This is a genomic window from Micromonospora sp. NPDC023966, assembly GCF_040639095.1.
Taxonomy (GTDB): Bacteria; Actinomycetota; Actinomycetes; order Mycobacteriales; family Micromonosporaceae; genus Micromonospora.
The window spans coordinates 1-56932 of sequence record NZ_JBEZZJ010000024.1 but is presented as its reverse complement, the minus strand read 5'-3'; the positions used below and the strand labels follow the sequence as shown (position 1 = coordinate 56932).

Annotated in this window: 52 protein-coding genes and 1 riboswitch (1 of these 53 cut by a window edge); of the genes, 6 read left to right on the top strand and 46 right to left on the bottom strand. The window is 73.9% G+C overall.

What is annotated here, in order from left to right:
- The 5 genes from infC to AB0F68_RS25260 form a co-directional block, all read right to left on the bottom strand.
- Positions 1-134, bottom strand: the start of a protein-coding gene (infC, locus tag AB0F68_RS25280) for a translation initiation factor IF-3 (protein WP_357342532.1). It extends 517 nt beyond the left edge of the window; 134 of the gene's 651 nt are visible here — the first part of the coding sequence; the start codon lies at positions 132-134; the stop codon falls past the left edge of the window.
- A 326-nt stretch (positions 135-460) separates the two neighbouring features.
- Positions 461-922, bottom strand: a complete 462-nt coding sequence (locus AB0F68_RS25275) for a PH domain-containing protein (RefSeq protein ID WP_357342530.1) — start codon at positions 920-922, stop codon at positions 461-463.
- On the bottom strand, positions 919-1881 hold the full coding sequence (locus tag AB0F68_RS25270; protein ID WP_357342528.1) for a DMT family transporter: 963 nt from the start codon (positions 1879-1881) through the stop codon (positions 919-921). The genes AB0F68_RS25275 and AB0F68_RS25270 overlap by 4 nt, the downstream gene beginning before the upstream one ends.
- Positions 1878-2723 carry an ATP phosphoribosyltransferase gene (gene hisG / locus AB0F68_RS25265; RefSeq protein WP_357342525.1) on the bottom strand — a complete coding sequence of 282 codons (846 nt, stop codon included), beginning with the start codon at positions 2721-2723 and terminating at the stop codon, positions 1878-1880. The genes AB0F68_RS25270 and hisG overlap by 4 nt, the downstream gene beginning before the upstream one ends.
- A gap of 44 nt (positions 2724-2767) precedes the next feature.
- Positions 2768-3049 (bottom strand): phosphoribosyl-ATP diphosphatase, encoded by a 282-nt coding sequence (locus AB0F68_RS25260; RefSeq protein WP_355641625.1) that lies wholly within the window; start codon positions 3047-3049, stop codon positions 2768-2770.
- Between the two features lie 467 nt (positions 3050-3516).
- Here AB0F68_RS25260 and AB0F68_RS25255 point away from each other — a divergent pair, with 467 nt between their 5' ends.
- Positions 3517-4482, top strand: a complete 966-nt coding sequence (locus tag AB0F68_RS25255) for a helix-turn-helix domain-containing protein (RefSeq protein WP_357342521.1) — start codon at positions 3517-3519, stop codon at positions 4480-4482.
- A gap of 84 nt (positions 4483-4566) precedes the next feature.
- Here the strand turns inward: AB0F68_RS25255 and AB0F68_RS25250 are convergent, their stop codons facing one another.
- The 8 genes from AB0F68_RS25250 to rpe all read right to left on the bottom strand — a co-directional run bounded on the left by AB0F68_RS25250 (position 4567) and on the right by rpe (position 14812).
- Positions 4567-8400: a S8 family serine peptidase gene (locus tag AB0F68_RS25250; RefSeq protein WP_357342519.1), complete on the bottom strand. Its 3834-nt coding sequence runs from the start codon at positions 8398-8400 to the stop codon at positions 4567-4569.
- A gap of 218 nt (positions 8401-8618) precedes the next feature.
- The gene (ribH, locus tag AB0F68_RS25245; RefSeq protein WP_357342515.1) at positions 8619-9116 is read right to left on the bottom strand and encodes a 6,7-dimethyl-8-ribityllumazine synthase; all 498 of its coding nucleotides are present in this window, start codon (positions 9114-9116) and stop codon (positions 8619-8621) included.
- Positions 9117-9118: 2 nt separating this feature from the next.
- Positions 9119-10384: a bifunctional 3,4-dihydroxy-2-butanone-4-phosphate synthase/GTP cyclohydrolase II gene (locus AB0F68_RS25240; protein WP_357342513.1), complete on the bottom strand. Its 1266-nt coding sequence runs from the start codon at positions 10382-10384 to the stop codon at positions 9119-9121.
- The gene (gene pnuC / locus AB0F68_RS25235; protein ID WP_357342608.1) at positions 10381-11073 is read right to left on the bottom strand and encodes a nicotinamide riboside transporter PnuC; all 693 of its coding nucleotides are present in this window, start codon (positions 11071-11073) and stop codon (positions 10381-10383) included. Before pnuC ends, AB0F68_RS25240 begins: the two co-directional genes overlap by 4 nt.
- The gene (locus tag AB0F68_RS25230; RefSeq protein ID WP_357342510.1) at positions 11073-11684 is read right to left on the bottom strand and encodes a riboflavin synthase; all 612 of its coding nucleotides are present in this window, start codon (positions 11682-11684) and stop codon (positions 11073-11075) included. Before AB0F68_RS25230 ends, pnuC begins: the two co-directional genes overlap by 1 nt.
- A 1-nt stretch (position 11685) precedes the next feature.
- The gene (gene ribD / locus AB0F68_RS25225; RefSeq protein ID WP_357342508.1) at positions 11686-12747 is read right to left on the bottom strand and encodes a bifunctional diaminohydroxyphosphoribosylaminopyrimidine deaminase/5-amino-6-(5-phosphoribosylamino)uracil reductase RibD; all 1062 of its coding nucleotides are present in this window, start codon (positions 12745-12747) and stop codon (positions 11686-11688) included.
- A 172-nt stretch (positions 12748-12919) separates the two neighbouring features.
- Positions 12920-13092, bottom strand: a riboswitch (FMN riboswitch).
- 81 nt (positions 13093-13173) lie between these two features.
- Entirely contained in the window at positions 13174-14130 is a 957-nt protein-coding gene (locus AB0F68_RS25220; protein WP_357342506.1) for a response regulator, read from the bottom strand.
- A gap of 1 nt (position 14131) precedes the next feature.
- A complete protein-coding gene (gene rpe, locus AB0F68_RS25215; protein WP_357342503.1) occupies positions 14132-14812 on the bottom strand; it encodes a ribulose-phosphate 3-epimerase in 681 nt (226 codons plus the stop codon).
- 259 nt (positions 14813-15071) lie between these two features.
- Here rpe and AB0F68_RS25210 point away from each other — a divergent pair, with 259 nt between their 5' ends.
- Positions 15072-15959, top strand: a complete 888-nt coding sequence (locus tag AB0F68_RS25210; RefSeq protein ID WP_357342501.1) for a septum formation family protein — start codon at positions 15072-15074, stop codon at positions 15957-15959.
- 87 nt (positions 15960-16046) lie between these two features.
- Positions 16047-16937 (top strand): septum formation family protein, encoded by an 891-nt coding sequence (locus AB0F68_RS25205; protein ID WP_357342500.1) that lies wholly within the window; start codon positions 16047-16049, stop codon positions 16935-16937.
- A gap of 42 nt (positions 16938-16979) precedes the next feature.
- Here AB0F68_RS25205 and AB0F68_RS25200 read toward each other — a convergent pair whose 3' ends face one another.
- From AB0F68_RS25200 to pyrR, 20 genes are all read right to left on the bottom strand, one after another.
- On the bottom strand, positions 16980-18722 hold the full coding sequence (locus AB0F68_RS25200) for a M28 family peptidase (RefSeq protein WP_357342497.1): 1743 nt from the start codon (positions 18720-18722) through the stop codon (positions 16980-16982).
- Between the two features lie 214 nt (positions 18723-18936).
- Entirely contained in the window at positions 18937-20511 is a 1575-nt protein-coding gene (locus tag AB0F68_RS25195) for a transcription antitermination factor NusB (protein ID WP_357342491.1), read from the bottom strand.
- Positions 20508-21434, bottom strand: coding sequence for a methionyl-tRNA formyltransferase (gene fmt / locus AB0F68_RS25190; protein ID WP_357342606.1), 927 nt, complete (start codon positions 21432-21434; stop codon positions 20508-20510). The genes AB0F68_RS25195 and fmt overlap by 4 nt, the downstream gene beginning before the upstream one ends.
- Positions 21435-21439: 5 nt before the next feature.
- Positions 21440-22000, bottom strand: a complete 561-nt coding sequence (gene def / locus AB0F68_RS25185; protein WP_189198354.1) for a peptide deformylase — start codon at positions 21998-22000, stop codon at positions 21440-21442.
- 42 nt (positions 22001-22042) lie between these two features.
- Entirely contained in the window at positions 22043-23374 is a 1332-nt protein-coding gene (locus tag AB0F68_RS25180; RefSeq protein WP_357342486.1) for a cytochrome P450, read from the bottom strand.
- A gap of 73 nt (positions 23375-23447) precedes the next feature.
- Positions 23448-24431 carry an AAA family ATPase gene (locus tag AB0F68_RS25175; protein WP_357342483.1) on the bottom strand — a complete coding sequence of 328 codons (984 nt, stop codon included), beginning with the start codon at positions 24429-24431 and terminating at the stop codon, positions 23448-23450.
- Positions 24432-24657: 226 nt separating this feature from the next.
- Positions 24658-26727, bottom strand: a complete 2070-nt coding sequence (locus AB0F68_RS25170; protein ID WP_357342480.1) for a primosomal protein N' — start codon at positions 26725-26727, stop codon at positions 24658-24660.
- A 59-nt stretch (positions 26728-26786) separates the two neighbouring features.
- Positions 26787-27992 carry a methionine adenosyltransferase gene (gene metK, locus AB0F68_RS25165; protein WP_357342477.1) on the bottom strand — a complete coding sequence of 402 codons (1206 nt, stop codon included), beginning with the start codon at positions 27990-27992 and terminating at the stop codon, positions 26787-26789.
- A gap of 82 nt (positions 27993-28074) precedes the next feature.
- Complete coding sequence (gene coaBC / locus AB0F68_RS25160; RefSeq protein WP_357342475.1) at positions 28075-29283, bottom strand: bifunctional phosphopantothenoylcysteine decarboxylase/phosphopantothenate--cysteine ligase CoaBC; 1209 nt, start codon at positions 29281-29283, stop codon at positions 28075-28077.
- Between the two features lie 15 nt (positions 29284-29298).
- The gene (rpoZ, locus tag AB0F68_RS25155) at positions 29299-29562 is read right to left on the bottom strand and encodes a DNA-directed RNA polymerase subunit omega (RefSeq protein ID WP_007075826.1); all 264 of its coding nucleotides are present in this window, start codon (positions 29560-29562) and stop codon (positions 29299-29301) included.
- A 46-nt stretch (positions 29563-29608) separates the two neighbouring features.
- On the bottom strand, positions 29609-30142 hold the full coding sequence (locus tag AB0F68_RS25150) for a guanylate kinase (protein WP_357342473.1): 534 nt from the start codon (positions 30140-30142) through the stop codon (positions 29609-29611).
- A 25-nt stretch (positions 30143-30167) separates the two neighbouring features.
- The gene (mihF, locus tag AB0F68_RS25145) at positions 30168-30485 is read right to left on the bottom strand and encodes an integration host factor, actinobacterial type (RefSeq protein ID WP_013285515.1); all 318 of its coding nucleotides are present in this window, start codon (positions 30483-30485) and stop codon (positions 30168-30170) included.
- A 179-nt stretch (positions 30486-30664) separates the two neighbouring features.
- Positions 30665-31501 carry an orotidine-5'-phosphate decarboxylase gene (pyrF, locus tag AB0F68_RS25140; RefSeq protein ID WP_357342467.1) on the bottom strand — a complete coding sequence of 279 codons (837 nt, stop codon included), beginning with the start codon at positions 31499-31501 and terminating at the stop codon, positions 30665-30667.
- Between the two features lie 145 nt (positions 31502-31646).
- Positions 31647-32921: an adenosylmethionine--8-amino-7-oxononanoate transaminase gene (locus tag AB0F68_RS25135; RefSeq protein ID WP_357342465.1), complete on the bottom strand. Its 1275-nt coding sequence runs from the start codon at positions 32919-32921 to the stop codon at positions 31647-31649.
- Between the two features lie 105 nt (positions 32922-33026).
- Positions 33027-34046 (bottom strand): quinone-dependent dihydroorotate dehydrogenase, encoded by a 1020-nt coding sequence (locus tag AB0F68_RS25130; RefSeq protein ID WP_357342463.1) that lies wholly within the window; start codon positions 34044-34046, stop codon positions 33027-33029.
- A 97-nt stretch (positions 34047-34143) separates the two neighbouring features.
- Entirely contained in the window at positions 34144-37491 is a 3348-nt protein-coding gene (carB, locus tag AB0F68_RS25125; RefSeq protein WP_357342461.1) for a carbamoyl-phosphate synthase large subunit, read from the bottom strand.
- Positions 37484-38629: a glutamine-hydrolyzing carbamoyl-phosphate synthase small subunit gene (gene carA / locus AB0F68_RS25120; protein ID WP_357342459.1), complete on the bottom strand. Its 1146-nt coding sequence runs from the start codon at positions 38627-38629 to the stop codon at positions 37484-37486. The genes carB and carA overlap by 8 nt, the downstream gene beginning before the upstream one ends.
- The gene (locus AB0F68_RS25115) at positions 38630-39907 is read right to left on the bottom strand and encodes a dihydroorotase (protein ID WP_357342455.1); all 1278 of its coding nucleotides are present in this window, start codon (positions 39905-39907) and stop codon (positions 38630-38632) included.
- On the bottom strand, positions 39904-40830 hold the full coding sequence (locus AB0F68_RS25110; RefSeq protein ID WP_189198367.1) for an aspartate carbamoyltransferase catalytic subunit: 927 nt from the start codon (positions 40828-40830) through the stop codon (positions 39904-39906). The genes AB0F68_RS25115 and AB0F68_RS25110 overlap by 4 nt, the downstream gene beginning before the upstream one ends.
- The gene (gene pyrR, locus AB0F68_RS25105) at positions 40827-41408 is read right to left on the bottom strand and encodes a bifunctional pyr operon transcriptional regulator/uracil phosphoribosyltransferase PyrR (protein WP_357342452.1); all 582 of its coding nucleotides are present in this window, start codon (positions 41406-41408) and stop codon (positions 40827-40829) included. Before pyrR ends, AB0F68_RS25110 begins: the two co-directional genes overlap by 4 nt.
- 284 nt (positions 41409-41692) lie before the next feature.
- Between pyrR and AB0F68_RS25100 the strand changes: the two genes are divergently transcribed.
- Positions 41693-42181 (top strand): helix-turn-helix domain-containing protein, encoded by a 489-nt coding sequence (locus AB0F68_RS25100; RefSeq protein ID WP_013285505.1) that lies wholly within the window; start codon positions 41693-41695, stop codon positions 42179-42181.
- 67 nt (positions 42182-42248) lie between these two features.
- On the opposite strand, the gene nusB is transcribed toward AB0F68_RS25100, so the two are convergent.
- The 4 genes from nusB to aroB form a co-directional block, all read right to left on the bottom strand.
- On the bottom strand, positions 42249-42659 hold the full coding sequence (gene nusB, locus AB0F68_RS25095) for a transcription antitermination factor NusB (RefSeq protein ID WP_357342604.1): 411 nt from the start codon (positions 42657-42659) through the stop codon (positions 42249-42251).
- Between the two features lie 23 nt (positions 42660-42682).
- The gene (gene efp, locus AB0F68_RS25090) at positions 42683-43240 is read right to left on the bottom strand and encodes an elongation factor P (RefSeq protein WP_355639802.1); all 558 of its coding nucleotides are present in this window, start codon (positions 43238-43240) and stop codon (positions 42683-42685) included.
- A gap of 308 nt (positions 43241-43548) precedes the next feature.
- A complete protein-coding gene (gene aroQ, locus AB0F68_RS25085; RefSeq protein ID WP_357342448.1) occupies positions 43549-43992 on the bottom strand; it encodes a type II 3-dehydroquinate dehydratase in 444 nt (147 codons plus the stop codon).
- Positions 43989-45065: a 3-dehydroquinate synthase gene (aroB, locus tag AB0F68_RS25080; protein ID WP_357342446.1), complete on the bottom strand. Its 1077-nt coding sequence runs from the start codon at positions 45063-45065 to the stop codon at positions 43989-43991. The genes aroQ and aroB overlap by 4 nt, the downstream gene beginning before the upstream one ends.
- 138 nt (positions 45066-45203) lie before the next feature.
- Between aroB and AB0F68_RS25075 the strand changes: the two genes are divergently transcribed.
- Positions 45204-45728 (top strand): DUF2243 domain-containing protein, encoded by a 525-nt coding sequence (locus tag AB0F68_RS25075; protein WP_357342444.1) that lies wholly within the window; start codon positions 45204-45206, stop codon positions 45726-45728.
- Positions 45725-46498: a cytochrome c oxidase assembly protein gene (locus tag AB0F68_RS25070; protein ID WP_357342442.1), complete on the top strand. Its 774-nt coding sequence runs from the start codon at positions 45725-45727 to the stop codon at positions 46496-46498. The genes AB0F68_RS25075 and AB0F68_RS25070 overlap by 4 nt, the downstream gene beginning before the upstream one ends.
- Here AB0F68_RS25070 and AB0F68_RS25065 read toward each other — a convergent pair.
- The 9 genes from AB0F68_RS25065 to AB0F68_RS25025 all read right to left on the bottom strand — a co-directional run bounded on the left by AB0F68_RS25065 (position 46488) and on the right by AB0F68_RS25025 (position 55097).
- Positions 46488-46997 (bottom strand): shikimate kinase, encoded by a 510-nt coding sequence (locus AB0F68_RS25065; RefSeq protein WP_357342439.1) that lies wholly within the window; start codon positions 46995-46997, stop codon positions 46488-46490. The genes AB0F68_RS25070 and AB0F68_RS25065 overlap by 11 nt on opposite strands.
- Entirely contained in the window at positions 46994-48172 is a 1179-nt protein-coding gene (gene aroC / locus AB0F68_RS25060) for a chorismate synthase (RefSeq protein ID WP_357342437.1), read from the bottom strand. Before aroC ends, AB0F68_RS25065 begins: the two co-directional genes overlap by 4 nt.
- Positions 48173-48286: 114 nt before the next feature.
- The gene (locus AB0F68_RS25055; RefSeq protein ID WP_357342435.1) at positions 48287-49102 is read right to left on the bottom strand and encodes a shikimate dehydrogenase; all 816 of its coding nucleotides are present in this window, start codon (positions 49100-49102) and stop codon (positions 48287-48289) included.
- Positions 49102-50322, bottom strand: a complete 1221-nt coding sequence (mltG, locus tag AB0F68_RS25050) for an endolytic transglycosylase MltG (RefSeq protein ID WP_357342432.1) — start codon at positions 50320-50322, stop codon at positions 49102-49104. Before mltG ends, AB0F68_RS25055 begins: the two co-directional genes overlap by 1 nt.
- Entirely contained in the window at positions 50319-50780 is a 462-nt protein-coding gene (ruvX, locus tag AB0F68_RS25045) for a Holliday junction resolvase RuvX (RefSeq protein WP_357342430.1), read from the bottom strand. Before ruvX ends, mltG begins: the two co-directional genes overlap by 4 nt.
- 75 nt (positions 50781-50855) lie before the next feature.
- Positions 50856-53534 carry an alanine--tRNA ligase gene (gene alaS / locus AB0F68_RS25040; RefSeq protein ID WP_357342428.1) on the bottom strand — a complete coding sequence of 893 codons (2679 nt, stop codon included), beginning with the start codon at positions 53532-53534 and terminating at the stop codon, positions 50856-50858.
- A complete protein-coding gene (locus AB0F68_RS25035; protein WP_148426735.1) occupies positions 53531-53836 on the bottom strand; it encodes a DUF6167 family protein in 306 nt (101 codons plus the stop codon). The genes alaS and AB0F68_RS25035 overlap by 4 nt, the downstream gene beginning before the upstream one ends.
- 31 nt (positions 53837-53867) lie before the next feature.
- Positions 53868-54329, bottom strand: a complete 462-nt coding sequence (locus tag AB0F68_RS25030) for a DUF948 domain-containing protein (RefSeq protein ID WP_357342426.1) — start codon at positions 54327-54329, stop codon at positions 53868-53870.
- Between the two features lie 150 nt (positions 54330-54479).
- A complete protein-coding gene (locus AB0F68_RS25025; protein ID WP_357342602.1) occupies positions 54480-55097 on the bottom strand; it encodes a hypothetical protein in 618 nt (205 codons plus the stop codon).
- Positions 55098-56932: the final 1835 nt, after the last annotated feature.

Here is a 56932-nt window from a genome sequence, read left to right as displayed (position 1 = left end):
ATCGGCGCAACCTCGACCAGGTCCAGGTCGACGTCCGCGGCCAGCTGCAGGGCGCGCTCCAGCGGGACGATGCCCACCTGCTCACCCTCAGGGCCGACCAGTCGGACCTCACGTGCCCGGATCTGCTCGTTCACGCGTGGTTCGACGCTGATGGGGCCTCCTCGAGTCGAGTCTTCTACGGTGCCGACTCCGCGGGCTCCCGGACGGGAGCCGACCCGGAAAGCAGAAGGCCCCGGCGCATGCCAGGGCCCACTCGACCGGTCGGCACGATCACAGGATCGCGCATCCGGGACCGGGACGTGCCCGGAACCGGGAGACCGGGACCCGGCCACCTACGGGGGCGACTCGGGTGGGAGCAGGCGCTCCACTTCAGGACCGCCCGAAGGGCAGTCTGGTCGACTCCGCAACACTACACCCTCGGCCCAGCACTCCCCAAACCGGGCCGACCGGGGCGGCGCGGTCAGCGCGGGGTGGCCAGGGCGGCCAGGTGGGCCTGGTGCAGGCGGCGCAGGGCGCGAACCGCCTCCACGGCCCGCTCCTTGTCGGCGGCCTGGAGGGCGACCATCGGCAGCAGGTCGTCGTCGTGCAGCTCCAGGCTGGCCCACGGGGCGCCCCGGTCGAACCGGACCCCGCGGATCACCTCCCAGGGCAGCTCGTAGGAGCTGATCACGTTGCGGACCCGGACACCCCGGGCGTCGGCCACCACCCGGGGGCGGGTGAAGAGCAGGAAGCCGAGGGCCCCGAAGACGCCCAGCCCCACCATGGCGAGCTGGTCGCCCCGCTGGAACGAGCCGTAGCCGTCGCCGGTCGCTCCGCGCAGGGAGGTGGCCACCAGGCTGAACACCACCAGCAGCGTGACGGCCGACGCCCAGCAGACCACCCGGACCCGCCGCGGCCGCACGGTCACCACTGAATCGCTCACGAGACCAGTCTGCCATCCGGCTCGCGCTCCGGCTCCGGCGCCACACGCCGTGGCGCGCGCCGCCCCAGGCCGGCCACCAGCACCGCCACCCCGGTGAGCGCCGCCCCCGCCAGCACCGGCAGCCGGACCCCGGCGCCGCCGGGCAGCGCCACGTCCAGCAGCAGGGCTCCGCCGAGCTGCCCGGCCACCAGCGCCAGGCCGGTGCGCAGCACCCCGGCGGCGCGGACACCGACCAGCAGGGCGAGCACGATGCCGACGCCGAACAGGCCACCGACGTAGAGCCACCACTCGGTGGGCCAGCTCGGGTGGCGGGTGAGCACGCCGGCCAGCGCCGCCACCGCGGCGATCACCGAGGTGCTGACCGCGAAGTTCACCGCCAGCCCGGCGGCCGGGCCGACGGCCGCCGCGACCCGCCCGTTGAGCGCGGACTGCAGCGCCACCGCCAGGCCCCCGGCGACCGAGAGCAGCACCAGCCCGACCGCCAGGTCGCCGACCGGCCGGCCGAGCTGGGCCAGGGTCACCGCGGCGATCCCGAGCAGCGCGCCGACCACCCGGGGCCCGGTGAGCGGCAGCCGGCCCGTCGCGGCCAGCCCGGCCCGGTCGACGGTCAGCCCGCCGAGGCTGCCCCCGGCCACCTGGGCGATCGTGAAGATCGCCACCCCGAGCGCCGGCACGACGAACGGGCCGATCACCACGATCGCCGCCCCGCCCAGGCCGCCCAGGTAGGCCCACCAGGGCAGTCCGGAGCGGCGCAGCCCGGCCAGCCCAGCCCGCATCGACGGGACGGCGACCAGGCCGAGCAGCACGATCAGGCAGCCGCCGAGGTTGTTGACCACCGCGCCGACGAGCGGGTCGCCGGCCCGCTCCCCCAGCTCGGCGTTGACCACGCCCTGCGCGGCCGAGGCCACCCCGCCCAGGACCACCACGGCCAGGGCGGCCGGGAGCGGCAGCGGCCTCACAGCCGGCAGGCGTGGATGTTGGTGACCAGGATGGCCCGGGCGCCCAGCTCGTAGAGCTCGTCCATGATCCGGTGCACGTCGTCGCGGAGCACCATGGCCTGCACCGCCACCCAGCCCTCCCGGTGCAGCGGGGAGACCGTCGGCGACTCGATGCCCGGGGTGAGCGAGCTGGCCCGGTCCAGCAGACCGGCCGGCACGTCGTAGGCGAGCATCACGTAGCGCCGGGCTACCAGCACGCCGTGCAGCCGGCGCAGCAGCTGCTCCTGCTGGGCGCTGCCGGCGCTGCCGGCCCGGCGGACCAGCACCGCGGAGGAGCGCAGCAGCGGCTCACCGAAGACCACCAGGCCGGCCTGGCGCAGGGTGGCGCCGGTCTCCACCACGTCGGCGACCACGTCGGCCACGCCGAGCCGGATGGCGTTCTCCACCGCGCCGTCCAGCCGGATCACCTCGGCCTTGATGTCCAGCTCGGCCAGGTGCCGCTCGACCAGCCCGGGGTACGCGGTGGCGATCCGGTGCCCGCCGAGCTGCTGGACCGAGTCCACGTCGCCGGGGCGGGCGGCGAACCGGAAGGTGGCCCGGCCGAAGCCGAGGTCGACGATCTCCTCGGCCGGCGCGCCGGAGTCGACCAGCAGGTCGCGCCCCGTGACGCCGACGTCCAGGTCGCCGGAGCCGACGTAGGTGGCGATGTCCTTGGGGCGCAGGTAGAAGAACTCGATGTCGTTGGGCTCGTCCCGGCAGACCAGGTCCTTCGGGTCGGTGCGCTGGCGGTAGCCCGCTTCGCGCAGCATCCCGGCGGCCGACTCGGCCAGGGCGCCCTTGTTGGGTACGGCGACACGCAGCATGGGAGTGCTCCTTCGATCGATCAGATGATCAGCGGACGGGGCACTCAGAGATGTCGGTAGACGTCCTTCAGTTCGAGACCGGTGGCCAGCATCAGCACCTGGGCCTGGTAGAGCAGCTGGGAGATCTCCTCCGCGGCTCGCTCCGGGCCCTCGTGCTCGGCCGCCATCCACGACTCGGCCGCCTCCTCGACGACCTTCTTGCCGATGAAGTGCACCCCTCGCTCGAGCGCGGCGACCGTGCCCGAGCCCGGGGTGCCGGCGGCGGCCTTGGCCTGCAGCTCGGCGAACAACTCCTCGAACGTCTTCACGGAAGGCGATTCTTCCAGCCGTGCGGACCGGCGGCACGCTCCGGGGTGGGACGGGGTGTTGCCGAGCGCACCTCACACCTCCGGTCACGCCGACCGACGCCGCCCCGCCGTCGCCGCCAGGAAGTCCCGCACCACTTGGCGAAACTCCGCCGGGCGGTTCGCGTGCACCGCGTGCCCGCCGTCGATGCGGCGCTGTGATCCGCGTCAACCGCTCCCATCACGCGGGAAGCGGGTTGTTCAGCTCGGTCACGACCGCCTCCCGTGCGGCCCAGTCGTACGGCAGCTCACCGTCAGAAGAGCCGGATCGGCGCTGCGTAGCAGATCGGCCGGGCCCGCGGCGGAGTCAGCAGCGAAGGGGCCACGGTCTACGGCTGCCGCCGACCGAGGACTGGACAGGATCTTGACGGCCGCCTGGGAGCGCTCCAGGATCTGGCCAGCGGACCCGCGGCCGGGGTGGGCCGCCCTAGTCGGGGTGTGGTGGTCAGTTGCTGGGCGCATTCGGTCTGACCGGGCCGGAGGAGAAGGTCTACCTGGAGCTGGTCGGTGGTCGACCGGGCACCGCGACGGAACTCGCCGAACGCCTCGCCATCGGCGTCGACGAGATCGAGGAGGCGCTCGCCCGGCTCGGGCGTTCCGGTCTCGTGCGCGTGATCGCCGGTCGTGCCGGCGCCGCCCCGCCCGACCTGGCCATCGACTCGCTGCTGGCCCAGCGCGTGCGGGAGTTGGAGGAGGCGCGGACCGGTCTGTGGGAGTGGCTGCGGCAGCAGCGCGGAGCGGACCCGATCGACCAGGGCGTCCAGATGGTGGTCGGTGTGGCGCCGCTCATGCAGACGTTCGACCAGTTGCTGCGCGGCGCGCAGGAGGAGGTGCTCGGGTTCGAGTGCCCGCCCTACGCTCCGCAGCTCAACGACAATCCCACCGAGCTGGAACTGCTCGGTCGGGGCGTCGCCTTCCGCGTGGTGTACGACCGGCGCGCGCTGGAACGACCGGGCGCCGCGGGCCACATCGGCCGGTTCGTGGCCGCCGGCGAGCAGGCGCGGGTCGCCGTGAACGTGCCCGGAAAGCTGGCGGTGGCCGACCGGCGGATGGCCATGCTGTCGTTGCCCGGCGGGACGGAGAGCACGGAACCCTGGGCCGTGATGGTGCGTGGCGCCACCTGGGTCGAAGTGCTCGTGGCGCTGTTCACCGAGGTGTGGGACAGGTCCACGCCCCTCCGGCTCGCCCCGGCCACCGCGGTCCTCGACGACGTCGACCGGCGGGCGGTGCCCACCCCGGTCGACCTGCGGATCCTGTCCCTGCTGATGACCGGCCTGCCGGACAAGGCGGTCGCGTCCCAACTGGGCGTCTCCATGCGTACCGTGCAGCGGCGGCTGCGGCAGCTGATGGACGTGACCGGGAGCGCGACCCGGATGCAGCTCGGGTGGTTCGCGGCCCGCAACAACTGGCTGTGACACCGGCCGCCGCGAGCGGGTCGGAGCGCGGACAGGTCGTGGGCCGTCCCGCCGGGTGTCGGCGGGACGGCCCACGACGGCAGGTCAGTTCGTGACCGTGACCGACACGGTGACCGGGGTCACCGCGTGCTTCGCGCCGTCGTTCGTGATGAGAACGGTGGCGACGTGGGTACCCGGAGCCAGGCCGGTGGTGTCGACGGTGATGGTGAAGTCCTGCTTCGTCCCGGGCTCCACCTGACCGGACCCGGCGACGGACAGCCACGGCACGTCGCTGTAGGCCGGGAGCGACCCGTCGACGTGGTAGACCTTGCTGCCGTACGGGCGGAAGATGGCGTTGCCGACCACCCACAGGTTGCCCTGCTCGTCGAGGTCCAGTCCGGCGCCGCTGAGCGGGTTCGGGTCGGGGTCCGGCACCGAGGCCAGCGCCGCACAGCTGTCCGGGTCCAGCGCCCAGATCGACTCCTCGCTGTCCTGGTTGATGCCCCACAGCACGTTGTGCTTCTCGTTGAGCGCCAGCCCGGTCATCCACGGGATGGGCGGCGTGCACTCCCCGAGCACCGACCCGGGCTGCGGGTGGGACAGACCGGCGAGGTGCCGGATGACGCCGTCACCGCTGAGGTAGAAGGTGTCGTCCGAGGCGCGGTACGCCAGCCCGTAGTAGAGCTTGCCGGCCCACGGCCCGGTGATCGTCTCCTTCACCTCCAGGGTGTCCGGATCGAAGCAGACGATCGGCAGGTCCCCGATGAACGACATCTTCGGCGCGCACATCAGGTCGCGACCCGCCACGTACGCCATGTCCGAGGGCCAGCCGCCGATGTCCAGCACACCCTTGGCGAGCGACCGGCCGTCGGTGGCGAAGCGCTGCAACTGTCCCCACAGGTACGAGTTGGAGACGATCAGCTCCCCGTTTCGGTAGCCGACGCCGTAGGCGGTGTAGAAGTCCTTCACCGGGAACGAGCTGAGCAGCTTGCCGGGCACACCGGCCGGTGGCGTCGGCGAGTTGATCTCCCGGGCCAGCCAGCTGGCCGGCAGGTCACCGCGGTTGGTCAGGGTCACCGTCGCGGTCCGGGTCGTCCCGGCCTGGGCGCTCAGCGTGACGGCGCTCCGGTTGGCCCCCAGCAGCGGCGTACGCAGGTCGAGGTCCCGGGTCACCACCTCCGTCTCGCGGACGGCGACGGTGGCCGCGGGCAGGTCGTAGCCGGGCTGCAGGCCGTGCACCGTCACCGCCCCGGCCGGCGCCTCCAGCTGGTAGAAGCCGTCGGCGTCGGTGGTCGCGGTGATCGGCTGCGGCGCGTCCGGCGACTCCACCTGCACGGTGGCGCCGGCGAGCGGCTGGCGGTCGTTCGCGTCGCGGACCGTGCCGCGCAGCAGGCCGTGGCCCGGCACCCGGAAGGTCACCGCGGCGCGGTCGTCCAGCACCGCCTCGTCCCGCGAGTACGTGATCGCCGCCCGTCCGCTGGCATCCTCGATGCCGACGGTCGCCGAACCTCCGGCCGCGGTGCCGTTGTCGAGGCCGCGGTACTGGATGACGACCGTGCCGTTCTCGTCGAGCCGCACCTGGACGTCCACCCGGGTCTTCGGTGCGCTCTTCAGCGCTGCCCGGTGCCAGGTCACCACGAACTGCCGCGCCGCCCCGGAGCCGGACGCGGCGGTGCGCACCGTCGAGGCGTCGTCGAGGACGAGGTCGTCCCAGAACGCGTAGACGGCCGCGGGCGCGACCGCGGGGGCGGGCAGCGGGCCGTTGCCGCCCACGGACGTGCCGGTGTCGCCGCCGAAGGTCAGGTAACCGTCGGTGTGCACGCCGATCCGGGTGTACGTCGTGCCGTAGAAGGTCATCGGGAACGGCAGGTCCACCGCCCGGCTGGCGGTGTCGCCGCTGAGGGCGAGCACGCGACCGCCGTCGACCCAGTTCGCGGCGGCCGTTCCCGCGGCGTACCCGTGCCGGTCGGTCTTGGCAGCGAGCGCCACGTCGACCGTCTCCGGCCCGTCCACGGTCAGCGCCACGGTCTTCGGTGCCAGCCACCGCCCGTACTCGACCAGCAGGTCGTAGCCGGCCTCGGGCAGCATCCCCGTGTAGCGGCCGTCGTCGCCGGTGACGAACGGCGGGAACGTCTCGCCGGCCAGCGACAGGCGCGCGCCGGCGACCGGCTTGCCGGCCGGGTCGGTGACGGTGCCCTGCACCGGGTGCCAGGCAGCGGACTCGGACAGGTCCACGGTGAGGTCGGCCGTCCCGTCGCGGGGCACGGTGATGGTCTGCCGCTGCGTGCGCTGCGCGAAGAACGTGGCGGTCAGGGTGTACTCGCCGGCCGGAACCCGGCCCAGCTGGACGCCGCCGCCGGCGTCGGTGCGGGCGGTCCGGGTCACCGCGGAAGAGGTGAGGGTGATCTGGGCTCCGGGCAGCGGGTTGCCGCCCCGGGTCGCGTGCACCACCACACCGCCCAGCTGCGCCGTCGACGCCTGGGTCACCAGGTCGTACGCGTCCAGCCGACCCTCGCCGTAGACGTTGTTGTCGGCCGCGGTGCCGCCGCACTGCCGATCGTCGACGTCGTGCGCGGTGCGGTCCAGCAGCTGCCGGGTCGTGGCCACGTCACGGCGCAGGTTCGGCACCGCCGACCAGGCGAGGGCGACCGCGCCCGCGACGTGCGGGGCGGCCATCGACGTGCCGTCCATGACGGCGTAGTCGCCGCCGGGCACGGTGGACACGATGCCCACCCCGGGCGCCGTGATGTCCGGGCGGATCGCGCCCTCGCGGCCCGGGCCGCGGCTCGAGAACGAGCCGATGGCGCCGGTGGAGTCGGTAGCGCCGACCGCGTAGGTCAGCGGGTTGCTACCCGGGTAGCCGGCCGTGGCGCAGGGATCGGATCCGTTGTCGGCCTCGTTGCCGACCGAGAAGACGGGGAAGATTCCGGCAGCGACCCAGGTGTCGACGATCTGGTCGTAGAAGGTGCTGCCGTCGTCGACGGCGCCCCAGGAGTTGTTGATGATGTCCGGCGCGAGGTCGGGCCGGGGGTTCTGGCCGGCGCGGTCGGTCGGCGCGATCATCCACTGGCCGGCGGCGAGCAGCGAGGCGTCGGTGCAGTAGTTGTACTCACAGCCCTTGGCCGCGATCCAGGTGGCACCCGGGGCGACACCGGTGGCCCGGCCGGCGCCGTCGTCGCCGACCATCGTCCCCACCGTGTGGGTGCCGTGCCCGTAGTTGTCGCAGGGCGCGCCGGACGGGCAGATCCCGGTCGGGTCGAACCAGTTGTAGTCGTGGGAGTAGGTGCCGTCGTCGCGGGTGCCGCGGTACTGCCGGACCAGCGCCGGGTGGTCGTACTGCACCCCGGAGTCGATGCTGCCGACGACGATGCCGTCACCGCGGGCGCCGTACTGGTTCCACACCTTGTCGGCGCCGACGGACGTGAGGTTCCACAGCAGCGGGCTGTCGGCGGCGGCGGTGGCGCCCGCGGTGCGGACCGGCTCCTCCAGCTTGGTCCCGCCGATCGGGGTGATCCGGGCGACCTCCGCCCGGCCGGCCAGGTCGGTCACCAGATCCAGGTCACCGGTGACCGCGATGACGTTCGCGATCCAGTACGGCGTGAAGTCGGCCCGCCGGTCCCGCAGCAGCTTCCGGAGCCCGCCCTGGGTCCGCTCGGCGTGCGCCACCTTGGTCTCGTACACCCGGGTGGTGCGGGCCGTCCGGCCCGCCCTGCCGGCGGCGGACCGCTCGACCCGGTCCAGCTCCGCGTCGTCCAGGCGGGCATCGTCGGCCAGCTCGACGAAGACGCGCATGCTGGTGCCGGCGCGCAGCGGGGCGAGCACCTGGGGGTCCACCTTGCGCAGTGGGTCCGGCGCGGCGGCGGTGGGGGCGGCCGCCAGGGCCGTGCCGGTGGGCAGTGCGAGCAGCAGGGCCAGTGTCGCGGCGACAGCGGCCGTCACACGGGTCGTTCCGTGTCTGGATCTGAACATGACGACGTTTCCTCCTCCAGGCGGCGCCGAGTGAGGTCGGCACCGCCGTCGAGGATTCTCGGCTGCCAGAAGTTCAGCTCGCCGTCATGATCGATGGCGGAGAAAGGACATGTCCGGTCTCCGCCACCCCTGGTCGGCCGCATCGCACCGGGGCTGGCCGGTCGGCGGCGGGTCGCGGGCCTCGCGGCTCAGACGCCGAAGCCGACCCGCTGGCCGCTGGTGGCCAGGCCGCGGATCGCCAGCGCGGCGTCCAGCGCCGCCACGGTGGCCGCCCAGCCCTTGTCCTCCGCCGAGCCGGGCAGCCCGGCCCGGTCGCGGGCCTGCTCGATGTTCTCCACGGTGAGCACCCCGTGGGCCACCGGCTTGCCCTCGTCTAGCGCCACCCGGGTCAGCCCCTCGGTGACCGACTGGCAGACGTAGTCGAAGTGGGCGGTGGCGCCCCGCACCACCACGCCGAGGGCGACGACCACGTCGTACCGGCGGGCCATCGCCTGGGCCACCACGGGCAGCTCGACCGAGCCGGCCACCCGGGCCACCACCGACCGCGCGCCGCACGCCTCGGCCGCGGCCACCGCCCGCTCGACCATGTGGTCGGTGAGGTCGCCGTGCCAGCGCGCGGCCACGATGCCGACGGTCAGCCCGCCGGCGTCCACCGCGGTCACGCCCGGTTCGCCGAAACCCGCCATGTCTATGCTCCGATCTCGTCGCCGGCGACCGGGCGGCCCATCGGCGCCTCGGTCACCTCGTCCAGCCCCTCCAGGAGGTGGCCCATCCGGTCCCGCTTGGTCCGCAGGTAGCGCACGTTCTCCGGGTTGGACCGCACGGGCAGTCCCTCCCGGCCGCTCACCGTGAGGCCGTACCCCTCCAGGCCGGCCCGCTTCGCGGGGTTGTTGGTCAGCAGCCGCATCGAGCGGACGCCGAGGTCGTAGAGGATCTGCGCGCCGGTGCCGTAGTCCCGGGCGTCGGCCGGCAGCCCCAGGTCGAGGTTCGCGTCCACGGTGTCCCGGCCCTGGTCCTGGAGCTGGTACGCCTGGAGCTTGTGCAGCAGGCCGATGCCCCGCCCCTCGTGCCCGCGCACGTAGAGCACCACGCCGCGCCCCTCCTGGGCCACCCGGGCCAGCGCGGCCTGCAACTGCGGGCCGCAGTCGCAGCGCAGCGAGCCGAAGACGTCGCCGGTGAGGCACTCGGAGTGCACCCGGACCAGCACGTCCTTCCCGTCGCCCAGGTCGCCCATGACCAGCGCCACGTGCTCGGCGGGGTCGTGCTCGGCGCGGTAGCCGAGCGCCTGGAACACCCCGTACGGGGTCGGCATCCGCGCCTCGGCGACCTGCTCGACCTGCTTCTCGGTGCGCCGCCGGTAGGCGATCAGATCGGCGATGGTGACCAGGGTCAGCCCGTGCTCGGCGCAGAACTTCTCCAGGTCGGGCAGGCGCATCATGGTGCCGTCGTCGTTGACCAGCTCGCAGAGCACCCCGGCCGGGCGCAGCCCGGCCAGCCGGGTCAGGTCCACGGCCGCCTCGGTGTGCCCGGGGCGGCGCAGCACCCCGCCCTCGCGGGCGCGCAGCGGCACCACGTGCCCGGGGCGGGCCAGGTCGGTCGGGTCGGTCGACGCGGCGGCGAGCAGCCGGATGGTGTGCGACCGGTCGGCGGCGGAGATGCCGGTGGAGATCCCCTCCCGGGCGTCCACGGTCACCGTGTACGCGGTGCCCCGCCGGTCCTGGTTGGTGTGGTGCATGGGCGGCAGGTCCAGCCGGTCGCACTCGCTCTCGGTGAGCGGCACGCAGATGTAGCCGGAGGTGTAGCGGACCATGAACGCGACCAGCTCCGGGGTGGCCAGCTCGGCCGCGAAGATCAGATCGCCCTCGTTCTCCCGGTCCTCGTCGTCGACCACGACGACGGGCCGGCCGGCGGCGATGTCCGCCACCGCCTGCTCGATGCTCCCGAAAGTGCTCATGCCACGGCCTCCGAGTACGTCGGCGGAATCGGGGTGCGGGCGGGCGGGGTCGCCCGGGAGGTGCGCCACCAGGCGTACAGGCCGGCGACGCAGAACCCGCCGTAGACCAGGTACATGGCGGCCGACGGGTAGAAGCCGCCCTGGAGCAGCAGCGGCACGCCGACCGCGTCGACGGCGATCCAGATGAGCCAGAACTCCACCCAGCCCCGGGCCATGCCGTAGGTGGCGAGCAGGCTGCCGACCAGGATCCAGGCGTCCGGCAGCGGCCCCCAGGAGCCCAGCGCGCCCAGCACCGGGTACGCGGCCGCGGTGCCCACCGCCGCGGCGGCGAGCAGACCCAGCCGTTCCCGCCAGGTGGCCCAGCGCGGGGTGACCGCCGCCTGCTCCCCGCCGGAGCGGCGGTTGCGCGACCAGCGCCACCAGCCGTAGACGCTGACGGCGAAGAAGAAGATCTGCCGGCCGGCCTGGCCGTAGAGGTCGTGCGCCTGCGGGGTGGCGAAGACACCGCCCAGGAAGACGGTGAACAGCAGCGCGTTGCCGATCATGCCGACCGGCCAGGCCCAGACCAGCCGGCGCAGCCCGAACAGCGCCGAGGCGAGGCCGAAGACGTTGCCGACGATCTCCCGGACCAGCACCGGCGAGCCGGCCACGTGCACCTGGGCGTCGAGCAGCCAGCCGAGCGGTCCCATCACCGGTCACCTCCCGCCGCGCGGTCGCCGAGCAGCCGCTCGACGTACTTGGCCAGCACGTCGACCTCGAGGTTGACCGGGTCGCCGACGTCCTTGGCGCCGAGGGTGGTGAGCTTGAGGGTGGTGGGGATCAGCCCGACCGAGAACCAGTCGTCGCCGACCTCGGCGACGGTCAGCGAGATGCCGTCGACGGTGATCGAGCCCTTCTCCACCACGTAGCGGGACAGGTCGGCGGGGAGCCGGAACCGGACCGTCTCCCACTGCGCGGCCGGCTCCCGGTGCAGCACCTCGCCGACGCCGTCGACGTGGCCCTGCACCAGGTGGCCGCCGAGGCGGCTGTTCAGCGCCGCGGCCCGCTCCAGGTTGACCGGGTCGCCGGGGCGCAGCGCGCCGAGCGCGGTGCGGCGCAGCGTCTCGCCCATCACGTCGGCGGTGAAGATCCCGCCGTCGACGTCGACCACGGTGAGACAGACCCCGTTGACCGCGATCGAGTCGCCGTGCCGGGCGTCCGAGGTGACCAGCGGGCCGCGGACCGCGACCAGCGCCGAGTCACCCCCGGTTTCGCTGGTCCGGACGATCTCGCCCAGTTCCTCGACGATGCCGGTGAACATGTCAGGCCTCCCTCTTCCGGGGCAGCGCGGTGATCCGCAGGTCGGGGCCGACCTGCGTAACGTCGGTGAGCTCCAGATCGATGGCGTCGGCGATGGTGGTCACGCCGGCGTCCAGGAGCGCGGTCGGGCCCGCGCCGAGCAGCTTCGGCGCGACGTACCCGACGATCTTGTCGACCAGGCCGGCGGCGAGGAACGCGCCGGCCAGGGTGGGGCCGCCCTCCAGCAGCGCGGCCCGCACGCCGCGGTGGTGCAGCTCCGCGAGCAGCGCCGCGAGGTCGACCTTGCCGTCCGGGCCGGCCCCGACCTCCGCGGCGGTGGCCACCCAGGTCCGGGCGGCGCCGTCGCGGACCCGGGCCTCGGCCGGGGTACGCCCCGAGCTGTCCACCACCACGCGCAGCGGCTGCCGGATGGCCAGGGTGCCGTCGCGCAGGTTGCGGGCCGTGAGCCGGGGATCGTCGGCGAGCACGGTGCCCACCCCGGCGATCACCGCGTCGACGGTGCCGCGCAGGGCGTGCACGTCGATCCGGGCCGCCTCGGAAGTGATCCACATGCTGGTGCCGTCGGCCGCCGCGGAACGCCCGTCGAGGGTGGCCGCGTACTTCCAGATCAGGTACGGCCAGCCGCGGCGCATCGAGGTGAGCCAGGCGATGTTGCCGGCCTCGGCCTCCTCGGTGCGTACCCCGAGTTCGACCTGGACGCCGGCGGCGCGCAGGGTGGCCGCGCCGCCGGAGGCGACCGGGTTGGGGTCCGGAACGGCGATCACCACGCGGGCGACGCCGGCGGCGATGAGCGCGTGGCTGCAGGGGCCGGTGCGGCCGGTGTGGTCGCAGGGTTCCAGGGTGACCACCGCGGTGCCGCCGCGGGCGCGCTTGCCGGCCTGGGCCAGCGCGACGATCTCGGCGTGCGGACCGCCCGCGTACGCGTGGAAGCCCTCGCCGGCGACCTCGCCGTCGGCGTCCAGCAGGACGCAGCCGACCACCGGGTTGGGGCTGGTCGCGCCGAGGCCGCGGGCGGCCAGCGCGATCGCGCGACGCATCGCCTCGTCCGTGGAGACGCTCGACATCGCCAGCCCTGCCCTCTCGCTCGTCGGTCGACGCGCGGGCGGGTCAGGGAGCGTGCGGCACGGGTGCCGCGGACACGCGGCGGCGGAGATCCGGGGACGGCACAGCCGACCCCGGGGGGCCCACGCGGCGGCTGAGGGTGCTCAGCGCGCCCGGCAGGGCTCTCCCCGTCCCGCGCGCTGTCTCCCATCCGGACTTTCTGGGGGCGGACGAGCCGCACCCCAACCGTCGGCCCCGGATTCTCACCAGGTCCACCGTCCGGCCGAAGCCGTCCGGGTCGCGGGCTTACCACGGTCGGACCGTGGATCACCGCCGGTTCGGAATTTCACCGAGCCCCGCCAGCGCGTGGTGGGTACACCGGAAGTCTTACACGTCGGGCGGCGCGTCGCGCCACAGAGGCGAGCTACCTCACAGGGAACTGAGCACGATCACGTAACTCCGCGGCGGCGGTCCACCGCCACGTACGAGCCGGGTTGGCTCTTGGCGACCGTTTTCATCTCGGATGCCACGGCGATCGCCTCCAGCGGGTCGGTGAAGCGTTTGCCGGAGTCGGAGAGGGAGACGCCGATGGAGAGGGTGACCAGGGCGGCCCGGCGGATGTTGCCCCGCCGGTCCTTCAGCTCGACGAAGCCGCGCTCCCGGTCGGTGGCGTCGTAGAGGGCGTCGGCGGCCTTCTCGAAGTCGACCACGGCCCGGCTGGTCAGCGGCCGGACCTGGGACGGGGTGCAGACGATGACGAAGTCGTCGCCGCCGACGTGGCCGAGGAAGGCCGGCGGCAGGCCGATCGAGACCACCGCCCGGTGCAGGCTGCGGGCCAGCGCGGAGATGAACTCGTCGCCGCGGACGAAGCCGTAGCGGTCGTTGACGCTCTTGAACCGGTCGATGTCGATGTAGCCGACGGCGTAGTCGACGCCGCTGCGCACCCGGTCGCTGATCTCCCGCCGGATCCGGCTGTTGCCGGGCAGCCCGGTCAGCGGGGAGACCTCCCGGAACTCCTTGTTGCGGCGCAGCGTGGAGCTGACCCGGGCGACCAGTTCGGCGGTGTCGAACGGCTTGACCAGGTAGTCGTCCGCGCCGGCGCTGAGGCCGTTGACCTTGTCGGAGGTCATCCCCTTGGCGGTCAGCATGATCACCGGCAGGGCCGAGGTCATCGGGTCGGCGCGCAGCCGGCGGGTCAGCTCCAGGCCGTCGATCCGCGGCATCATCAGGTCGACCACGGCCAGGTCCGGCCGGTGCCGCTCGATGACCTCCAGGGCCTCCTGGCCGTCGCCGGCGTGCAGCACCTCGAAGCCGTGCAGCCGCAGGTTGAACTCGACGAAGCGGGCGATGTCCTCGTCGTCGTCGACGACCAGGATGACGTCGGGTCGATCGCCGGCCGGCTCCATCTCAGCCCCCGGTCGTCGCGCGTTCCGCCAGGCCGCGCAGCCGGCGGACCGCCTCGGCCGGGTCGTCGGCGCCGTAGACCGCGGTGCCGGCGACGAAGGCGTCGGCGCCCGCCGCGGCGGCCTGTTCGATGGTGTCCGCGGCGATCCCGCCGTCCACCTCGATACGCAGCTCCAGGTGCCCGCTCGCCGCGTGCCGCCGGGCGGCGCGCACCTTGTCCAGCAGATGGGGGATGAACCGCTGGCCGCCGAAGCCGGCCTTGATCGTCATGATCAGCAGCGTGTCGAAGCTCGGCAGCAGCTCCAGGTACGGCTCGATCGGGGTGTCCCGGTCGATCGCCAGCCCCGCCTTGGCCCCGGCCGACCGCAGGTCCTTGGCCAGCGCCACCGGGTCGTCGCACGCCTCGGCGTGGAACGTCACGTTGTACGCCCCGGCGTCGGCGTAGCCGGGGGCCCAGCGGCGCGGGTCCTCGATCATGAGGTGCACGTCGAAGGGCAGCTCGGTCGCGGCGCGCAGGCTCTGCACCACCGGCAGCCCGATGGTCAGGTTGGGCACGAAGTGGTTGTCCATGACGTCCACGTGCAACCAGTCGGCGGCGTGCTCGACGGCGCGGACCTCGTCGGCGAGGCGGGCGAAGTCGGCGGCCAGGATGCTGGGCGCGACGATCAGCGGCGGTACGGTCACCGGGCCAGTGTACGAACGCGGTCACCCACCGCCGCCAGCGCGGCACCGTCGGGAACTCGCTGTGATCCAGACGTGACCCCCGGTGCAGAATCGGCCCGTCCGGCGCGGATAATCGGCACGAAAAGCCATCCGCGACTGGCCGATCGATCGAAACGGGGCGAAACTCCTACAGGGACGGTCACATATGCTGCACGCCCGGCCGCGGGGAACGCCGCACGGGCCGCGGCGACCGGCTGCCATCTCCCGGGAAGGGCGGACGATGCGACGGTGGCTCCTGGCGCTGGCGCTGGCCGGCACGGCGACGGTGGTCCTGACCGGCTGTGTCCCACCGCACCGGGCCGACGGCGACCTCACCGACGACTGGGCCGCGCTGCCGGCGCCCCGCCTGTTCGTCCCCGCCACGGACGCCTGCCTGCCCCGGCTCACCGCCGTGGTGCAGGCCGCCACCTACGACACGGTGGACTGCGCGGGCAGCCACCTGGCCGAGGCGGTGCACGTCGGCACCTTCACCGGAGCGGCGGCGCAGGGCGCCCGGCCGGAGCCGGGCTCACCCGCGCTGCGGACCGCCCGCGCCGAGTGTGACCAGCGGGCCCGGGAGGTGATCGGCGGGGACTGGCACTCCGCCCGGCTCACCCTGAACATCGCGCTGCCCCCGGTGACCGCCTGGGTGGCCGGGGCCCGCTGGTTCCGCTGCGACCTGGCCGAGACCGACAGCATCGACAACACCCGGCCGGTCAACCGGGTGGGCAGCCTGCGCGGCGCCATGGTCGGCGACAGCCCGCTGGTGCACCGCTGTTTCGACCCGAAGCTGATCGGCGACAACCTGAACTACATGGCCCCGGTGCTCTGCACCGAGCCGCACCGCGCCGAGTTCGTCGGCGTCTTCGAGGAGCGGGACATGAGCTGGCCGGACTTCACCCGGTCGGCCCCGCAGGTGCACCGCCGCTGCATGGCGCTGATCGCCGCCTTCGCCGCGGTGCCGAACAACGCCGACCTGCCGTACCGGGCCGGTTCCATCTTCTATCCGCCGTCCCAGCGGGAGTGGGAGGAGGGCGACCGGGGCGTGCGCTGTTTCCTGTGGAGCGACGACCGGAAGCTGACCCGCTCGATGCGCGGGGCCGGCCCGGAGGGACTACCCGTCATCTGAGCTAAGGTGCCGTATGCTGCACCGCCGAGGCGTACCCGGCGCTCCGCGCCGGTCGCGCCACCACGGACGACGGGGAGGTCGGTCGCGATGCGGCGATGGTGGGCGGTGGTCGCCGTGAGCGTGACGGCGGCGTTGGCACTCGGCGGCTGCGGCGCGCCGGCCGGGGTCGACCGCGACCTGGCCGACGACTGGCCCGCGTTCGGCGCCCCGGCGGCCTTCGTGCCCCAGTCGGGCGCCTGCCACCCCACCATCCAGGACGTCGGCTACCTCAGCGGCTACAACCCGGTCGACTGCGCCGCCACCCACCGGGCCGAGACGCTGCACGTGGGCACCCTGACCGGCCCGGACGCCGGGCGCGGCGCTCCCCCGCGGGCCGGGTCGACCGGCACCCGGACCGCGCAGGCCGAGTGCACCAAGCAGGTCAACAAGGCCGTCGGCGCCGACTGGCGCTCGGGGCGGCTGCAACTGTCGGTGGTCTTCCCGTCGGCGCTGGCCTGGACGGGCGGGGCCCGCTGGTTCCGCTGCGACGTCTCCGAGGTGGCCAGCCTGGACGACCGCAGCGTCACCCCGCGCAGCGGCAGCCTGCGCAACGCCCTGAAGGCCGGCTCGCCGCTGGCGCTGAGCTGCTTCAACCCGAAGCTCGTCAAGGACGACGTGACGGAGATGCGGCCCGTCGCCTGCACCGCCAAGCACCACGCCGAGTTCGTCGGGATCTACCAGTTCCCCGATGTCAGTTACACCGAGTTCCAGCGCACCCCCATGCGGGCCCACAAGGGATGCCGCGGGCTGATCGCGAAGTACGTCAAGGTGCCGAACAACAGCGACATGGTCTACCGGTCCGGCACGATCATCTACCACCCCTTCAAGGAGGAGTGGCAGGACGGCGACCGGGGCGTGCAGTGCTTCCTCTGGCTCTCCGACCGGACGCTGACCCGCTCGCTCAAGGGCGGCGGCAGCAAGGCGCTGCCGATCAACTGAGCGGGAGCGGGGTGCGCCGCGGGCGCACCCCGCCCGGATCGCTCAGCCCACCTGCAGCGTGACGTCGTCGATGACGAAGCTGGTCTGGAGCGAGGCGTCCTCCACCCCGGTCCACTTCAGCGTGACGGTCTGCCCGGCGTAGGCGGCCAGGTTGAAGCTGCGCTGCGTGTAACCGGATGCGGCGTTGAGGTTGGAGTAGCTGGCCAGGGTGGTCGTGCCGACCTGCACGGTCAGCCGGTCGTAGGCGGTGCCCGTGGTGGTCTCGGCCGTGTCGATGTGCAGCCAGAACGACAGGGTGTAGCTCGCGCACCCGGCCGGGATGCTCACCGACTGCGACAGCGTGTCGGTGTGGGTGCTGCCGTAGCCGTCCAGCCAGGCCTTGTAGGAGCCGGTCCGGGCCGCCTGGCTCGACGAGTTGGTGATGACGCCGGAGGTGGCGGTCCACGGCGTGCTGCCGGATTCGAAGCTGCTGTTGCGGATGAGCTGGCCGCCGGCGCAGCCGCCGGTGCCGGTGACCGTGAGGGTGTAGCCGACGCTGCGGGTGACCGAGCCGGTGCCGGTGACCGTGATGGTGAACGTGCCGGTGGTCGCCGTCGCGGAGGCCGTGACCGTCATGGTGGCCGAGCCGCCGGAGGTGACCGAGGACGGGCTGAAGCTCACCGTCACCCCGCTGGGGGCGCCGGTGGCCGAGAGGTTCACGGTCTGGGCGCTGCCACCGGTGGTGGCGGTGCTGACCGTGGCGGTGGTGGAGCCGCCCCGGGCGACGCTGCCGGAGGTCGGGCTCACCGCGACGGAGAAGTCGTTGGTCGGGGTGCCGCCGCCGACCGCGAGCTGCCAGATCGCGTACGCCACGCCGTCGGCGCTGCGGTTGAGCACCGTCGCGCTGATGTTGGCGGTGGTGTCGCAGGAGCGGTGGTAGCAGGGGTCGTACGCGGAGTTCGCCGTGCCGCCCCACTTGGCGGCCTGGGTGCTGGTCTTGCGCGCGCTGGCGCCGGCCGCGTAACCCGAGGTGGGGATGCCGGCCTGCTGGAAGGAGTAGTCGTCGGAGCGGCCCTGGCCCTCGACGTTCTCCTCCGGCTGGAGGTTGAGCGAGTCCCAGTACGCCTTCAGCGGCGCCGCCGTCGTGGAGGTGAGCCGGTTGATGAAGTAGCCGCCGTTGGTCGAGGCGACCATGTCGAAGTTGTAGTAGCCCTTGATGTAGCCGCGCTGGGTGGCGCTGAGCTGGTTGACGTAGAACTCCGAGCCGTTGAGGCCCTGCTCCTCGTCGGTCCACCACGCGAACCGGACCCGCTTGGTCATGCTCGGGTTCTGCTGAGCCAGGACCAGCGCGTTCTCCAGCAGGGTGGCCGAGCCGGAGCCGTTGTCGTTGATGCCCGGGCCGGCCGAGACGCTGTCCAGGTGGGCGCCGAACATGACGACCTGGTCGGCCGGGCCCTGCGGCCACTCGGCGATCAGGTTGTTCGACGGGTAGGTGCAGGTGGAGCAGTACTGCTCGCTGACCGTGTAGCCGGCGGCCTGGAGCTTGGCCTTCACGTAGCTGACCGAGGCGGTGTAGCCGGCCGAGCCGGCCCGCCGGTTGCCGCCGTTGTTGCCGGCGATCGCGTTGAGCTGGGTGAGGTGGGCCTGGACGTTGGTCACCGAGATGTCCGGCGCCGCGGCGGCGAGCGCGGGGGCGGCGCTGGCTGGTGCGGGGGCGGCGCCGGCCGGTGCGGGGGCGGCCAGGGTCGCCGTGACGGCGGCGAAGAGGGCGAGCGCGAGGCCCGCGGTCGGCGTTCTGCGTCTCATGGAGACTCCTTGTGGGGGTCGGCGGGACGTACTGGCGGGGTGGCGCGACCCGTGGGCTCCGGTGGGGGCCCCGATGTCGGCGGACCGGTGATCGGAACAGTTACATGTATCGATGTAAGAGTCAACCGGGGGTGTCACACGACGCGCGGAGCGGGGCCGCCGTCACCGGCGGCCCCGCTCCGCGTTCACCTGCACCCGTCGATCGGGTCCCCGCTCAGCCCCGGCGCAGCACCGCCAGGAACATCGCATCGGTGCCGTGCCGCTGCGGCCACAGCTGGACGGTCGGGCCGTCCCCCAGCCCGGGCATGCCGGCGGGCAGCAGTGGCCGGGCGTCGACGAAGTCGACCGGGAAGCCGCACCGGCGGGACGCCTCGGTCACCGTCACGTGCGTCTCCACCGTGTGCGGCGAGCAGGTCACGTAGGCGACCAGGCCGCCCGGCCGGACCGCGCGCAGCGCGGCGGTGAGCAGCTCCCGCTGCAACCGGGTCAGCGGCGGCAGGTCCGACGGCTGGCGACGCCAGCGGGACTCCGGCCGGCGGCGCAGCGAGCCGAGCCCGGTGCACGGGGCGTCGACCAGCACCCGGTCGAAGTGCCCCTCCGGCAGCTTCGGATCGGCGCCGACCGTGCGGCCGTCGGTGTTCACCACGGTGACCGGCAGCCCCCGGGTGGCCTGGGCGACCAGCCGGGCCCGGTGCTCGGCGACCTCCACCGCCGTGAGCCGGGCGCCGCGCTCCGCGGCCAGGGCGCCGAGCAGGCCGGCCTTGCCGCCGGGGCCGGCACACAGGTCGAGCCAGCGGCCGTCCGGGCCGTCCAGCGGCGCCACCGCGAGGGCGTTCGCCACCAGCTGGGAACCCTCGTCCTGGACGTGCGCCCGTCCGTCGGCCACCGCCGCCAGCTCCCCCGGCGCGCCGCCGGAGAGATAGACCGCGTACGGCGAGAAGGCGCCCGGGGCCCCGCCGACCTCGTCGGCCAGCGCCACCGGGTCGGCCAGCCCCGGCCGGGCGCACAGGTGCACCGGCGGGCGCTCGTTGTCCTCGATGAGCAGGCGGGCGGTCTCGCGCAGGTCGCCGCCGAGCGCCTCGGCGAAGGCCCGGACGATCCACTGCGGGTGGCTGTACGCCAGCGCGAGGTGGCCGATCGGATCGGTCTCCTCGGACGGGGCGAGCTTCGCCACCCAGCCGTCCGAGTCCCGGCCCGCCACCTCCCGGAGCACCGCGTTGGCGAAGCCGGTGGCCCCGGGCCCGACGATCCGGACCAGGTCCACCGTGGACGACACGGCCGCGTGGGCCGGCACCCGGGTGTGCAGGATCTGGTACGTCCCGAGTCGCAGCGCGTCCCGCACCGGCGGGTCGATCCGCTGCACGTCCCGGCCGGCCGCGTCGGTGATGATCGCGTCCAGGGTGCCGGTGTGCCGCAGCGTGCCGTAGGTCAGCTCGGTGGCGAAGGCCGCGTCCCGGCCGGTCAGCCCCTCGTCCCGGAGCATCGCCGGCAGCACCAGGTTGGCGTACGCGTCGTCCCGGTGCACCGCCGCGATCGCCTGGTACGCGACGTGCCGGGGCAGGTCCACGGGCGGCCGGGCCGGACGCCGGACACCGCCGCGCCGGTCGGCACCGAAGCGCCCCTCGCGCGGCCCGTCGGCCCGGCGCCCGGGACGCTCGCCGCGCTCCGGCCGGCCGCGGTCGTCCCGGGGCCGCTCGCCGCCGGAGAACCGCCCGGCGTCGCCGGACCGGCCGCCGCGCGGACCGTCGTCGGAGAAGCGCTCGCCCCGGGGCTCGGACGGCCCGGTCACGCGAGCACCTCGCCGGCGGCGACCCGGGCGCCGCGCGCCCAGTCGCCGGCCGACATGGCCTTCTTGCCGGCCGCGCGCACCTCGCCGAGCTGCACCGGAACGGTGCCCGTGCCGGCCAGCACCCGGGACTTCTCCACCAGCAGCTCGCCGGGTTTCAGCTCCGGGCCGTTGGCCACCGGAGTGACCGGGCCGAGCTTGACCCGGTCGCCACGGAAGGTGGTCCACGGGCCGGGGGCCGGGGTGCAGGCGCGGATCCGGCGGTCCACCGCGAAGGCCGGGTCGGCCCAGCGGACCCGGGCGTCCTCCACGGTCAGCTTCGGCGCCAGGGAGACCCCGTCGGCCGGCTGCGGCTCGGCCCGGGCGGTGCCGGCCGCCAGCGCGTCGAGCACGGCGACCAGCAGCCCGGCCCCGGAGTCGGCGAGCCGCTCCAGCAGGTCGCCGGAGGTGTCGGCGGGCCGGATCTCGTCGGTGACGGTGCCGTAGACCGGGCCGGTGTCCAGCCCCTCCTCCAACTGGAAGACGCTGGCCCCGGTCAGCGCGTCGCCGTGCAGCACGGCGTGCTGCACGGGCGCCGCGCCGCGCCAGGCGGGCAGCAGCGAGAAGTGCAGGTTGATCCAGCCCAGCCGGGGGATCTCCAGCGCCGCCGGCGGCACCAGCGCGCCGTAGGCGACCACCGGCACGCAGTCCGGGGCCAGCTCGCGGAGCCGGTCGAGGAACTCGGGCTCGCGGGGCCGGGCCGGGGTGAGCACCTCGACGCCGTGCGCGTCGGCCCAGGCGCCGACCGGGGAGCGGACCAGGCCCCGGCCCCGGCCGGCGGGCGCGTCGGGGCGGGTGACCACGGCGGCCAGCTCGTGGCCGGAGGCGGCGATCGCGTCCAGCGCGGGTACGGCGACGGCCGGCGTGCCGGCGAAGACCAGGCGCATCCGGGTCACCGCCCCAGGCCGAACGGGTTGCCGGCGGCGTGCGGGCTGAGCTTGACGGTCGGCGGGGCGGCCTCGTCGTACCACTCGGCCTGGCGGATCGCCTTCATGGCCTCCTTGCGGCCGGCCGGGTCGAGCCGGTCGACGAAGAGCACCCCGTCGAGGTGATCGGTCTCGTGCTGCACGCAGCGGGCCATCAGGCCGGTGCCGACGATCTGCAGCGGGTCGCCGTAGCCGTTGAAGCCCTTGGCGATGACGTTCTGCCGGCGCTTCGTGTCGAAGTAGAGCCCCGGGATGGACAGGCAGCCCTCCGGGCCGTCCTGCTCCTCCTCGTCGGGGAACTCCAGCACCGGGTTGACCAGGTGGCCGAGGACGTCGTCCACGTCGAAGGTGAACACCCGCAGGCCCACCCCGAGCTGCGGCGCGGCCAGGCCGGCGCCGTTCTGCTCGCGCATCGTGTCGGTCAGGTCGGCGATCAGCTTGCGCAGCTCGGCGTCGAAGTCGACGACCGGGTCGGCCGGCGTGCGCAGCACCGGATCGCCGAACAGACGGATGGGCTGAACGGTCACGCGGAGTGGCTCCTTGTCTGGGACGAGTGGTGCCGTACCAGTCTACGGAGTCGATCCGGTCGCCCCGGCCGGCGTACCGCGATCGGTGACCGGGGCCGCCCCGTCACCCACGGTGACCGGCAGGGTGGCGTACCCGCGCAGGGTGAGCCGGCTCCGCCGCTCGGGCGTCCCGGCCAGGGCCAGCTCGGGCAGGCGGCGCAGCAGCAGCGGGAACGCCACCTGCCCCTCCAGCCGGGCCAGGCCGGCCCCGAGGCAGTAGTGCGGGCCGGCGCCGAAGGAGAGCGGGTGGATCTGCGGGCGCCAGGGGTCGAAGCGCTCGGGCGCCGGGTAGCGGCGGGGATCCCGGTTCGCCGCGCCGAGCATCACGATGATCCAGCTCTCGGCGGGCAGGTCGACGTCGCCGTGCCGGGACGGGGCGGTGCTCATCCGGGAGGTGAGCTGCACCGGTGAGTCGTACCGCAGCAGCTCGTCGACGTAGCCGGGCGCGAACTCGGGGTGCTCGCGCAGCGTCGCCGCCTCCCGGGGATGGTCGAGGAGCACCACCAGGCCGTTGCCGAGCAGGTTGGTGGTGGTCTCGAAGCCGGCCACCAGCAGCACGATCAGGTTGGCCAGCAGCTCGTCGCCGGAGAGGCGCTCGCCGTCGGTGTCGGCCCTCATTCGGTCCGGAGCGCCGCCTGGCGGCGCGGAGGCCGAATTATGGCCGTCGTGCGCCTGCACCAGCGCGGTGGTCAGGTCGTCGGCCGGGGCCCTGCGCCGGGCCGCGACCAGCTCCGTGAAGTAGTCGCGCAGCTCGGCCGCGCCCCGGTCGGCCACGGCCAGCTCCTCGGGGGTGATCTCGGGCTCCAGCACGCCGGTCAGGTCGGCGGCCCAGCGCCGGAACAGCGGCCGGTCGGCCGCCGGCACGCCGAGCAGCGCGCAGATCACCGCCACCGGCAGCGGGTACGCGAACTCGGCCATGAAATCGACCGGGGCGCCGTCGCGACCCCGGGCCAGCATCCCGTCGACCAGCGCGTCGGCCTGCGCCTCGACCACGTCCTGCAGGGCGGCGATCCGGCGCGGGGTGAAGGCGCCGGCCGCCAGCCGCCGCATCCGGCTGTGGTCGGGCGGGTTGGTGCGCAGCATCGACCGGGAGATCGACAGCACCGCCGGGCTCTCCCGCCAGCCGGGCATGAACTGGTCGCGCAGGTCGTCGTCCATCACCCCGAACCGGGCGTCGCGGAGAATCGCGTCGGCCTCGGCGTAGCCGGTCACCACGTAGAAGACCGGCCCGGACTGGACCACCGTGCCGTGCGCGCGCAACCGCTCGTACGTCGGGTACGGGTCGACCCGGCCCGACGGTGACATCAGCAGCGCGAGGGCGTCAGCAGGATCCACGATCGGCCTCCCCAGGCATTGGAGACCCTCATCATGCTCCGGTCCGCCCGATCGGGCGATCCCCGCGGCCCGCTCAGGCGCCGGCGCCCGGCTCCCCCGCCAGCACCGCGTCCCCGCCCAGCAGGGCGTGCTCAGGCAGCGGCAGCTGGAGGCCGTGCGCGGCCTCCCAGTCGTGGATCAGGCTGGGTCGGGCCTGGGCGGCGAAGAAGTCGACCGCGCTCAGCCCGCCGACCACCGGCTCGTCGACCTCGGCGACCAGCCGGGCGGGGACCAGCGGGAAGCCGCTCTGCAGGGCGGCGCTGAGCCGGCGGTGACCGTCGACCACGAAGAAGTACTCGCCGGTGTAGCCGATGGTCAGCGGCTCCAGGGCCTCGTCGCCGGACTCGGCCACCTCACCGACGAACTCCGAGTCCCACAGCCCACGCAGGGTGGCGATGTCCTCGGTCGGGTAGACCCGGGCCGGGTCGAGCAGCAGCAGCGACTGCCCGTCGCGCAGCACGTCCGCGCCGAGCCGGCCCTCGTAGACGTCGACGACGTGCTGGATCACCTGCTCCGGGGTGGCCCGGGTGGTGTCGCAGATCAGGTCGTAGTTGCGCAGCCGGGCCTTGTCGACGCCGTAGCGCACGATGAACCGGCCGCGCTCGCTCTCGCTGCGCTCCCGGAGCTTGGCCTTGGCCTCCTCCAGGGAGGTGTAGCTCTCCGCCGGGCCGGACGGGCGGGCCAGCACCCGCCGGGCCGCCTCGGTCGGCTCGGTGATCATGTGCACCTTGAGCGCGTCGGTGAAGAAGTGCCAGGCCAGCCGGGAGTCCATCACCAGGCTCTCGCCGGAAGCCGCGATGTCCCGCTGGAGCTGGTCGACGTAGCCGTCGACGGCCTGGTCCAGCTCGGCGTGCAGGTTGAGCTGGAGGGCGGTCATCTGCCGCTCCTGGGCCATCTGGCGGTAGAGGTCGCCGACGCTGACCCGGCGCAGCCCCAGACGCTTGGCGATCTCGACGGAAACGGTGCTCTTGCCACTGCCGAGGTCACCGTTGAAGACGATCGACTGACGAACGGTCACGACTGGTCCACCCCTGATCACCGGCTGATTGACATCATCGAATCCGCGTCGGCTCGACGCACTCCCGCTTCGCCGCGCCGCGCCCGGGAGCCGTCGTGCGCCTGGGCATGACGGGCGATGCTATCACGCGTTCTCCACCCATTTGCCGCACGAGGCGTGCGACAAACCCCAGCTCACGACCGTACGCGACGGCCCGGGTGCGCGACGTCAGGGGTGGTGGGCGGGCTCAGAACAGGCTGAGCGGGTCGATCTGGAGCCGGACCGGGTCGGCCGCCTTGCGTGCGCTGCGCTGCCCGGCGGCCGCGTGCAGCGCGTCGGCCAGGGCGGCGGCCCGGGCTCGGGGCACCCGGACCAGCATCCGCTCCCGCCCCTCGTCCGCCGGCACCGGGCCCAGCACCTCCGCGCCGTCGGGCAGCCGGGTGCCGGCCAGCAGGTCCGCCACCGCGTCGGCGACGCCGGTGACGCTGGCCATCCGCACCGCCGGCGGGAAGCCCAGCTCACGGCGCTCGGCCAGTTCCCGGCCGGCGAACCAGGCGGAGTCCCAGCGCAGCAGCGCCTGCACCGGTGCGAGGGCGCCGTCGGCGACCACCACCACCCGGCCGCCGGCCGGCCCGGGCCGGGCCAGCGCGGCGGCGGCCAGCCAGCGGCGCAACGCCTCCTCCCCCGCCCGCAGGTCGGCCCGGGTGAGCAGGGCCCACGGGTCGAGCAGCAGCACCGCCCCGTAGCCGCCGTCGGCGACCGGCTCCGCGCCCGGGGTGGCGATCACCAGGCCGGCGCCGGCCGGCACCGTGGCCAGCACCTCCTCCCGCCCGGAGGTGCGCACCGGCACCCCGGGGAAGGCCCGGCCCAGCTCCTCGGCGGTCCGCCGGGCGCCGGTGACCGAGGCGCGCAGCCGCCGCCCGCCGCACTCGGGGCAGGCGTACGCGGCGGCGACCCGGCCGCACCAGCGGCAGGCGGGCACCCCCTCGGCCGACGGCAGGCCCAGCGGACCGGCGCAGTGCGGGCAGCGGGCCGGGGTCCGGCAGTCGGCGCAGGCCACCGAGGGCAGGTAGCCGCGGCGGGGCACCTGCACCAGCACCGGCAGGTCGGCGCGGAGCGCGTCCCGGGCGGTGGTCCAGGCCAGGCTGGGCAGCCGGGCGGAGGCGGCCCCGGGGTCCCGGGCCAGGTGCGGATCGTCCCCGGTCGGCGCGATCGCCGGCATCCGGGCCCGCACGGTCGCGCGGTCGGCCACCACCTCGCGGGCCCAGCCGGTCTCCACCAGCAACTGGGCCTCGGCGGTGCGGGCGTAGCCGCCGACCAGGGCGGCGGCACCGCTGAGCTGGGCCCGGGTGAGCAGCACCTCGCGGGCGTGCGGGTAGGGCGCCCGGGGCTCGGCGTGCAGGTCGTCGCCGTCGTCCCATACGGCGACCAGGCCGAGCCGCTCGACCGGGGCGAACATGGCCGCCCGGGTGCCGATCACCACGGGCACGTCGCCGCGGCGGGCGGCGAGGAAGGCGCGGTAGCGGCGGGCGGGTCCGGCCGCCGCGGAGAGGCAGGCGTGCCGCCCGGGTCCGAGGACGGCGGTCAGGGCGGCGTCGAGGCGATCCAGGTCCCGGGCGTCGGCCACCACGACCACGGCGCCCCGGCCGCCGGCCACGGTGGCGGCGACGGCGTCGGCGTACCGGTCGGCCCAGTCCTCGCCGGGCAGCGCGGACCAGACGGCCCGGGGGGCCCGACCGGCGGTGAGGGCGCGCAGAAGGGCCGGCCCGGCGGGATAGTCCCGCCAGCCGCGTGGATCGACCGGGGTGGGCGCGTCCGGACCGGCCGAGCCGGCAGCGGGGCCGGCGTCTCCGGAGGTCGGGTCAGCGGTTCTGGGGGTCGGCTCAGCGGTTCTGGGGGCTGGGTCGGCGTCTCCGAGGGCCGGGTCGGTGTCTCCGGACGCGGTCGGCGGGGTGGAAGGGTCGGCGGTCGGCGGCGGGGTGGCCGGGTCGGCCGCGGTGACGTCCTTCTCGACCCGGGCGTGCCGGGGCGGGACGGCGAGCCGGAGCACGTCGGCGAGGCTGCCCGCGTAGCGGTCGGCGACCGCGCGGGCCAGTTCGGCCACCTCCGGCGCCAGCACCGGCACCGGGGAGACCACCTTCTCCAGGTACGCCAGCCGGGGGTGCGCGGACTCCGCGACGCGCTCCAGCAGCCAGCCGTCGACGAGCTGCCCGGCGAAGCGGACCTTCACCCGGACCCCGGGTCGGGCGTCGGCGTCCAGGGTGTCGGGGACGAGGTAGTCGAAGGGGCGGTCGAGGTGCGGCAGCGGCACGTCCACGCAGACGCGAGCGACCGGCGACCCCTCGGCGGGTCGCCGGTCGCCGCGCCTGGTGGCGGTCAGGCTCCCGCGGCCGACTTGAGGTCGGCGGCCCGGTCGGTGCTCTCCCAGGTCAGGTCCGGCAGCTCCCGACCGAAGTGGCCGTAGGCGGCGGTCTGCTGGTAGATCGGGCGGAGCAGGTTGAGGTCCCGGATGATCGCGGCCGGGCGGAGGTCGAAGACCTCGGCGACGGCCTTCTCGATCGAGGCGACCGGCACGGTCTCGGTGCCGAAGGTCTCGATGAAGAGGCTCACCGGGTGGGCCTTGCCGATCGCGTACGCGACCTGCGCCTCGCAGCGCTCGGCCAGGCCGGCGGCGACCACGTTCTTGGCCACCCAGCGCATCGCGTACGCGGCGGAGCGGTCCACCTTGGACGGGTCCTTGCCGGAGAACGCGCCGCCACCGTGGCGGGCGTAACCGCCGTAGGTGTCGACGATGATCTTCCGGCCGGTGAGGCCGGCGTCGCCCATCGGGCCGCCGATCTCGAAGCGCCCGGTCGGGTTGACCAGCAGCCGATAGCCCTCGGTGTCCAGGCCGAGGCCCTCCAGCTCGGGGGTGATGACGTGGTCGCGGACGTCCGGGGTGAGCAGCGACTCGAGCGAGATGTCCGCCGCGTGCTGGCTGGAGACCACCACGGTGTCGAGCCGGACCGGGCGCAGCCCGTCGTACTCGATGGTCACCTGGGTCTTGCCGTCCGGCCGCAGGTAGGGGACGGTGCCGTCCTTGCGCACCTGGGCGAGCCGGCGGGCCAGCCGGTGGGCCAGCGCGATGGGCAGCGGCATCAGCTCGGGCGTCTCGGAGCAGGCGAAGCCGAACATCATGCCCTGGTCGCCGGCGCCCTGCGCGTCCAGCGCGCTCTCCGACGAGCCGGTACGCAGCTCGAACGCGTTGTCCACGCCCTGCGCGATGTCGGCCGACTGGGCGCCGATGGAGACGCTCACGCCGCAGGAGGCGCCGTCGAAGCCCTTCTTCGACGAGTCGTAGCCGATCGACAGGATGGTGTCCCGCACGATGGTCGGGATGTCGGCGTACGCCTTCGTGGTCACCTCGCCGGCGACGTGCACCTGGCCGGTGGTGATCAGGGTCTCGACCGCGACCCGGCTGTGCGGGTCCTGGGCGAGCAGTGCGTCGAGAATGCCGTCACTGATCTGGTCGGCGATCTTGTCCGGGTGGCCTTCCGTGACCGATTCGGACGTGAAGAGACGTGTCACGGCACTCCTAAGCATGTGAAGACTTTTAAAGGTCGCTCGGCGGCAGTTTAGTCACCGTGCTCCCAGAGTGACCCGGGGAACCGAGGGTGACCAACCGTCAGGATTGCTCACTCAGCCGGGCGACCACGAGGTCCCAGACGGCGTCGGCCAGGTCCTCCTTGGGCTGCTCGGGCATCCGGTGCACCGACCCGTCCGCCCCGATCACCGTGGCGGCGTTGGTCTCGGCCCCGAAGACCTTGTCCACCCCCACCTCGTTGATCACGATGAGGTCGGCGCGCTTGCGGGCGAGCTTGGCCCGGCCGTTGGCCTCGGCGTCGCCGGTCTCCGCGGCGAAGACCACCAGCACCTGCTCCGGCCGCCGGCGTCGACCCAGCTCGGCCGCGATGTCCGGGTTGGTGACCAGCTGGATCGTGGGCGCGCTGCCGTCGTCCGACTTCTTGATCTTACCGGGCGCGTACGTCGCCGGGCGGAAATCGGCGGGCGCGGCGGCCATCACCACGGCGTCCGCGTCGGCGGCCGCCTCCAGGGTCGCCTTGCGCAGGTCCTCGGTGCTGCCCACCCGGACCAGGTCCGCGCCGGCCGGGTCGGCGAGCGCGACGTTGGCCGAGACCAGGGTGACCCGGGCGCCCCGGGCCACGGCGGCCCGGGCGAACGCGTAGCCCTGCTTGCCGGAGGAGCGGTTGCCGAGGAAGCGGACCGGGTCGAGCGGCTCCCGGGTGCCGCCCGCGGTGACCACCACGTGCCGGCCGGCCAGGTCGGCCGGGGCGGTGCCGCCGCGGGCCAGCGCCCGGCGGGCGACCGCAAAGATCTCGACCGGGTCGGGCAGCCGGCCCTTGCCGGTGTCCTTGCCGGTGAGCCGGCCGACCGCGGGCTCGATCACCACGACGCCACGGGACCGCAGGGTGGCCACGTTGGCGACGGTGGCCGGGTGCTCCCACATCTCGGTGTGCATGGCCGGCGCCAGCACCACGGGGCAGCGTGCCGTCAGCAGGGTGTTGGTGAGCAGGTCGTCGGCGAGGCCGTGGGCGGCCTTGGCGAGCAGGTCGGCGGTGGTGGGCGTCACCACGACCAGGTCCGCGTGCTGCCCGAGGCGCACGTGCGGCACCTCGTGCACGTCGGACCAGACGTCGTCGGCCACCGGCTGCCCGGAGAGTGCGGCCCAGGTCGGCGCCCCGATGAAACGGAGCGCCGACGCGGTCGGCACGACCCGGACCCGGTGACCCGACTCGGTGAAGAGCCGGAGCAGCTCACACGCCTTGTAGGCGGCGATGCCGCCACCGACCCCGAGGACGATCTCGGCGGCCATCGGCGCGGGCGGGGCTTACGGCTGGTCGGTCGGCTCGGCGGTGAGCAGACCCGCGTTGATCTCGCGCATGGCGATGGAGAGCGGCTTCTCCTGGGGGGTGGTCTCCACCAGCGGGCCGACGTACTCCAGCAGGCCCTCACCGAGCTGGCTGTAGTAGGCGTTGACCTGGCGCGCGCGCTTGGCGGCGAAGATGACCAGCGCGTACTTCGAGGTGGTCTTCTCGAGGAGCTCGTCGATCGGCGGGTTGGTGATGCCCTCGGGGTTGGCGATGGATCCCACGAAATAACCTCTGCGTCTTTGTGCACCGCCCGGAGGCGGTGGCCTCTCAACCGCTCGGGCGCGGTCGGGCCGGAGCCAGGAAGGAAGAACCGAGCAAGCCTACCAGCTCCCCGGCGGCACGCTCGGTCCGGTCATGCAGCACGGCGTGTGCGAAGGCGGCCGCGAGGGCCGGGTCCGGCCGGTACGCCGGCGGGGCGAGCAGCACCAGCCGCGCGTCCGGCGCGACGGCCCGGACGGCGAGCGCGCCCGGCAGGTCCAGCGGGAGCAGCACGGGCCGCCCCTCGGCGAGCCGGGACCGCACGCCCGCGCGCGGCACCCCGCGCCGGTAGGGCCCGATCCGGCTCCACTCCAGCAGCTCGTCGGCCGCGATCATCCGGTCGAAGCCGGCCGGGTCGAGGAAGAGCCGGTCGACGCCGTCCACCTCGCCGGGACACGCCGGCCGGGTGGTCGCGGCGACCGGCACCCACACGGACGGAAAGCGCGCCCGGACCAGCTCGACGACACTCCCCCGGCCGGCCCCCGAAGGTCCGGCCAGGACAGTGAGCCGAGCCGCCGGGCGCGCCTCGTCATCCGTGCTCACCGCTTGTTTCTACACGGTGGGCCGTTCAGTTGGCGGCGAACTCTCCAAGCAGCGCCTTGCGCTGCTGCTCGCCCAGGCCACGCAGCCGGCGGCTGTCAGCGATCTTGAGCTTCTCCATGATCTGGGTGGCTCGGATCTTGCCGATGCCCGGCATCGCCTGGAGCACGGCCGAAACCTTCAGCTTGCCCACGACGTCGTCGGACTCGGCCCGCTCGAGGACGGTGGCGAGGGTGGTCTTGCCCTGCTTGAGCTGCTCCTTCAGCTCAGCACGGGCCTTGCGGATCTCCGCGGCCTTCTCCAGCGCGGCAGCGCGCTGTTCGGGGGTCAGTGACGGGAGCGGCACCAGTTCTCCTCAGGTCCCTAGTACGACGGGCGGGGCGCACCGCCGCATCTGTGAAACGTGGTGTCGCTGGCAACCAAAGGGGTCCGTGGTTCCCAGCGCGGGGAAAACTAGCGGTCAACGGAGTTTTCGGCAACGTGGACGCGCGAAGATCAACGGAAAGTGATCGAGCCGTCAGTCAGTTACGAGGTGGTCAGGGCGGCCCGGCACTCGGCCAGCACACGGTCGGTGGCGGCCCGCAGGGCGGCCTGGTCCGGCCCCGCGCCCAGCACCTCGCGGGAGTACGACGGCAGCACCGAGGGCAGGCTGGAGCCGAAGACGGTACGCAGGTCGGCGGCCGTCGCGCCCTGCGCGCCCAGCCCGGGGGCGAGCAGCGGACCGTTCACCGCGGCGAGGTCGTGGCCCGTGTCACCGATCGTCGCGCCGACCACCAGCCCGAAGCTGCCGAGGGGCTCGGCACCCCGGTTGAGCTGCGAAATCTCGTCGATGACGGTCTGCGCCACGGTGCGCCCGTCGGCTCCGACGGCGCGCTGCACGGCGGCTCCCTCGGGGTTCGAGGTGAGCGCCAGGACGAAGACCCCGCCGCCGTGCGCGGCCGCCAGCTCGAACAGCGGCGCGAGCGAACCCACCCCGAGGTAGGGGCTCGCGGTGACCGCGTCGACATACAGCGGGCTGGATGGATCGAGGTACGCCGAGGCGTACGCGCTGACCGTCGAGCCGATGTCGCCGCGCTTGACGTCGAGGAGAACGAGCGAGCCCGAATTTCGCAACTGTCGGATAGTTGACTCAAGAATTCCGACACCACGGGACCCGAAGCGCTCGAAGAACGCCGACTGGGGCTTGACCACGGCCACCCGGTCGCCGACGGCCTCCACCACGATCCGGCAGAACCGGTCGAGGCCCTCCACGTCGTCGGGCAGTCCCCAGCGGGCGAGCAGCCCCGGGTGCGGGTCGATCCCCACGCAGAGCGGTCCCCGCTCGGCCACGGCCCGGTGCAGGCGGGCGCCGAAGGTCTCCATGCGACTCTCCCTCTCCCTCGCGGCCTCGCGCCGCGCTGTCCGGCGACGGGTACGCCGCCGCTCGTGCTCCTGTCCCGGCCGCCGCGCGGTGGCCGGACCGTCCTGCCGCCACCGGACGCCGGTCGCCGGTGGCGCTCCCGCCGGCTCAGCCCGCCTTGACCGCCGCCTCGATCCCGGCCGCGATCCGGGCCACGTCCGCCTCGTCGGTGACGTACGGGGGCATGGTGTAGACCAGGTCCCGGAACGGCCGCAGCCAGACGCCCTGCCCGACGGCGGCGGCGGTCGCCCGCGGGATGTCCACCTCGTGGTCGAGCTGCACCACGCCGATCGCGCCCAACACCCGCACGTCGGCCACCCCGGGGGTGCCGCGGAGCGGCTCCAGGCCGGCCCGCAGCCCGTCGGAGATCCTCGCCACCCGCCCCGCCCAGTCCGCGCCCCGCAGCAGGCCCAGGCAGGCGTTGGCGACCGCGCAGGCGAGCGGGTTGCCCATGAAGGTCGGGCCGTGCGCCAGCACCCCGTCGGCGGAGATGGCGCGGGCCACCTCGGGGGTGCAGAGCGCCGCGGCCAGTGTGAGGTAGCCGCCGGTGAGCGCCTTGCCGACGCAGAGCACGTCCGGGGCGACCCCGGCGTGCTCGGCGGCGAACATGGTGCCGGTCCGGCCGAAGCCGGTGGCGATCTCGTCGAAGACCAGCAGGATCCCGTGCGCCCGGGTCACCTCGCGCAGCACCCGCAGGTAGTGCGGGTGGTGGAAGCGCATCCCGCCGGCGCCCTGCACCACCGGCTCGACGATCACCGCGGCCAGCTCGCCGGCGTGCCGCTCCACCGCGTCCACCAGCACCGCCTCGTACGCCGGGTCGGGCGGCGTGTCGAAGCCGGCCGGCGGCACCGGTGCGAACACCTGCCGGGGCAGCACGTCCCCCCAGAGGTGGTGCATGCCGCCCTCCGGGTCGCAGACGCTCATCGGGTGGAACGTGTCGCCGTGGTAGCCGCCCCGCCAGGTGCCCAGCCGGCGGCGTTCCGGCCGCCCCAGGGCCCGCTGGTACTGCAGGCACATCTTCACCGCCACCTCGACGCTGACCGACCCGGAGTCGGCCAGGAAGACGTGCTCCAGGCCGTCCGGGGCCAGCTCCACCAGGGTCCGCGCGAGGCGCACCGCTGGCTCGTGGGTGAGGCCGCCGAACATCACGTGGCTCATCCGGCCGAGCTGGTCGGTGACCGCGGCGTCCAGCACCGGGTGCCGGTAGCCGTGGATCGCCGCCCACCAGGACGACATCCCGTCGACCAGTTCCCGCCCGTCGGCCAGCCGCAGCCGAACGCCCTCGGCACTGTCCACCACATACGGTGCACTGGCCGGCGGCAGGGCCGCGTAGGGGTGCCAGACGTGCCGCCGGTCAGCGGCAAGAATCTCCTCAGGCGTCACGGCTCTCCTCCCCCCTCCCATGCGATCTTGCAGTTCGGGCCCGCGATCTGCCCGAACTGAGCGATACGCCGGGGCAGCAACTGCAGGATCGCGCGGAGGGTCGGGTCAGTGGGGTGGTGGGACGGTGCGGGTGATGGCGCGGACCAGGGCCGGGCCTCGGTAGATGAAGCCCGTGTAGAGCTGGACCAGGCTTGCGCCGGCGTCGAACATCCGGGCCGCGTCGTCCGGGTCGAGGATGCCGCCGACGCCGATCACCGGCAGCCGGCCGCCGGTCTCCCGGTGCACGAAGGCGACCACCTCGCGGGCCCGCCGGCTCAGCGGGCGGCCGGAGAGGCCGCCGGTCTCCGCGCCCCGCGCCCGGTCGGCCGGGGCGAGCCCGTCGCGGGCCAGGGTGGTGTTGGTGGCGATCACCCCGGCCGCGCCGCGGGCGAGGCAGACCTCCAGCAGCTCGGCGACGGCCGGCTCGGTGAGGTCGGGGGCGATCTTCACGAGCACCGGCTTCTCTCCCACCAGTGCCGCGAGCAGCGCGTCCAGGTGGGCACGGTCCTGAAGGGACCGCAGCCCGGGGGTGTTCGGTGAGGACACGTTGACCGCGAAGTAGTCCCCGTGCCCCTTCAGCGCGCGGTAGGAGGCCAGGTAGTCCTCGACGGCCCCGTCCAGCGGGGTCACCTTGGACTTGCCGAGCGAGATGCCCAGCGGCACGCCGATCGGGCGCGGCAGCGCCGCCAGCCGGGCCGCGAGGGCCTTGGCGCCGGCGTTGTTGAAGCCCATCCGGTTGACCACGGCCTCGCTGTCGCGCAGCCGGAACAGCCGGGGCCGGGGGTTGCCCGGCTGGGCGTGCGCGGTGACCGTGCCGACCTCGACGAAGCCGAAGCCCAGCGCCGGCCAGGCCGGCAGGGCCACCCCGTTCTTGTCCATCCCGGCCGCCAGCCCCACCGGGTTCGGGAAGTCCACCCCGAACACGGTGCGCGGCGCGGCCCGGAAGTAACGCGCCCGCAGCGCGCCGAGCAGGGCTGCCCGCCGGGACACCCCGGCGAGCCGCTCCAGCGTCCACTCGTGCGCCGCCTCGGCGTCCCCGCCCCCGATCCGGAACAGCCGGGGCCGCACCACCTTCTCGAAGATCACCGCCCGTCCACCCCCGCTGTGCTGATCATGAGGTTGACGGCGGAGTCGATCTCCTCGACTGCCGCCAACCTCATGATCGACGCGGGTTCCGGGGCGGTCACTCGCCGGCCCGGAGGGCGGCGTGGAGCTCCTGGAGAGGGCGGACGCGCATGTCGCCCCGGATCCGTGCCTCGATGCCCATGACGGCCGCCGCGGCGCCCGGCACCGTGGTGACACAGGGGATGTCGGCCGTCACGGCGGCGCTGCGGATCTCGTAGCCGTCGGAGCGGGCGCTCGCGCCGGAGCCCTGCGGGGTGTTCACCACCAGGGCCACGTCGCCGCCGAGGATCAGCGAGACCGCGTCCTCGCCCTCGCCCGACTCGTAGTGCTTGCGGATCTGCTCGCAGGCGATGCCGTGCCGGCGCAGCACCTCCGCCGTGCCGGTGGTGGCGACGATCTCGAAGCCCAGGTCGGCCAGGCGCTTGATCGGGAAGATCATGCCGCGCTTGTCCCGGTTGGCCACCGAGACGAAGATCTTCCCGGCGGTCGGCAGCGACCCGTACGCGGCGGACTGCGACTTGGCGAAGGCGTGCCCGAAGTTGGTGTCGATGCCCATGACCTCGCCGGTGGACTTCATCTCCGGGCCGAGCAGCACGTCGATGCCCTTGCCGGACGGGGTGCGGAACCGCTTGAACGGCAGCACCGCCTCCTTGACCGCGATGGGCGCGTCGGCGGGCATCGTCCCGCCGTCCCCGGTGGGCGGCAGCATCCCCTCGGCGCGCAGCTCGGCGATGGTGGCGCCGAGCGCGATCCGCGCCGCCGCCTTGGCCAGCGGCACCGCGGTGGCCTTGGAGACGAACGGGACCGTCCGGGATGCGCGCGGGTTGGCCTCCAGCACGTACAGCATGTCGCCCTGGAGCGCGTACTGGACGTTGAGCAGGCCCTTCACCCCGACCCCGCGGGCGATCTCCTCGGTGTAGCGGCGCACCTGGGCCAGGTGCGAGCCGGCCAGGGTGATCGGCGGCAGCGCGCAGGAGGAGTCGCCGGAGTGGATGCCGGCCTCCTCGATGTGCTCCATCACGCCGCCCAGGTAGACCGCGCCGTCGGCGTCGACCAGGGCGTCCACGTCGATCTCGATGGCGTCGTCGAGGAAGCGGTCCACCAGTACCGGGTGGTCCGGTGAGATGTCGGTGGCCCGGCCGATGTAGTCGCGCAGGGTGGGGTCGTCGTAGACGATCTCCATGCCCCGCCCGCCGAGCACGTACGACGGGCGTACCAGCACCGGGTACCCGATCTCGTCGGCGATCGCCTTGGCCTCGTCGTAGGAGGTGGCCATGCCGTGCGCGGGGGCACGCAGCCCGGCCCGGGCCAGCACCGCGCCGAACGCGCCGCGCTCCTCGGCCAGGTGGATCGACTCCGGGGAGGTGCCGACGATCGGCACGCCGGCGTTCTTGAGCCGCTGGGCCAGGCCGAGCGGGGTCTGCCCGCCGAGCTGGACGACCACCCCGACCACGCCGGGGCCGCCGGCCGCCTTGCCGGAGGTGTCCTCGGCGTGCCAGACCTCCAGCACGTCCTCGAAGGTGAGCGGCTCGAAGTAGAGCCGGTCCGCGGTGTCGTAGTCGGTGGAGACGGTCTCCGGGTTGCAGTTGACCATGACCGTCTCGTAGCCGACCTCCCGGAGCGCCATGACGGCGTGCACGCAGGAGTAGTCGAACTCGATTCCCTGCCCGATCCGGTTCGGCCCGGAACCCAGGATCAGCACCTTGGGCCGGTCCGAGGGCCCGACCTCGGTCTCCTGGTCGTAGGTCGAGTAGTGGTACGGCGTGGTCGCCGCGAACTCGGCCGCGCAGGTGTCCACCGTCTTGTAGACCGGGCGGACGCCGAGCCGGTGGCGCAGGGTGCGGACGCCGTCCTCGGCGGCCAGCTCGGGGCGGAGCGCGGCGAGCTGCCGGTCGGAGAGGCCGGCCCGCTTGGCCCGGCGCAGCAGGTCGGCGTCGAGCACCGGGGCGTCGACGATCTCGGCGCGCAGCTCCACCAGCGCGGCGATCTGGTCGAGGAACCACGGGTCCATCCCGCCGGACGCCTCGGCCACCTCGGCGATCGAGGCGCCCAGCCGCAGCGCCCGCTCGACGGTGTAGATCCGGCCGTCGTGCGGCATCCGCAGCGCGGCGAGGGTGTTCTCCTTCGTCGCGCCCGCCGGGTCGGGCCGGGTCCAGAACCCGCTGGCCCGGGTCTCCATGGAGCGCATCGCCTTGTTCAGCGCCTCGGTGAAGTTGCGCCCGAGGCTCATCGCCTCGCCGACCGACTTCATGGTGGTGGTCAGCTCCGGGTCCGCGCCGGGGAACTTCTCGAACGCGAACCGCGGGATCTTCACCACCACGTAGTCCAGGGTCGGCTCGAACGCCGCCGGGGTCTTCAGGGTGATGTCGTTGGGGATCTCGTCGAGGGTGTAGCCGATGGCCAGCTTCGCGGCGATCTTGGCGATCGGGAAGCCGGTGGCCTTCGACGCCAGCGCCGAGGAGCGGGACACCCGCGGGTTCATCTCGATCACGACGATCCGGCCGTCGGCCGGGTTCACCGCGAACTGGATGTTGCAGCCGCCGGTGTCGACCCCGACCTCCCGGAGCACCGCGATGCCCAGGTCGCGCAGGCGCTGGTACTCGCGGTCGGTCAGCGTCATGGCCGGCGCGACGGTGACGCTGTCGCCGGTGTGCACGCCCATCGGGTCGACGTTCTCGATCGAACAGACCACCACCACGTTGTCGTGGCGGTCGCGCATGAGTTCGAGCTCGTACTCCTTCCAGCCGAGCACGCTCTCCTCGATGAGCACCTCGTGCACGGGGCTGGCGGCCAGGCCGGAGCCGGCGATCCGGGTCAGGTCCTCGTCGGTGTGCGCCATGCCGGAGCCGAGGCCGCCCATGGTGAACGACGGCCGGATCACCACCGGCAGGCCCAGCTCGCCGACGGTCTCGCGGACCTCGTCCATCGAGTGGCAGACCCGCGAGCGGGGCACCAGCGACGACGGGTCGTCCAGGCCGAGGCGTACGCCCGCCTTGGCGACGATGTCCTTGAACAGCTGCCGGTCCTCGCCCCGGTTGATGGCGTCGATGTTGGCGCCGATCAGCTCGACGCCGTACTTCTCCAGGACGCCCGCCTCGTGCAGGGCGACCGCGGTGTTCAGCGCCGTCTGCCCGCCCAGGGTGGGCAGCAGCGCGTCGGGGCGCTCCTTGGCGATGACCAGCTCGACGAACTCCGGGGTGATCGGCTCGACGTAGGTGGCGTCGGCGAACTCCGGGTCGGTCATGATCGTCGCCGGGTTGGAGTTGACCAGGCTGACCCGGATCCCCTCGCTGCGCAGCACCCGGCAGGCCTGGGTGCCGGAGTAGTCGAACTCGCAGGCCTGGCCGATGACGATCGGCCCGGAGCCGATCACGAGAACGTGCTTGAGGTCGTTCCGCTTAGGCATTCTTACCGCCTTCGATCAGCTCGGCGAAACGGTCGAAGAGGTAGTCCGCGTCGTGCGGGCCGGCCGCCGCCTCCGGGTGGTACTGGACGGTGAAGGCGGGCACGTCCTTGGCCCGCAGCCCCTCGACCACGTTGTCATTGAGGCAGACATGGGACACCTGGACGCCGCCGAACTCGGTCTCGATCACCTGGTCGGGCACGACCACGCCGGACTCCGCACCCGGCACCTGCACGGCGAAGCCGTGGTTGTGGCTGGTCACCTCGACCTTGCCGGTGGCCCGGTCGAGCACCGGCTGGTTGATGCCGCGGTGGCCGTACCCGAGCTTGTAGGTGCCGAAGCCGAGCGCCCGGCCGAGGATCTGGCTGCCGAAGCAGATGCCGAACAGCGGGATCCGCCGGCCCAGCACCTCCCGGGCCAGGGCGACCGGCGCGTCGGCGGTGGCCGGGTCGCCCGGTCCGGGCGAGAAGAAGACGGCGTCCGCGCCGGTGGCCAGCAGGTCCTCGATGGAGGAGCCGGCGGGCAGCACGTGGGTGGTCACGCCGCGGGCGGCGAGCCGGCGCGGCACGTTGCGCTTGATGCCAAGGTCCAGCGCCGCCACGGTGAACCGGTGCTCGCCCTGTGCCTGCACCACGTACGGCTCGGGGGTGGTCACCTCGGCGGAGAGGTCCGCGCCGACCATCTGCGGCGCGCGGCGGACCCGGTCGAGCAGCGCCGCCGGGTCGTCGTCGACGCTGGAGATGCCGACCCGCATGGCGCCGCGCTCGCGCAGGTGCCGGGTGAGCGCCCGGGTGTCCACGCCGCTGATGCCGACCACGCCCTCGGCGGCGAGCCGGTCCTCCAGACCGCCGGTGGCCCGCCAGTTGGAGCCGATCCGGGCCGGGTCGCGCACCACGTAGCCGGCCACCCAGATCCGGCCGGACTCGTCGTCCTCGCCGTTGACACCGGTGTTGCCGATGTGCGGCGCGGTCTGCACCACCACCTGCCGGTGGTAGGAGGGGTCGGTGAGGGTCTCCTGGTAGCCGGTCATGCCGGTGTTGAAGACCGCCTCACCGAAGGTCTCCCCGACGCTGCCGTACGCCTCGCCGTGGAACGTGCGCCCGTCCTCCAGGACGAGGATCGCGCTTCTGCGCTTCGCCATTTACTTGACAGCCTTTCCGTCCAGGACCGTCGGCTCGCCGCGCAGGAAGGTCGCCACGATGCGACCCGGCAGCGTCATGCGGGCGTACGGGGTGTTACGACTGCGACTGGCCAGCTCCGCCGGCTCGACGACGCGGCGGGCGGCCGGGTCGACCAGGGTCAGGTTGGCCGGCACGCCGGGGGCCGGGTCGAGGCCGTGGCCGTCCAGCCCGGCGATCCGGGCCGGGGCGCGGGACATCCGCTCGGCGATCAGGTCCCACTGCGGCCCGAGCACGTCCAGCGCGATGGAGAGCGCCGTCTCCAGGCCGAGCATGCCCGGCCGGGCGTACGCCCACTCGCACTCCTTGTCCTCCACGGCGTGCGGCGCGTGGTCGGTGGCGACGATGTCGATCACGCCCTCGGCCAGGGCCGCCCGCAGCGCGGCGACGTCGGACGCGGTGCGCAGCGGCGGGTTGACCTTGTAGACCGGGTCGTAGCTGGCCGCCTTCTCGTCGGTGAGCAGCAGGTGGTGCGGGGTCACCTCGGCAGTGACCTTCACCCCGCGCGCCTTGGCGTGCCGCAGCACCTCGACGCTGCCGGCGGTGGAGACGTGGCAAATGTGCAGCCGGCTGCCGACGTGCTCGGCCAGCAGCACGTCCCGGGCGATGATCGCCTCCTCGGCGACCGCGGGCCAGCCGGTCAGCCCGAGCCGGGTGGAGACCTCGCCCTCGTGCATCTGCGCGCCCTCGGTGAGCCGGGGCTCCTCGGCGTGCTGGGCGACCACCCCGTCGAACGCCTTGACGTACTCCAGGGCCCGGCGCATCAGCTTCGGGTCGGCGACGCAGTGCCCGTCGTCGGAGAAGATCCGTACCCGGGCCGCCGAGTCGGCCATCGCGCCCAGTTCGGCCAGGCGCTCGCCGGCCAGGCCGACGGTGACCGCGCCGATGGGCTGCACGTCGACCAGGCCGGCCTCCCGGCCGAGCCGCCAGACCTGCTCGACCACGCCCGCCGTGTCGGCCACCGGCGAGGTGTTCGCCATGGCGCAGACCGCGGTGTAGCCGCCGAGCGCCGCCGCCCGGGAGCCGGACTCGACGGTCTCGGCGTCCTCCCGGCCCGGCTCGCGCAGGTGGGTGTGCAGGTCGACCAGGCCGGGCAGGGCCACCAGGCCGGTGGCGTCGAGCACCGTGGCGTCCGGCGCGGTCAGCCCGGCGCCCGTCGCGGCCACGACGCCGTCGCGAATCAGCAGGTCGGTCGGCGCGGCGCCGACCACACTCACGTTCCTGATCAGGTACGCGGTCACCGGTTGTTCCCTCCGAGCAGCAGGTAGAGGACGGCCATCCGCACGGAGACCCCGTTGGCGACCTGTTCGACGATGGTGGAGCGGGGCGAGTCGGCCACCTCGGGCGTGATCTCCATCCCCCGGTTCATCGGGCCTGGGTGCATGACGATCGCGTGCTCGGGCAGCCGGCGCATCCGCGGCCCGTCCAGCCCGTAGCGGCGGGCGTACTCGCGGGCCGAGGGGAAGTAGGAGTCGTTCATCCGCTCCCGCTGCACCCGCAGCATCATCACCACATCCACACCGGGAAGAACGGTGTCGAGGTCGTAGGAGACGTCGGTGCCGGGGGCGAGGGCGGGCGAGATGTCGACCGGGATGAGGGTCGGCGGGCCGACAAGGGTGACCTTCGCGCCGAGGGTGGAGAGCAGCAGCACGTTGGAGCGGGCCACCCGGGAGTGCAGCACGTCGCCGACGATCGCCACGTGCAGGCCGTCCAGGCGGCCCAGCCGGGAGCGCATCGTGTAGGCGTCGAGCAGCGCCTGGGTGGGGTGCTCGTGGGTGCCGTCGCCGGCGTTGACCACCGAGCCGTCCACCCAGTTGGCCAGCCGGTGCGGGGCCCCGGAGGCGGGGTGCCGGACGACCACCGCGTCGGCCCCCATGGCCTGGAGGGTGAGCGCGGTGTCCTTCAGGCTCTCCCCCTTGGCCACGCTGGAGCCCTTGGCGGAGAAGTTGATCACGTCGGCGCTGAGCCGCTTGGCGGCCGCCTCGAACGAGATCCGGGTGCGGGTGGAGTCCTCGTAGAAGAGGTTGACCACGGTGCGGCCGCGCAGCGCGGGCAGCTTCTTGACCTCGCGGCCGGCCACCGTGGCCATCTCGGCCGCGGTGTCGAGGATCTGGGTGGCGGTCGCGGCGTCCAGGTCGGCGCCGGAGAGCAGGTGGCGGATCACGCGGCACCCCCGTAAAGACGAACCTCGTCGGCACCGTCGGTCTCGGCCAGGGTGACCTTGACCTTCTCGGCGAGCGCGGTGGGGATGTTCTTGCCGACGTAGTCGGCGCGGATCGGCAACTGGCGGTGCCCCCGGTCGACCAGCACGGCGAGCTGCACCGAGGCAGGGCGGCCGACGTCGCTGAGCGCGTCCAGCGCGGCCCGCACGGTGCGACCGGAGAAGAGCACGTCGTCGACGAGGATCACCCGCCGTCCGTCGATCCCACCCGGGGGCAGGTCGGTGGGGCCGACCGCGCGGGTGGCGTGCCGGCGCAGGTCGTCGCGGTAGAGCGTGATGTCGAGCACGCCGATCGGGACGGTCACGTCCTCGAAGGTGCTGATCCGGGCGGCGAGCCGCCGCGCGAGCGGGACGCCGCGGGTGGGGATGCCGAGCAGCACGGTGTCGGCGGCACCCTGGGTCTTCTCCAGGATCTGGTGGGCGATGCGGTCGACCACCCGCGACACGTCGGCGGCGGCGAGGATCACCTTCACCGAGGGTTGTCGCGGCGGCGACGAGTGGGCAGCCGGTGGGTAGGCCACGGCGGACCTCCTTCCCCGCCTCACGGGACGGGTCGTTAAAGGACGTCTGGTTGACCGGGCGGGCCGCGGAGGGCCCGCGCCGGGGCTTCACGCCACGTTACCAGCGGTCACCGGGTCAGCCGTCGCCGGTCCTGACCAGCGGGTCAGCGTGGAGAAATGCGGACAAGCCGTACCCGTGCCCAACTGGGGTCGTCACGAACACTTGACCGCGTGTCGCAATCCCCGTACCGTCACGCTCCGTAGCGATAGCTGGGAGAACCCCGAGCAGCACTGGGAGTGTCCGAATGCCCTCTGAATACGCCAAGTCGCTGGGCGCCCGCCTGCGCTCCATCCGCCAGCAGCAGGGCCTGTCCCTGCAGGGTGTGGAGGAGAAGTCGAACGGGCGGTGGAAGGCCGTGGTGGTCGGCTCGTACGAGCGCGGCGACCGCGCCGTCACCGTGTCCCGCCTGGCGGAGCTGGCCGACTTCTACCGCGTTCCCGTCTCGGAACTGCTGCCCGACGGCAGCGGGGTGCGCCACGAGCCCACCAGCAAGATCGTGCTGGACCTGGAGCGGCTCTACGACGAGGCCTCCGAGGACCTGGCCTACGTCGCCCGGTACGCCCGCGCCATCCAGCAGCAGCGCGGCGACTACAACGGCCGGGTGCTCTCCATCCGCGCCGACGACCTGCGCGCCCTCGCGATCGTCTACGACGCCTCGCCGTCGGGCCTGATCGAGCGGCTCACCGAGCACGGTGTGCTGGTCGCCGACCCGCGGGCGTTCTTCGCGTCCTGACCGACCGCTGTCGCACACGAAGGGCCCGTGCCGTCCGGCACGGGCCCTTCGTCGCGTACGGGGTGTTTCAGCGGGTGGCGTACTCGGCGATCCGGCCGAGGATGCCGTTGAGGAAGCGCGGCGAGTCGTCGGTCGACATCTGCCGGGCCAGCTCGACGGCCTCGCTGATCGCCACCGCGTCGTCGATCTCGTCGACGTAGAGCAGCTCGTAGACCGCGATCCGGGCCAGGTTGCGGTCGACCGCCGGCATCCGGTCCAGCGTCCAGCCCTCGGCGTAGCTGGCGATCACCTCGTCGATCCGGTCCAGGTGCGCCGCGACGCCCTCGACCAGGCCGACCGCGTAGTCCACGTGGTCGGGGCGCGGCTTCTCGATCCGCTCCAGGTAGCCGGCGAGCACCTCGACCGGCGGCCGGTCCCGCAGGTCGGCCTCGAAGAGCACGTCCAGCGCCCGCTTGCGCGCCTTGCGGCGCGCCGGCATCTGCTGCTTGGGACCCTCGGCCATCAGGCTCGGCCGAGGTAACGGCCGTCGCGGGTGTCGACCTTGATCTTCTCGCCGGTGGTGATGAAGAGCGGAACCTGGACGGTGGCGCCGGTCTCGACGGTGGCCGGCTTGTTGCCGCCGGTCGACCGGTCGCCCTGCAGGCCCGGCTCGGTGTAGGTGATCTCGAGCACGACCGAGGTCGGCAGCTCGATGTAGAGCGGCACACTCTCGTGGGTGGCGACGGTGGCCTCGGCCTCGGGGAGGAGGTAGTTGGCCGCCTCGCCGACGGTGCCGCCGGGGACGGTGATCTGGTCGAACGTCTCCAGGTCCATGAAGACGTAGTCCTCGCCGTCGGCGTAGAGGTACTGCATGGTGCGCTTGTCGACGGTGGCGGTCTCGACCTTGGTGCCCGCGTTGAAGGTCTTGTCGACCACCTTGCCGGACAGCACGTTCTTCAGCGTGGTACGCACGAACGCACCGCCCTTACCGGGCTTGACGTGCTGGAACTCGACGACGGCCCACAGCTCGCCGTCGAGGTTGAGTACCAGGCCGTTCTTGAGGTCGTTGGTGGAGGCCATTTCCTGCCTTGATCTTCAATTGGCGGACAGACCCACGAAGTCTACTAGCTGTGTCGAACCGGGGCCGCCGCGCTGCGTACCGGCCTCGGTCCACCGACCCGGTTCACCCGTCCGAACGTGCCGAACGTCACGCACCGCACCCGAACCCACCACCCCAGCCCCAGCCCACCCGGCCGCCGCTTTGCTCTGCAGCCACCGGCGCACAGTGACTCTCCGCGATCACCATGTGCCGCGCTGCGGGTGGCGCAACTCCGGAGAGCCACCACAGCCGCCGGCTGGCGCAGCCGGGCGGGATCCGGGCCGGCTCGTCAGCCGCCGTCGGCGGCGAAGCGGCCGGCCAGGTGGTGCAGCGCCAGCCGGTAGCCGTCCACGCCCAACCCGCAGATCACCCCGGTGGCCACCGCGGAGACCACCGAGTGGTGCCGGAACTCCTCGCGGGCGTGGATGTTGGAGATGTGCACCTCGACCAGCGGGCCGCGGAGCATGGCGCAGGCGTCCCGGACCGCGATCGAGTAGTGCGACCAGGCTGCCGGGTTGAGCACCACCGCCGCGCCCTCGTCGGCCGCCGCGTGCAGCCAGCCCAGCAGCTCGTGCTCGGCGTCGGTCTGCCGGACCACCACGTCCAGCCCCAGCTCGCGGCCGGTCTCCTCGCACATGGTCACCAGGTCCGCGTAGCTGGTCACCCCGTAGACGTCGACCTGGCGGGTGCCGAGCCGGCCCAGGTTCGGCCCGTTGAGCACGTACACCCTCATGAGCTGATCTCCCGGTACGCCGCCGCCAGCAGCTCGTCCGACGGCGCCTCGAGGATCGCCGGGCGGGCCAGGCCGTCCAGCACCACGAAGCGCAGCACGCTGCCCCGGGCCTTCTTGTCCACCCGCATCGCGGCGAGCAGCTCCGGCCAGGCGTCGGCCCGGTAGCCGGTGGGCAGGTCGAGCGCCGCCAGCACGGCCCGGTGCCGCTCCGCGGTGGCCGCGTCCAGCCGCCCGGCGAGCCGGGCCAGGGTGGCCGCGTAGACCAGGCCCACCGCGACGGCGTGGCCGTGCCGCCAGCGGTAGCCCTCCACCTTCTCGATCGCGTGCGCCAGGGTGTGCCCGTAGTTGAGCACCTCGCGCACCCCGGACTCGCGCAGGTCGCCGGAGACCACGTCGGCCTTGACCCGCACCGCCCGTTCGACCAGCTCGCGGGTCACCGGCCCGGTCGGGTCCAGCGCGGCGGCCGGCTCCCGCTCCACCAGGTCGAGGATCGCCGGGTCGGCGATGAACCCGCACTTGACCACCTCGGCCATCCCGGCGGCCAGGTCGGCCGGCGGCAGGCTGTCCAGCGTCGCCAGGTCGCAGATCACCCCGGCCGGCGGGTGGAAGGCGCCGACCAAATTCTTGCCGGCGGCGGTGTTGATCCCGGTCTTGCCGCCGACGGCGGCGTCGACCATGCCCAGCAGCGAGGTCGCCACCGGCACCCAGCGCACCCCGCGCAGCCAGCTGGCCGCGACGAAGCCCGCCAGGTCGGTGACCGCGCCGCCGCCCACCCCGACCACCGCGTCGGTGCGGGTGAAGCCGGCGTCGCCGAGCCGGTCCCAGCAGGCGGCCGCCACGTCGACGTGCTTGGCCGCCTCGGCGTCCGGCACCTCGATGAGCAGCGGGGCCACCCCGGCCGCGCGCACCCGCTCGGCCAACTCCTCGGCCAGCCCCTTGAGCGGGGGCGCGTGCAGGAAGGCCACCCGCTCGGCGCCGGGCAGCAGCCGGGGCGGCGGGTCGAGCAGGTCGCGTCCCACCAGCACGTCGTACGGCCGCTCGCCGCCGACCGGGATCCGGGTCACCTCGTCCATCGCCGGCAGCCTAGTCGAGCGGACGGCCCCGGGGCGGCGAGTGTCCACTCCGTGGCCGCCGGGGCGTCACCGACGTTTGACCGCACAGGAGCGGACAGTAACTGTGGGACGAGACCCCACGACGGCGGAGGTACAGGCATGACCCGATCAACCATCGACGGCGCGGACATCCGGGTGCCGGCGACCATCCTCGGGGTGGGACTCGGCGGGTTCGTCGACGGGATCCTGCTCCACCAGCTGCTCCAGTGGCACCACCTGCTGAGCAGCACGGACAGCGACCGGATCGGGATCAGGTACTACCCGGTGGACACGGTGGCCGGGCTGAAGATGAACACCCTCTGGGACGGCCTGTTCCACACGGTCACCTGGGTGGCGGTGCTGACCGGGCTGGCCCTGCTCTACGCCCGGGTCACCCGGTCCCGGGGCCGGCTGTGGCGCTCCCCCGCGCTGTGGGGCTGGGCGCTCGTCGGCTGGGGCCTGTTCAACCTGGTCGAGGGGATCGTCGACCACCAGATCCTCGGCATCCACCACGTGCGTACCGGCCCGCACCAGCTCTGGTGGGACCTGGGCTTCCTGGCGCTCGGCGCGGTCCTCGTGGCCGTCGGGTGGGCGGTGCAGCGGCGGGCGGACGTCGTGGACCTCTGCGCCCCGGAGCGGCGGTGAGCCTGGCCCACGCCGGGCACCAGGCCGGCGGCTTTCCGGTGGCCGCGCTCGTACCCCTGGTGCTGTTCTGGGCCTACCTGGCGGCGGCGCTGCGGCAACGGGACCCGGACCGGCCGGGGTGGGACCACCGGCGGACGGGGAGCTTCGGCCTCGGCGCGGCGCTGCTCGCCGCCGGGCTGCTGCTGCCCACCACCGACCTGCCCGGGCACATGGCCCAGCACCTGCTGCTCGGCATGCTGGCGCCGCTGGCCCTGGTGCTCGGCGCGCCCGGCACGCTGGCGCTGCGCACGGCGGATCGGCGGGTCGGGCGGGCCGCGCTGCGGCTGCTGCGGCACCCGGCCCTCCGGGCGCTCGCCCACCCGGTGACCGGCCTGCTGCTCACCGCGGGCGGGCTCTGGCTGCTCTACCTGACCCCGCTCTACCGGGCCACCCTGACCCATCCGGCGCTGCACGCGCTGGTGCTGCTGCACTTCGTGCTCAGCGGCTTCCTGTTCACCTGGTCCATCGCCGGTCCGGATCCCGGTCCGCACCGCCCCCGGGTCCCGGTCCGCCTGGTGGTGCTCGGGGTGGGCGTGGCGGCGCACGCCGTGCTCGCCCAACTGCTCTACGCCGGCGTGCTGGTGGACGTGCCGACGACCGGCGACGAACTGCGGGCCGGCGCGACTCTCATGTACTACGGCGGCGACCTGGCCGAGATCCTGCTCGCCCTCGCCCTGCTGCTCACCTGGCGGCCGGAGCGGGCCCCCCGGCCGGTGCCGGTCAGGGCTTGAGCAGGGCGGCGACCTCGGTGGCGATCTCCTCCGGGGTACGCCCGTCGGTGCGCACGGTCGCCGTGGCCACCTCGGTGTAGAGCGGGCGGCGCTGCTCCATCAGGTGCTTGAGCGTGGCGCGCGGGTTCAGCGCCAGCAGCGGCCGGCCGGAGCCCAGGCCGACCCGCTTCACGGCGTCGGGCAGCTCCACCGACAGGTGCACCACGGTGTGCCCGATCAGCGCGGCGCGGTTCTCCTCGGCGAGGACCGCGCCGCCGCCGAGGGCGAGCACCCCGGCGTGCGAGGCCAGCCCCGCCGCCACGGCGGCCCGTTCGAGGGTACGGAAGTGCTCCTCCCCCTCGTCCACGAAGATGTCCGGGATCGGCTTGCCGGCGAGCTGTTCGATGTCGGTGTCGGTGTCCCGGAACTCGACGCCGAGCGCGGCGGCGAGCGCCTGCCCCACCGTGGTCTTGCCGGAGCCGGGTGCCCCGACCAGCACGCAGACCGGCCGGGTGCTCATTTGATCACCAGCGCGTCGAGGTAGCCGGACAGGTTGCGGCGCATCTCGGCGACCGAGTCGCCGCCGAACTTCTCCACCGCGGCCTCGGCCAGCACCAGCGCCACCATGGCCTCGGCCACCACGGCCGCCGCCGGCACCGCGCACACGTCGGAGCGCTGGTTGATCGCGGTGGCCGGCTCGCCGGTGAGCACGTCGACCGTGGACAGCGCCCGGTTCAGCGAGGAGATCGGCTTCATGGCCGCCTTCACCCGCAGCGGCTCGCCGGTGGTGATGCCACCCTCCAGCCCGCCGGCCCGGTCGGTCACCCGGCGCACGCCGGTGGCGGTGGGCAGGATCTCGTCGTGCGCCTCGGAGCCGCGGGAGCGCGCCTGGAGCCAGCCGTCGCCGATCTCCACGCCCTTGATGGCCTGGATCGACATCAGCGCGGTGGCCAGCCGGGCGTCGAGCTTGCGGTCCCACTGCACGTGGCTGCCCAGGCCCGGCGGCACCCCGTACGCCAGCACCTCGACCACGCCGCCCAGCGTGTCGGCGGCCCGCTTCGCGGCGTCGACCTCGGCGACCATCCGGGCGCTGGCCTCCGGGTCGAGGCAGCGCAGCGGGTCGGCGTCGATCCGGGTCGCGTCGGACGGGGCGGGGCGCAGCCCGGGCTTCACGGCCACCGGGCCCAGCTCCACCACGTGCGAGACGATCTCGATGCCGAGGGCCTGCTTGACCAGGGCTTTGGCGACGGCGCCCACGGCGACCCGGGCGGCGGTCTCCCGGGCGCTGGCGCGCTCCAGGATCGGCCGGGCGTCCGTGTGGCCGTACTTCTGCATGCCCGCCAGGTCGGCGTGGCCGGGGCGGGGGCGGGTGAGCGGGGCGTTGCGGGCCTGCCCGGCCAGCTCGTCCGCGTCGACCGGGTCGGCGGCCATCACGGTGCGCCACTTCGGCCACTCCGAGTTGCCCACCCGGATGGCCACCGGGCTGCCCAGCGTCAGGCCGTGCCGGAGCCCGCCGATGATCTCGACCTCGTCCTGCTCGAAGGACATCCGGGCGCCCCGGCCGTAGCCGAGCCGGCGCCGGGCCAGCTCGCCGGAGATCTCCGCGGTGGTCACCTCGATGCCGGCGGGCACCCCCTCCAGCAGCGCGACGAGGGCGGGTCCGTGCGATTCACCTGCAGTCAGCCAGCGCAACACAGCGGTCAGTCTGTCACGCCCGGTGTCCAGCGCGTCGCCGCGCCCGCCGCGTCCCGCCCTGCGGACGCGCCCGTCCGGTCGGCGGGCGCGCGGCCCGGACCACGCCCCTCTGGGTCAGGCCGCGGCGCGGGCCTCGGCCAGCGCGGCGCGCATCGCCTCCCGGGGCGCGGACACCCCGGTGAACTGCTCGAACTGGCCGAGCGCCTGGGCGAGCAGCAGGTCCAGCCCGGAGACCACCCGGCAGCCGGCCGCCAGCGCCGCGGCGGCCAGCGGGGTGGGCCACGGGTCGTAGACCACGTCGAAGAAGACCGTCGCCGGCCGCCAGTCGAAGTTGTCGGCGAGCGGGTCGGCCACGCCCTTCGGCACCGTGGAGACCACCAGGTCCGCCCGGGCGTGCGCCGGGTCGCCGTCCCAGGGCGCGCCGACCAGCGGGACGCCGACCGCTTCGGCCATCAGGCACAGCTCCTGCACCGCCTCGGGCCGGCGGGCCACCACGGTGACCTCGGCCGCGCCGATCCGGGCCGCCGCCGCGACGGCCGCCCGGGCGGTGCCGCCCGCCCCGAGCACGGTCACCGTCGCACCGGCCGCACAGCCGGCGGCGGTGAGCACGTCGACCATGCCGGCGACGTCGGTGTTGTCGGCGTACCAGGTGCCGTCCGGGCGGCGTACCAGGGTGTTGGCGGCGCCGACCGCGGCGGCGACCGGCGAGACCTCGTCGGCCAGCGCGAGCGCGGCCTCCTTGCCCGGCATGGTGACCGACAGGCCGGCCCACTCCGGGCCCAGGCCCGCGACCAGGCCGGCCAGCTCGTCGGCTCCGCACTCGATCCGGGTGTACGACCACCCGGTCAGCCCGGCCGCCGCGTACCCGGCGTTGTGGATCACCGGGGAGAGCGAGTGGGCGATGGGCCGGCCGACCACGGCGGCCCTCATCAGGTGCAGTTCTCCCCGGTGAGCACCTTGTTGTCGCACATCTGCTTCTGCAGCTTGCGGAAGTCGGCGTCGTTCGAGCCGTAGCCCATGGTGCCCTTCTGGTCCACTGTCATGAAGAAGATCCAGTCACCGGGCGGCGGCTCCAGGGCGCCCTTGAGCGCGGCCTCGCCCGGGTTGCTGATCGGGGTGATCGGCAGCCCCGCCACGTTGTGCGTGTTGTACGGGTTCTTCAGGTCGTTGATCTCGCTCTGCAGCAGGTCGTCGGAGTCCTTCGGATCCTTGCCCTGGAGGCGGAAGTAGTAGTTGATGCCGCTGTCGATGCCGAGGCACTTGCAGCCGATCTTGCCGGCGTAGACCCGGTTGTAGATCACCCGGGAGACCTTCGGCAGGTCCACCGCGTTGACCGACTCCGCCTCGGCGATCGAGGCGGTGATCAGCGCCTCGTACGGGGAGATCTTCCGTTCCTTCTGCGCCCGGTCGACGAAGTCGAGTTGCTGGGCGACCCGGAGGAACTCGTCCACCATCATCGACAGGATCTGCTGCGCCGTGGCCTTCGGCGGGATCTCGTAGGTGGACGGGTAGAGGAAGCCCTCGATGCTCTTCGGGCCCTTCTTGCCGTCCTCACGGTTGAACCAGTAGGCGGGCACGCCCAGCTTGACCGGGTCCTTCGCGGCGGTCTGGAAGTCCTTGACCGGGATCTTGGTCTGCTTGGAGAGGATCTGGTAGATGTTCAGGCTGATGGTGCCCTCGGGGATGGTCACCCCGTTGACCACCCGGCTCTTCGGGTCGAGCATCAGCGTGATCACGTCCGCGGCCTTCATCTGCTTGCGGACCTTGTAGCGGCCGACCTGGATGTTCTTGCTGCGCGAGTTCGCGTCGGCGGCCTCGATGAACGCCTTGGTGCTCTTCACCACACCGGCCTCGAAGAGGGTGTTCCCGATGTCGGTGAGGGTGTCGCCGGCCTTCACCTCGACCAGCGCCTCGCCCGTGCCCGGGCCGTCGTAGTCCGGGGTGACGAAGTGGTTGCGGATCCGGTCGAAGCCGACGTACGCGCCACCGCCGATGCCGCCCAGCAGCACCAGCGCCATGAGCAGGGCGAAGATGGTCTTGCCCCGGCCGCCACCCGACCCGCCGTTGCGCTTGCGCACGGCGCCGCGCCGGTGCCGGCCCTTCTCCCCCCTCTCCGCCTCGTCGAACCCCAGATCAAGATCGTCGATCATTGCGTCCGCCTCCGCTGCGCGTCCAGCCAGCTCTGCAGAATCTCCACCGCGGCGGCCTGGTCGACCACCGCCCGTTGGCGCTTTCCCCGGACGCCCCGTTCGGCCAGCCTACGACTAGCCACCACGGTCGACATCCTCTCGTCCGTCAGCGTCACCGGAATCGGCCCCATTACATCGGCCAACCGGGCAGCGTACGCCGAGACGTTCGCCGCCGCGGGGCCGTGCTTTCCGGCGAGGTTGACCGGCAGACCCACCACGATCTCGACCGCCTCGTGCTCGGCGGCCAGCCGGACCAGCTCGGCGATGTCGGTGGGCACGGCGTCCGGCGCGGCCGTCAGGTCGCGGGCGAGGGTGACCAGCGGGGTGGCCAGGATGCCGTGCGGGTCGGACCGGGCCACCCCGACGCGCACCTGCCCGACGTCGACGCCGAGCCGGACACCACGGGACAGGTCAGCCATCTACCGGACACTTCCCCCCGGGTATGGGCCAGGGCGGACCCGGCGGTCCGCCCTGGCGTCGATCGGTGCGCATCATCAGGCGTCGGCGATCGCCTTCTCCACCGTGGCTAGCAGGTTCGGCGCCTCCGCGGCGGGCAGGCCACCACCCTGCGCGAGGTCGTCGCTGCCGCCGCCCCGACCGGAGAAGGCCGCCTTCACCAGATCCTTCGCGGTCAGGCCCCGACCCCGAGCGGCCTGGTTCACCGCCACCACCAGGGACGCCTTGCCGTTGGCCCGGGCGGCCACCGCGACCACGGCCGGGCGGGCCGGGTCGATCCGGCCCCGGATCTCCTGGGCCAGGGTCCGCACGTCGTTGCCGGCCGCGCCCTCGGGCGCCTCGGTGCCGACGTACGCGACGCCCCGGACGTCCTTCGCCTGCGCCGCCAGGGCCGCGGCCCCGCCGAGCACGAGCTGGGCGCGGAGCTTCTCCAGCTCCTTCTCCGCGTCGCGAAGCTGGGTGACGGTCTGCTCGACCCGGTCGGCGACCTGGTCGCCCGGCACCCGGAACAGCTCGGCGAGCCGGGAGACCAGCAGGTGCTCGCGGGCCAGGAAGCCGAAGGCGTCCATGCCGACCAGCGCCTCGATCCGGCGCACGCCGGAGCCGACCGACGCCTCGGAGAGGATCTTGACGAGGCCGAGCTGGGCCGAGCGGGCCACGTGCGTGCCGCCGCACAGCTCGCGGGCGTAGTCGCCGACCTCGACCACCCGGACCCGCTCGCCGTACTTCTCGCCGAACAGGGCCATGGCGCCGATCCGGCGCGCCTCCTCCTGGGTTGTGATGAAGGCGTGCACCTCCAGGTCGGCCAGGAGCACCTCGTTGACCTGCTGCTCCACGTCGTGCAGCACGCTCGGCGCCACCCCGGTCGGGGTGTTGAAGTCGAACCGCAGCCGGCCCGGCGCGTTCAGCGAACCCGCCTGGGTGGCCGACTCGCCGAGGAAGTTGCGCATGGTCTGGTGCACCAGGTGGGTGGCGGTGTGCGAGCGGGAGATGGCCCGCCGGCGGGACACGTCGATCTCGGCGTAGCCGGTCTCGCCGGCGCGCACCTCGCCGCGGAGCACCTTGGCCCGGTGCACGATCAGGCCCGGCACCGGCTGCTGCACGTCGAAGACCTCGAGCTGGCCGCCCCCGACCGTGATCAGGCCCTGGTCGGGCTGCTGGCCGCCGCCCTCGGCGTAGAACGGGGTGGTGTCGAGCACCAACTCGACCGTGTCGCCCTCGACCGCCGCGGCCACCTCGGCGCCGCCGGCCAGCAGCGCGCGCACCCGGGACTCTCGGTTCAGCTCGGTGTAGCCGGTGAACTCCACCGCCCCCCCGCCGTCGAGCACCGACCGGTACGCCGACACGTCGGTGTGCCCGGTCTTGCGCGCCTGCGCGTCGGCCTTGGCCCGGCTGCGCTGGTCGGCCATCAGCCGGCGGAAGCCCTCCGCGTCGACCTGGAGGCCCTGCTCGGCCGCAATCTCCAGGGTCAGGTCGATCGGGAAGCCGTACGTGTCGTGCAGCTGGAACGCCTTGTCACCGGAGATCGCCGCCTGCCCGGCCGACTTGGTCTCCGCGATGGCGGTGTCCAGGATCGTGGTGCCGGCCCGCAGCGTGGCGAGGAAGGCGTCCTCCTCGGCGTACGCGTACTGGGAGATCCGGCCGAACTCCTCGGCCAGCTCCGGGTACGACGGGGCCATGCAGTCCCGGGCCACCGGCAGCAGCTCGGGCAGCGCCCGGTCCTGGTAGCCGAGGAGGCGGACCGCGCGGATGGCCCGGCGCATGATCCGGCGCAGCACGTAGCCGCGGCCCTCGTTCGACGGGGTCACCCCGTCGCCGATCAGCATCAGCGCGGTGCGCACGTGGTCGGCGATCACCCGCAGCCGCACGTCGTCGGGGTGCGACTCGCTGGCCACGTGGCCGGAGTGCGCGCCGTAGCGCTTGCCGGTCAGCTCGGCGGCCCTGTCGAGGATCGGCCGGACCTCGTCGATCTCGTAGAGGTTGTCGACGCACTGGAGGATGGAGGCCATCCGCTCCAGGCCCATGCCGGTGTCGATGTTCTTCGCCGGCAGCTCGCCGAGGATCGGGTAGTCGTCCTTGGTGGTGCCCGGACCCCGCTCGAACTGCATGAACACGAGGTTCCAGAACTCCATGTAGCGGTCCTCGTCGACCGCCGGCCCGCCCTCGCGGCCGTACTCGGGGCCGCGGTCGTAGAACAGCTCGGAGCACGGGCCGCACGGGCCGGGAATGCCCATCGACCAGAAGTTGTCGGCCTTGCCCCGGCGGACGATCCGCTCGGCGGGCACGCCCACCGACCGCCAGATCTGGAACGCCTCGTCGTCGTCGAGGTAGACCGTCGGCCAGATCCGCTCCGGGTCCAGCCCGAAGCCGCCCGCCTCGACCGGCTTGGTGACCAGGTCCCAGGCCAGCGGGATGGCGCCGTCCTTGAAGTAGTCGCCGAAGGAGAAGTTGCCGTTCATCTGGAAGAACGTGCCGTGCCGGCTGGTCTTGCCGACCTCGTCGATGTCCGGCGTCCGGATGCACTTCTGCACGCTGACCGCGCGCCGGTACGGCGGGGTCTGCTGGCCCAGGAAGTAGGGGACGAACTGCACCATGCCGGCGTTGACGAACAGCAGGTTCGGGTCGCTGATGGCGGGCAGCGGAGCGGACGGCACCACGGCGTGGCCGTTGGCCTCGAAGTGGGCGAGGTACCGCCGCTTGATCTCCGCCGTCTTCATCGCTGGTGCTCCTCCGGGAAAATCTCTCGGTCGCCGATGCGCGGGTCCTCCCGCAGCTCGGCGAACTGGTCGTCGTACGCCTCGCCGCGGGCGAAGGCCTCGTGGATCTCCTGCTCGCGCTCGGCCATCCCGGCCCGCACGTCGTCCACGAAGCTCCGGACCGACTCGACGAGACCGCCGGCGGACTCGGACAGCCCGCTGGCGATCCCCGCCGGGGTGTACGCCTGCGCGGTGCGGGTGGCCTTGCGGACCACCAGCACGCCCACGGCCAGGCCGATGCCCAGCCAGAACAACCGCCTCATGCTCTCATCCTCCCGCTGTCGGCCGGCCGGGTCAGCGGTTGCCGCGCTTGGCGGCCCGGCGCTGCTGCTTGATGGTGTCGCGCACCTCGCGCTCGGTCTCCGCGTGGCGGCGGGCGGCGGCGGCCTTGCGCACGCCGTAGCCGAACGCGGCCACCTTGACCAGCGGGTTCGCGGCGGCGGCGGAGACCACGGCGGCCAGGTTCGCCACGTTGGCGGTGACGTTCTGCGCGTGGGTGGTCATGGTGTCCACCTTGGCCAGCTGGAGGTTGACCCCGTCGAGGGAGGTCTGCACCTGCTCCAGGGCGGTGTTGACGTTCTTCACCGTGGTGTTCACGTCACCGAGCAGCGGCGCGGTGCGGTCGTTCAGGTCGGCGATCATGCGGGTCGTCGCGTCGACGGTGTGCCGCAGCCGCAGGATCGGCACCGCGAGCACGAGCACCAGCATCAGGAACGCGCCGGCCGCGATCAGCGCAGCGATCTCTCCACCACTCACGCGCATGTCCTCCTCAAGCAGTGTCCCGGGACCCGACGCCCCGGGACGCGCGACCGTCCTACCCGGTCCGCCCCACGCCGACCCACCTCGGTCGGCAGGCGCAGGCTGGCCCGCCAGCCCCAGACCCTACCGTCCGTGATGGAAACCGGCTCACGACGGTGAGGGTGTCGGCTCGCCGAGCGGATCGTCGGTGAGGGTCGGGTACGGGTCCTCACCGGTGAGCGACGGATCGGTGCTCGGCTGTGGTCCGGTGCGCTCGTCGTCGATCGCGTTGCGCACCTTCACCGACACCAACGAGCCGGCACACTCCCCCGCTGCGGCCGCGGGCGCCGGAGACGGCGCGGACTCGCCGTCCACCGCCGGCGGCACGCAGGTCGGCTCGCGGACCCAGAGGTCGAGGGTGAGTTCGTCCCGACGCCAGCAGGTGTAGCTCCCCTTGACCTTCTGCTCCGGGCAGCGGTCCACCTTCCAGCGCCGCCAGCCGTCCCGGGTCAGGGCCGTCTCGTAGACCTGGGCGGTCTCCTTCCAGGCCTTCTGCGACTCGACGGTGCGTTCCCGCAGCCGGCAGTCCTGGAGGCACCAGCGGCTGCCGCTGACGTTGTCCACCGTCTTCGTCGCCGCCCAGGTCGGCACGCTCAGCGCGTCGAGGGTGTCGAAGACCGGATCGTGGCTCAGCGTGCGCAGCCCGAAGTAGAGCGGCACCGCGCCGAGCAGCACCACGCTGACCAGGGCGAGGATGCCCATCCGCAGCCGCCGCCGCTCGCGCATCTGCCGGCGTAGCTCCGAGCGGGCGCCCCGCAGGCCGCCCACCGCGTCGTCGGCCTCCCCCGGCGTGGCCTCGGCCCGCAGCAGCGCCGGTCCGGCGCCGTCGCCCGGTCCCGGCCGCGCCCCCGCCGGCTCCCCCGTCGGTACGACCGCGGCGGCCCGCGCCACCGCCGGCGCGCCGGGCCCCGGCGGTACGGCGCCCGCGCCGGGCCGGTTGGGCTCCGGCGTGAGCGGGGTGGCCCGACCGGTTGTCCGCTCGTCCGGCCCCGCGGGGCGGGGCACCGAGGCGGCCGCCCGGGCCACCGCGGGTGCACCGGTCGCGGTGCGCGGCTCGGCGGCCGGGTGGCGGTCGCCCGCCGGCGGGACGCCGCCGGCGGGGAAGCCACCGGTCCGCGCCGGGTCGCCGGCCGGGAAGCCGCCCGTGCGGGCCGGGTCGTCAACCGGCGCGCGTCCGCCGGACCGGTGACCGCCGGCCGGCAGGCCCCCGCCACGCGCCGGGTCACCGGCCGGGAAACCGCCGGTGCGGCCCGGGTCACCGCCGGGGCCGCGCCCGCCCTGACGGTCGCCGGTCGGCACACCGCCAGTGCGCGCGGGATCACCGCCGGCCGGGAAACCGCCCGTGCGGGCCGGGTCGTCAACCGGCGCGCGTCCGCCGGGCCGGGGACCGCCGGCCGGCAGTCCGCCGGTGCGGTCGGTGTCCGGACGGGCGGCGCCACGGGCGCCGTCGTCGGGAGCGGCCGGCCGGGTGGCCGGGCCGCCGGGTCGGGCCGCGCCGCGGGCGGGGCCGGGCTGGTCGCTCTTCACCGGCGGCAGGGCCGCGCCGACCCGGCCGGCCGGGCCACGGTCGGGGCCGGCCGGCCCGCCGCGCCGCGCGGCGGTCGGCTCGTCGGCCGGGGGGCGGCGGACGGCCGGCATGGCGGGATCGGTGTGCGAGGTGCGGCCGGCCTGTCGCAGCCAGTCGGCGGGCCGCTCGGGCCGCTGCGGGCGTGGCTCGTCGGCGTCCTCGCGGGCCCCGCGACGCGCGACCGGCGGAGCGTCGCCGGTGGCAGGGGGTCCGCCCGGCGCGTCGGAGGCGGCACGGTGGCCCGCCGGGGCGTCGGAGGCGGCACGACGGCCGCCCGGCGTGTCGGACGCGGCACGGCGGCCGGACGCGGCCGGCCCATCGCCGGCGGCGCGGCGGCCCGACGACATCGCCGCGTCGTCGGACGCACCCCGGCGACCGGCCGGTGTCCCGGCGTCATCGGCGGCGGCCCGTCGACCGGGCGGCGGCACCGCCTCGTCCGGAGCGGCCCGGCGGCCGCGCGGCATGGCGGCGGCGTCGTCCGGCACTGCCCGCCCGCCGGCCGGCCGCGCGGTGTCGTCGGAAGCGCCACGGCGACCGGGCGGGGCCGCCGGCGCGTCCGGAGCCGCCCGGCGGCCGGTCGGCATCGGCGGGACGGCAGCGGCGCGGCGGCCGGTCGGCGGCGCGGCGGCATCGGGACCGGGTCGGGGGCCGGACGGAGCGTCGGCCGGGACGCGGTGCGGGGGCGGCGTACCCGGGCCGTCCGTCCGGCGGCCCACGGCGGGCCCGTCCGGTGCCACGCCGGGCATCGGCGGGGCGTTTCCACTGCGCGGCACCACCGGCTGATCCGGTTCCCCGGCGCGACGACGGCCAGCGGGCCGGCCGCCGGCGGGTCCGCCCGCACCCTCCACCGGCGACGGGCCGGCGGTGGACGGCTGGGAGCGCTGCGGGGCGCGGCCCCGGCGCGACTCGGGGTCGCCCGGTTGGTGGGAGGTCCGCGGCGCCGCTGTGGAGACGGCGATGGTTGTACCGTCGACGTACTCGAGGGTGGCGATTT

What these genes read in the sequence shown, in the direction of transcription:
- hisG (WP_357342525.1), bottom strand. Translation starts at nt 2,723, where the DNA reads ATGCTGCGTGTCGCCGTACCCAACAAGGGCGCCCTGGCCGAGTCGGCC.
- ribH (WP_357342515.1), bottom strand. Translation starts at nt 9,116, where the DNA reads ATGGCGGGTTTCGGCGAACCGGGCGTGACCGCGGTGGACGCCGGCGGG.
- AB0F68_RS25240 (WP_357342513.1), bottom strand. Translation starts at nt 10,384, where the DNA reads ATGAGCACTTTCGGGAGCATCGAGCAGGCGGTGGCGGACATCGCCGCC.
- pnuC (WP_357342608.1), bottom strand. Translation starts at nt 11,073, where the DNA reads ATGGGACCGCTCGGCTGGCTGCTCGACGCCCAGGTGCACGTGGCCGGC.
- AB0F68_RS25230 (WP_357342510.1), bottom strand. Translation starts at nt 11,684, where the DNA reads ATGTTCACCGGCATCGTCGAGGAACTGGGCGAGATCGTCCGGACCAGC.
- ribD (WP_357342508.1), bottom strand. Translation starts at nt 12,747, where the DNA reads ATGTCGAGCGTCTCCACGGACGAGGCGATGCGTCGCGCGATCGCGCTG.
- AB0F68_RS25220 (WP_357342506.1), bottom strand. Translation starts at nt 14,130, where the DNA reads ATGGAGCCGGCCGGCGATCGACCCGACGTCATCCTGGTCGTCGACGAC.
- AB0F68_RS25210 (WP_357342501.1), top strand. Translation starts at nt 15,072, where the DNA reads ATGCGACGGTGGCTCCTGGCGCTGGCGCTGGCCGGCACGGCGACGGTG.
- AB0F68_RS25205 (WP_357342500.1), top strand. Translation starts at nt 16,047, where the DNA reads ATGCGGCGATGGTGGGCGGTGGTCGCCGTGAGCGTGACGGCGGCGTTG.
- AB0F68_RS25200 (WP_357342497.1), bottom strand. Translation starts at nt 18,722, where the DNA reads ATGAGACGCAGAACGCCGACCGCGGGCCTCGCGCTCGCCCTCTTCGCC.
- fmt (WP_357342606.1), bottom strand. Translation starts at nt 21,434, where the DNA reads ATGCGCCTGGTCTTCGCCGGCACGCCGGCCGTCGCCGTACCCGCGCTG.
- metK (WP_357342477.1), bottom strand. Translation starts at nt 27,992, where the DNA reads ATGCTTAGGAGTGCCGTGACACGTCTCTTCACGTCCGAATCGGTCACG.
- coaBC (WP_357342475.1), bottom strand. Translation starts at nt 29,283, where the DNA reads ATGGCCGCCGAGATCGTCCTCGGGGTCGGTGGCGGCATCGCCGCCTAC.
- pyrF (WP_357342467.1), bottom strand. Translation starts at nt 31,501, where the DNA reads ATGGAGACCTTCGGCGCCCGCCTGCACCGGGCCGTGGCCGAGCGGGGA.
- carB (WP_357342461.1), bottom strand. Translation starts at nt 37,491, where the DNA reads ATGCCTAAGCGGAACGACCTCAAGCACGTTCTCGTGATCGGCTCCGGG.
- carA (WP_357342459.1), bottom strand. Translation starts at nt 38,629, where the DNA reads ATGGCGAAGCGCAGAAGCGCGATCCTCGTCCTGGAGGACGGGCGCACG.
- AB0F68_RS25100 (WP_013285505.1), top strand. Translation starts at nt 41,693, where the DNA reads ATGCCCTCTGAATACGCCAAGTCGCTGGGCGCCCGCCTGCGCTCCATC.
- nusB (WP_357342604.1), bottom strand. Translation starts at nt 42,659, where the DNA reads ATGCCGGCGCGCCGCAAGGCGCGCAAGCGGGCGCTGGACGTGCTCTTC.
- efp (WP_355639802.1), bottom strand. Translation starts at nt 43,240, where the DNA reads ATGGCCTCCACCAACGACCTCAAGAACGGCCTGGTACTCAACCTCGAC.
- aroQ (WP_357342448.1), bottom strand. Translation starts at nt 43,992, where the DNA reads ATGAGGGTGTACGTGCTCAACGGGCCGAACCTGGGCCGGCTCGGCACC.
- aroB (WP_357342446.1), bottom strand. Translation starts at nt 45,065, where the DNA reads ATGGACGAGGTGACCCGGATCCCGGTCGGCGGCGAGCGGCCGTACGAC.
- AB0F68_RS25075 (WP_357342444.1), top strand. Translation starts at nt 45,204, where the DNA reads ATGACCCGATCAACCATCGACGGCGCGGACATCCGGGTGCCGGCGACC.
- AB0F68_RS25065 (WP_357342439.1), bottom strand. Translation starts at nt 46,997, where the DNA reads ATGAGCACCCGGCCGGTCTGCGTGCTGGTCGGGGCACCCGGCTCCGGC.
- AB0F68_RS25055 (WP_357342435.1), bottom strand. Translation starts at nt 49,102, where the DNA reads ATGAGGGCCGCCGTGGTCGGCCGGCCCATCGCCCACTCGCTCTCCCCG.
- mltG (WP_357342432.1), bottom strand. Translation starts at nt 50,322, where the DNA reads ATGATCGACGATCTTGATCTGGGGTTCGACGAGGCGGAGAGGGGGGAG.
- ruvX (WP_357342430.1), bottom strand. Translation starts at nt 50,780, where the DNA reads ATGGCTGACCTGTCCCGTGGTGTCCGGCTCGGCGTCGACGTCGGGCAG.
- alaS (WP_357342428.1), bottom strand. Translation starts at nt 53,534, where the DNA reads ATGAAGACGGCGGAGATCAAGCGGCGGTACCTCGCCCACTTCGAGGCC.
- AB0F68_RS25035 (WP_148426735.1), bottom strand. Translation starts at nt 53,836, where the DNA reads ATGAGGCGGTTGTTCTGGCTGGGCATCGGCCTGGCCGTGGGCGTGCTG.
- AB0F68_RS25025 (WP_357342602.1), bottom strand. Translation starts at nt 55,097, where the DNA reads ATGCGCGAGCGGCGGCGGCTGCGGATGGGCATCCTCGCCCTGGTCAGC.